Source organism: Erwinia sorbitola (assembly GCF_009738185.1).
In the GTDB taxonomy this organism is placed as follows: Bacteria; Pseudomonadota; Gammaproteobacteria; order Enterobacterales; family Enterobacteriaceae; genus Erwinia; species Erwinia sorbitola.
Map to the genome: position 1 here is coordinate 2626960 of NZ_CP046509.1, position 57164 is coordinate 2684123.

The following is a 57164-nucleotide window of genomic DNA, read 5'->3' on the forward strand; positions in this document are numbered from 1 at the left end:
GCAGGATGACGTTTTTCGCCGTCGTGTTGCTCAGGGATGCTTTAATTGCCTCGGTCTGGTCACCGGTGAGACGCCGCGCCCCGCCCGGCTGGGTAATATCCCCTTGTGCTGCGCGATTATAGGTGGCGATATCAGCGACTGCTGAAGAGCAGACCAGGGATGTGAGCAGGGAAAGTGCGAAGGCTTTATGTTTCATTTGTGGCGATCTCCATGAATAAATTTTACTTAATATTTCAGGTGGTCAGTCTGCGATACAACTATTTCATTTCTGTGTCAGTGAGATGACGAGGAGATTTCATTGCGCGGCGGGTACGTTGATGATTTTTTGCGATTGCTCATGAGTTAAGCGAATAGAAGCACAGGGAAAAATACTACTTGACCCATTAACCGCTACTGCCTATAGTAGCGCCCCGTTGCCCCCTGCGGGTGACGGCAGTAAAAATATGGTGAGGTGTCCGAGTGGCTGAAGGAGCACGCCTGGAAAGTGTGTATACGGCAACGTATCGAGGGTTCGAACCCCTCTCTCACCACCATATTCAAAGAGAATGCCTGAGCGAAAGTTCAGGCATTTTTTTATGCATATTTCGCCGGTGTAGGGGTCGGGCATGCCCGACCCGGGACGAGGCGTGCCTCGCACCTGCGCTACACATAACATATTGCGTGCCTCGCACCACGAAAGTGTGATCCGGCGCACAATCTGCTTACCCTCCCCCCCATCAATATCACGTATGTTCTCTTTCTGATTTTAAAATTAACTTCTTAATTTTTCTTACCTTACTCTCAGGGCTCCCTATGAATGATATTACCCAACTGCTGAAAAGCCATCGCAGCGAGCGCAGCTATCTTGATACGCCGATCGCCGACCACATTCTTGATGACATCATCGAAACCGCATGGCGTGCCCCAACGTCTGTAAACTCGCAGCAGGTTTCGCTGGTGGTGGTTCGCGACCCGGCCACTCGTGCACGTATTGCAGAACTGGCCGGAGGGCAGCCGTGGATTGCTAAGGCACCGGTTTTCATCACCTTTGTGTTTGATATGCATAAAAGCCAGCTGGGGATTGCCGCAGAAAACAAACAGCAGATTGCCCATGAAAGCCTTGAAAGCCTGATTTCCGGCTCCACCGACATTGGCATTGCTCTCGGTGCAGTGATGACGGCGGCGCGCTCTCACGGACTGGGCGTGGTGCCAATTGGCGGTATCCGTCGTGAACCTGAGGCGTTGATTGAGCTGTTGCAGTTACCAGAGCTGACCTTCCCGGTGGCTGGTGTTGTGCTTGGCTATGTTGATGAACCCGCCGTCCAGAAACCACGGATGTCGCTGGCAGGCTTCCGCCATGAAGAACGTTATGACTCAGCCTCGCTGCCGGATGTGATTAAAGCCTACAATCAGGTACTGGTTGCCCACTGGCAGAGTACCGGGCGTACCGATGGGGATAACTGGGGCAATAACACCGCCAGCTATTATCAGAATATCTATTTCCCTAAAGTGCAGCCTGCAATTTTGAAACAGGGCTTTGGCATCGATAAATAAGCATAAAAAAGCCCGGACAGTGCCGGGCTTTGTTATTACGGGGGCTTGCAGAATAACAGCTCCTGCTATTCTGTCTGACCTGTCTGACTAACTGTAAGCAAGCAGTGCACGCTGGCAAAGCTCTGAACGCACACAGTCCTGTTTATCAAAACGCACCACGCCAATCATCTCATCCTCCTCGAAGCGCGCCATCGCGTCGCTGAGTCCGGACTTCACATGAGCAGGCAAATCACACTGAGTGATATCACCATTGACGATAACCGTGACGTTTTCTCCGAGGCGGGTTAAAAACATTTTCATTTGGGCGGCGGTGACGTTCTGCGCCTCATCCAGAATCACCACAGCGTTTTCGAAGGTGCGGCCACGCATATAAGCGAAGGGAGCGATTTCCACTTTGCCAATTTCGGGACGCAGGCAGTATTGCATAAAGGACGATCCCAGACGTTTAACCAGAACGTCATATACCGGCCGGAAGTACGGGGCAAATTTCTCTGAGATATCTCCAGGCAGGAATCCCAGATCCTCATCCGCCTGCAACACCGGGCGCGTAACGATGATCCTGTCGACATCCTTATGTATCAGGGCCTCAGCCGCTTTTGCGGCGCTGATCCAGGTTTTACCGCAGCCTGCTTCGCCGGTAGCAAAGATCAGCTTCTTACTTTCTATGGCGTGGAGATAGTGCGCCTGAGCTTCATTTCTGGCTTCAATCGGCGAGTGGTCGCGGGTATCGCGAGCCATGCCAATAGAGTCCAGTCCGCCCATCTGCACCAGCGAGGTGACCGATTCTTCTTCGCGCTGACGATGACTGCGTGAATCACTACGAAGCACACGTTTTGCTTCACGACGCGCTTTGATCACTGCTTTCTGTCTTCCCATAGTGGCACCTTACAGTTGGTTTCATTTCCCGCATCAGTTATATCAATGCGATTACGTGAACGCTTTAGAGGTTGTGGCTTCCTTTTAAGCCTTGTCTGGCCGTTGGAACAAATGCAAAGCAGAGCGCATGCCCGCAGTGCACCGGAAAGGGTTAAAGGAGTTGAGTTGCCGTTGGATTGTGAAAGAAGTGAAAGTTACAGAGGAAATGTATTCCTCACAAATGTTTGCGATATAAGACGTTACGACTAATAACCCGTTAAGGGATCTCTGCATTCGCTATCTCCACCCATAAAAACTCGATGCGAAAATCAACAGCAATTTCATATTCTTCATATTAGCTAAAAAAAGCAACATTTTTTTTACCGTTTATATGACAGTTAGATGAACCTGTTTTTTATCATGAAGTTACGAAAGAGAATTTATTTTTAACGCAGGTGCAGGAAAGAGTAAATGGGTGATTTTTAATCAGATCAATTGTATTGCGCTTATTACCTGGAGCAGCAAAAGATTAGCGGATTAAGATTAATCCGCTAAATAAGATCAGGCTTCCAGCAGCCCCTGGGCCAGATAGTGCTGTGCGTCCGCCACGCCTGGCAACACGAAGAAATATCCACCGCCAATCGGTTTTATATATTCTTCAAGCGCTTCGCCATTAAGGCGTTTCTGCACGGTAAGAAAACCTTTTTCTAAATCGTGCTGATAACAGACAAACAGCAATCCCATCTCCAGCTGGCCAGAATTAGAAACTCCCAGAGAATAACTGTAACCACGACGCAGCATCAGGCTGGATTGCGTTTCCGGCGTGCGCGGGTTAGCCAGACGGATATGGGCATCCATCGGAATAACGTCGCCCTGCGGATCGCTGGCATAATCAGGCACATCATGCTCTTTATGCATACCCAACGGCGCACCGCTATGTTTCTCACGGCCAAAAATGGTCTGCTGTTCACGCAGCGGAGTACGATCCCAGAACTCTACGTGGAACTGGATAATACGCGCCACCTGGTAGCTGCCACCCAGCGTCCACGCTGGTTCGCCCTGCCCCTTGCTGACCCACAGAATATTATCCATCAGGTTGCCGTCGGTACTGTCCGGATTCGCCGTGCCGTCTTTAAAGCCCAGCAGGTTTATCGGCGTCTCTTTGCCTCTGCTACGTGCCGCATGATCCGAGATAAACCCTTCACGCCGCCAGCGTACACTGAGCAGATCCGGCGAATGCTTGATAATATCGCGCAGCGCATGGATCACCGTGTCATTGGTATTTGCACAAATCTGCAATAGCAGATCGCCGTGGCACAGCCGGGCATCAAGGGAATCATTCGGGAAGCGCGTCATCGGCTGCAACTTCAGCGGTTTTAAACCCTGTAAACCGAAACGCTCGTCAAACAATGAAGTGCCGACGGAAACCGTAATAGTGAGGTTATCCGGATAGATATCATCACCCAGAATCCCGGAATCCATTGGCGGCAGCTGCGGATTGGTAACCAGCGGCGCTTTACCGCCTGCGGTCAGAAACGCAATACGGTCGGTTAACAGGCGGAACAGACGCACCAGATCGGCTTTGTCCGTGGCCAGCACATCAAAAGCCACCAGCATCATTGACGCCTGCTGCGGCGTGGTGATCCCGGCCTGATGAGCACCATAAAATGGCTGGCGCTCCTGGCGGGCACCGGGTGGCAGGGTTCCCGGCGATGAGGTTTTCTCTTCACTGGCCGCATGAACCGGGCAACCACCCGCCACGACCAGGGCACCGCTGAGGATGCCCATCCCTTTCAGTAAACGACGACGTGACGCTAACGCCACGCCATCAACAGGTTTTGCCATTTATAATTAATCCAGCCCCAGCGTACCGCGCAGCAGTGCAAGATCTTCGGCCAAAGCCGTGATAGGACCTTTCAGCGCCGTGCGATCGGCATCAGTTAATTTTTCGTAGGATTCAAAGCCATCTTTGGTACGGTACTTCGCCAGAATGGTGTCGACTTTCTTAAAGTTACCGTCCACTTTCGCCAGCAGCTGCGGGTTAGCTTTCTGCACCAGCGGACGCAGCAGGTTAACAATCTTCTGCGCGCCATCAACGTTGGCCTGGAAATCCCACAGATCAGTCCGGCTGTAGCGGTCTTCTTCACCGGAAATTTTGCTGGAAGCGACTTCCTCAATCAGACCGGCAGCACCGCCCACGACTTTGCCCGGAGGGAAGGCCAGCTCACTGATTCGGGTTTGCAGATCCAGCACATCTTTGTACAGCTGGTCGGCGAATTTATCCATACCTTTGGTGGTGTTATCAGCAAACAGTACCTTTTCCAGACGGTGGAAACCGGTGAACTTCGGATCGGATGCTTTCTTCTCGAAATCATCTTCACGGGCATCAATGGCACCGTCGAGATCGGAGAACAGTTCAGCGATAGGTTCGATGCGCTCATAGTGCTGACGGGTTGGTGCAAACAGCGCTTTTGCCTTCTCCAGATCGCCCGCTTTCACCGCATCGGTAAAGGCTTTGGTGCCCGCAACCAGCTGTTCGACTTCTTTAGTGACATACAGCTTGTAATCAGCAATCGGGCCAACCAGTTGCAGCACATCAGGCTTGCCATCGTTGACTTTGCTGCCGTTGGCTTTAACGATCAGCTTGCCTTTCGGGTTGCTCAACAGGCCGCAGGTAATGTCGTACTCACCGGCTTCCAGGTTAGCCGTCAGCTTCTGGGTGAAGGATGGCGCGATATTTTCACGCTCTTCCACTACCATCACGCCTTTCAGAATCTCCCACTCCAGCGCTTTCTGGCTGTTATTTTTGATGATGAACTGTGTTTTCCCGGCATCAACCGTCAGCGTCATCGGCTCACACTGTTTATCGGTCACGCTAACGTTAACCTTCGGGATATCGGCAGCCAGCGCAGCACCGGACGAGGTGAGAGCCGCAAGCAGAGCAGCATTCAGTGCCTGGCGGCGAAAGTGTGTGGTCATAAAGTGATCCCAGTTAAAGTGTTATAAGCGGCAGACCAGTGGTCTGCCAGACAGAATCAGCGCGTGGTACGCGCAGAGGTCGAAATGGTGCGCGCGGGCATAGCAAACAGCAGCAACGCAGGAACCAGATAGATAAACCATACGGCCACTTCACTGACGCTTGGCGCTTCCTGGTAGCCCAGCAGCCCTTCCAGCAGAGTACCGATAACGCTGTGAGTGGTTAACACGCCGCTGAAGTCGAATGCCAGCTGCTGGAAGTGATTCCACAGCCCGGCTTCATGGAAAGCGCGGATCGCCCCGGCGGCCAGACCGGCTGCGACAAAAATGATAAACAGGCTGGTCCACTTGAAGAAACTGGCAAGGTTAAGGCGTACCCCGCCCCAGTAAATAAGCATACCCAGCACCACTGCGGTACCGAGGCCCAGCATCGCTCCCAGCGGCGGGCCGTAGCCCACATCCTGCTGAAATGCCGCCAGCAGGAAGAAGACTGACTCCAGGCCTTCACGTGCCACGGCCAGAAACACCATCATCACCAGCGCCCAGCCGCTGCTGTTGCCTTTCTGCAATGCGCTGTCGACAGCATCTTCCAGCTGCGCTTTTACGTTTCGGGAGACTTTGCGCATCCAGAACACCATCCAGGTGAGGATCACTACGGCGACAACGGCAACCAGGCCCTCGAACAGCTCCTGCTCTTTCTGCGGAAATTCGCCAGTGGTTTCATTGATAAACCAGCCCAGTGCCAGGCACATAGCGGCGGCAACAAACACCCCAATCCACATCGCGCCAAACCACTGGCTGCGCTGGGTGCGTTTCAGATAACTGGCTATCAGGCTGACAATCAGCGCCGCTTCCAATCCTTCGCGTAACATAATGAGAAACGGGACAAACATGCCATACACCTCAGAGCGTGAAATCAGGTCAAAAACCGTAAAGATAAGTAAAATAAAAACGATACTGATTATCATTATCGCGCATTAAATTACAAGATGGCTGGAAGATATTTTCGTGTTTTGCGAGGAGGGTAAAAGCATTCGAGGTAGCTGCGGGCGGGCAGTTCCTCAACGCCAGGCCCCGTCAGAGAGCCTGAACGTATAGCGGGAATGGCAGAAAACAAGCCTATACGCTGGCATCAGACAACGCCAGCGCACAGAGAACGATTATTAGTCGGCCTGGTATTCCGCTTCAGCGGCATCAAAACGCTGCTGCGCGGCGGCAGATGGCGCTTTGCCCAGCAGGCTGAACGCCACAATGGCAATCGTGGCAAACAGGAAGCCCGGGATGATCTCGTAAAGATTCAGCCATGCATACTGTTTCCAGATCAGAACCGTTGCCGCACCGACAATCATACCGGCCAGTGCGCCATTACGCGTCATGCGCTTCCACACCAGAGAAAGCAGTACTACCGGCCCGAATGCAGCGCCAAAGCCCGCCCAGGCGTAGCTCACCAGCCCCAGCACACGGTTGTCCGGATTCGCCGCCAGCGCAATGGCAATGGCGGCCACCAGCAGCACCATAAGACGCCCGACCCATACCAGTTCACGCTGGCTGGCACCCTTACGCAGGAAGTTCTTATACAGATCTTCCGTCAGCGCGCTGGAACAGACCAGCAGCTGGCAGCTAAGAGTGGACATTACTGCCGCGAGAATTGCCGACAGCAGAATACCGGCAATCCAGGGGTTAAAGAGAATACGCGCCAGCTCTATAAAGATACGCTCACCGTTTTGCGAGACTTCGCCCGCCTGATCCGGATGGTTCTGGAAGTAGGCAATACCGAAGAAGCCCACGGCAACGGCACCCGCCAGGCAGAGGATCATCCAGACCATGCCGATACGGCGCGCGGTACGAATGGAGCGATGAGAATCAGCAGCCATAAAACGCGCCAGAATATGCGGCTGACCGAAGTAGCCCAGTCCCCAGCCCAGCAGAGAGATAATCGCCACAAAGTTCAGGTTCTTCAGCATATCAACGTTGCCGAGGCTTTTTGCTTCGATCACTTTCATCGCATCATCCAGGCCACCGACGGCGAGGATAACCATGATCGGCGTCAGGATCAGAGCAAAAATCATCAGGGTGGCCTGAACAGTATCCGTCCAGCTCACTGCCAGGAACCCGCCAACGAAGGTGTAAACGATAGTGGCTGCGGCACCGGCCCACAGCGCCGTTTCATAGCTCATGCCGAAGGTGCTTTCAAACAGTCGTGCGCCCGCCACCACGCCCGAGGCGCAGTAGATGGTGAAGAACACCAGGATAACCAGCGCTGAGATCACCCGCAGCAGCTTGCTGGAGTCTTCAAAACGGCTGGAGAAATAGTCAGGCAGCGTGAGGGCATTATCATGATACTCAGTCTGCACACGCAGACGGCCCGCAACAATTTTCCAGTTCAGCCAGGCACCAAGTGTCAGGCCGATGGCAATCCAGCTTTCGGAAATCCCGGAAAGGAAGATGGCACCCGGTAGCCCCATCAGCAGCCAGCCGCTCATATCCGATGCACCGGCAGAGAGCGCAGTTACCACGCTGCCCAGACTGCGTCCACCCAGAATATAGTCATCAAAGTTTTTCGTTGAACGGTAAGCAATAAAACCAATCAACACCATGCCGAGAATATAAATACAAAATGTCACCATCATTGGCGTACTTACAGTCATTCAGGTTCTCCACTTATTATTAGTTTCCACAGCGGGAGGCTGTATATGCGTCAGCTGCCGGAACGTAGCAAGCCAGCGCAAGGTTATGGCATCCAGCCGGGGGCGGTATCCTGCCGTAAACGGCTGTGTGGCACAAACGATTTAACACAGCTTGCACATCCATTTCACCAGGTTGTTACCTCTAAATGTTGGCAGGTTGCACTCCATCACATTTCGCCCGGTTGCACCCGCACAACATCCTCATTAAACCCAGGGTTTACGGCACTCTGTAAACCTGGCGAGATTCTTGCAGCAATATCCATGCCGCTTTTTGTGCGTTAACAAAAAGCCAGTTTTAAAGTTTGAGGATAGGGTCACATTTAACGAGGTTGCACAAAGTTGCAACATCAGTGATATTGCACCCTATCATTTGTTATCCACTGATTCAGGAGCTGTAAGGCATGGGCACAACTACCATGGGCGTGAAACTGGACGATGCCACGCGTGACCGGATTAAACAGGCCGCACTGCAAATTGACCGCACCCCGCACTGGCTGATCAAGCAGGCTATTTTCAACTATCTGCACCAGATTGAGCAAGGTACTGCATTGCCTGAACTTCCAACCGGCAGCACCCCGGTTGAAACTGAGGAACGCCCGCCGGAGGAGACGCATCAGCCCTTCCTCGACTTCGCCGAGCAGATTCTGCCACAGTCGGTCGCCCGTGCCGCCATTACCTCCGCCTGGCGTCGTCCTGAAACGGAAGCGGTGCCGATGCTGCTGGAGCAGGCGCGTTTACCACAGCCGCTGGCAGAGTCCACCCACCGTATGGCATACCAGCTGGCGGACAAGCTGCGGCACCAGAAAGGTGCAGGCGGACGCGCCGGAATGGTGCAGAGCCTGCTTCAGGAGTTCTCCCTCTCCTCACAGGAAGGGGTGGCGCTGATGTGCCTGGCTGAAGCGCTGCTGCGTATTCCTGATAAGCCAACCCGCGATGCGCTGATCCGCGATAAAATCAGCAACGGCAACTGGCATTCGCATCTTGGCCGCAGCCCGTCAATGTTCGTCAATGCCGCCACCTGGGGCCTGCTGTTTACCGGCCGCCTGGTCGCCACCCATAACGAAGCGAATCTTTCGCGCTCCCTGAACCGGATTATCGGTAAGAGCGGCGAGCCGTTGATCCGTAAAGGGGTCGATATGGCGATGCGCCTGATGGGTGAGCAGTTTGTTACCGGAGAAACCATCGCCGAAGCGCTGGCTAATGCCCGTAAACTGGAGGAGACGGGTTTCCGCTACTCCTACGATATGCTCGGCGAAGCCGCGCTGACGGCCCAGGATGCGAAAGCCTATCTGCTCTCGTATCAGCAGGCGATTCATGCCATCGGCAAGGCCTCAAACGGTCGCGGTATCTATGAAGGCCCGGGCATCTCGATTAAGCTCTCTGCCCTGCACCCGCGCTACAGCCGTGCGCAGTATGAGCGGGTGATGGAGGAGCTCTACCCTATTCTGAAATCACTGACCCTGCTGGCGCGCAGCTACGACATCGGCATTAATATCGATGCCGAAGAAGCCGACCGCCTGGAGCTGTCTCTCGACCTGCTGGAAAAACTCTGCTTTGAGCCGGAGCTGGAAGGCTGGAACGGCATCGGTTTTGTTATTCAGGCCTATATGAAACGCTGCCCGATGGTGATCGACTATCTTATCGATCTGGCCCAGCGCAGCCGTCGCCGCCTGATGATCCGCCTGGTGAAAGGGGCTTACTGGGACAGCGAAATCAAACGCGCCCAGATGGACGGGCTGGAGGGATATCCGGTCTACACCCGCAAGGTATATACCGATATCTCCTACCTTGCCTGCGCTCGCAAACTGCTGGCGGTGCCAAACCTGATCTATCCGCAGTTCGCCACCCATAATGCGCACACGCTGGCGGCTATCTATCAGCTGGCAGGCAATAACTACTATCCGGGTCAATATGAGTTCCAGTGCCTGCACGGCATGGGTGAACCGCTGTACGAACAGGTGGTGGGCAAAGTCGCGGACGGTAAGCTTAATCGCCCCTGCCGTATTTATGCTCCGGTTGGTACTCATGAGACCCTGCTCGCCTATCTGGTGCGCCGCCTGCTGGAGAACGGTGCCAACACCTCATTTGTTAACCGTATTGCCGATGCCACCCTGCCGCTGGATGAGCTGGTCGCCGATCCGGTTTCCGCCGTGGAAGCGCTGGCGCGCAGCGAAGGGGCCGTCGGCCTGCCGCATCCAAAAATCCCTTTGCCGCGTGAGCTGTATGGCAAGCATCGCCAGAACTCCGCCGGGCTGGATCTGGCCAATGAACATCGCCTTGCTTCACTCTCCAGCGCACTGCTGAACAGCGCCAGCCAGACCTGGCAGGTGCAGCCGATAATTGATGCTCCGCTGGCAGCAGGCGAAAGCAGCCCGGTAATTAACCCGGCTGAACCAATGGATGTGGTGGGATATGTGCGCAGCGCGACTGCGGAAGAGGTCTCTGCGGCGCTGGATGCCGCTGCGGGTGTCGGGCCGATCTGGTTTGCCACGCCGCCGCAGGAGCGTGCCGCCATCCTTGAGCGGGCGGCCATTATGATGGAAGGCCAGATGCAACGCCTGATCGGCATTCTGGTGCGTGAAGCGGGTAAAACCTTCAGTAACGCCATCGCAGAAGTCCGTGAAGCGGTAGACTTCCTGCACTATTATGCGGGCCAGGTTCGCGACGATTTCGATAATGAAACTCATCGTCCGTTAGGCCCGGTGGTCTGCATCAGCCCGTGGAATTTTCCGCTGGCGATCTTCAGCGGTCAGATTGCCGCCGCGCTGGCCGCCGGTAACAGCGTGCTGGCGAAACCCGCCGAACAGACGCCGCTGATTGCTGCCCAGGCGGTGGCGATTCTGCATGAAGCAGGTGTGCCGCAGGGCGCACTGCAACTGCTGCCAGGCGCAGGGGAAACCGTTGGCGCGCAGCTGGTGCAGGATGAACGGGTTCGCGGCGTGATGTTTACCGGCTCCACGGCCGTTGCCACCCTGCTCCAGCGCAATCTGGCCGGACGCCTTGATCCGCAGGGCCGTCCGACGCCGCTGATCGCTGAAACCGGCGGGATGAATGCGATGATCGTCGACTCATCCGCACTGACCGAGCAGGTGGTGACCGATATCGTTGCCTCCGCCTTTGACAGTGCGGGACAGCGCTGCTCTGCCCTGCGCCTGCTCTGCGTCCAGGATGATGTGGCGGAACATACCTTACAGATGCTGCGCGGTGCGATGGCCGAATGCCGCATGGGTAATCCGGAACGCTTCTCAACCGACATTGGCCCGGTGATCGATGCCGAAGCCAAAGCGGGAATTGAGCAGCATATTGAGTCAATGCGCAGCAAAGGCTTTAGCGTATTTCAGGCGGCACAGCCGCAGGCCCCAGGCCGCCACGAATGGCAGAGCGGTACCTTTGTGATGCCAACGCTGATTGAGCTGAACAAGGTTGAGGATCTGACCAAAGAGATCTTCGGCCCGGTATTGCACGTGGTGCGCTTTGCGCGCAATACCTTGCCGCAGGTGATCGATCAGATTAATGCCTCCGGCTACGGACTGACGCTGGGCGTGCATACGCGTATCGATGAGACGATTAATCAGGTGGTGCAGAAAGCCCACGTCGGCAACCTCTATGTGAACCGCAACATGGTCGGTGCAGTGGTGGGTGTGCAGCCGTTTGGCGGTGAAGGGCTGTCCGGCACCGGGCCGAAAGCCGGTGGCCCGCTCTATCTCTATCGTCTGCTGTCGCACCGTCCGGATAATGCACTCTGCGTTACCCTGAATCGTCAGGATAAAGAGCGCCCGCTGGACGCCACGCTGCGTCCGGCGCTGCTGCTGGCGCATCAGGCTCTTACCGCCTGGGCCGCAGACCGCCCGCAGCTGGCAGCCTGCTGCGAACGCTTTGCCGAGCTGGGCCAGGGGGGCACCGTGCGTCTGCTGCCGGGCCCAACGGGGGAGCGCAATACGTTTACGCTGTTGCCGCGTGAGCAGGTACTCTGTCTGGCAGATAATGAGCAGGATGCGCTGGTGCAGCTGGCGGCGGTAACCGCCGTTGGCAGCCGTGCGCTGTGGAGTGATGACGATCTGCATCGCAGCCTGTGGCAGCAGCTGCCGGAAGCGGTACAGCAGCGCATAGCGTTTGCCGCCAGGCCGCTGGAGAGCACCACTTTTGATGCGGTGATCTATCATGGTGATGCCGATCAGCTGCGCGATCTCTGTCAGGCGGTGGCAGCCCGCAGCGGGGCGATTATATCGGTGCAGGGCTTTGCTCGCGGTGAGACCAACCTGCTGCTGGAACGCCTGCTGCTGGAGCGCTCACTCAGTGTGAATACCGCTGCGGCGGGAGGCAATGCCAGCCTGATGACCATCGGCTGATCCAGCAGGCACAGAAATACGGGCGACCATAGTGGTCGCCCTTTTTGATTACCGGGCATCAAACTTCATACGCAGCAGTTTCGGATAGATAAACAGCGACTGTCCCCAGCCTCGATTCAGCAGTGTCCACACCGCCACGGAGCAGCCAACGCACAGCAGTACCATCAGCAGCGGGAAACCGACGGCCCACAGCAGTGAGAATGACGGGCTGGCGAACAGCTGATGACTGACGGCAAACAGGATTGCTGACAGACCAAAGAACTCAATGAAAATGCGGTGCAGCACATAGATCTGCAATGTGTTTTTCCCCACCCAATTTAACCAGCGCATAGAAAACGTCTGATTCAGCCAGCGGCAGAAAGCAATGCAGAAAAGGATGGCCAACACGCAGAGGAACAGACTCTGTTGCAGCCCCAGCAGACTGTGTCCTGCGGCCAGCACCGTCAGCAGCGCCCAGGGCAGCAGGTTATCGCGTCGCCACTCGCTCCAGCGAATTAGCAGCTCGCTGTAAAAAGCGCCAAACAGGAAGAAGATAAAGTACTGTGACAGGCTCTCCGGCCCCCAGCCTGGAATAATATTGCTGACGGCGGCGTAGTTCAGCACCACAGCCACCAGCAGTATCAGCGGCTTTTGCTGCCGGAACAGGCGGGCAAACAGGAAGAACAGCGCCAGTGCATAGAGATACCATGAGGAGCTCATTGCCAGCAGCATCAGCTTAAGAAACTGCCACGGGGAGTCAGCCCAGGCGGCGTTGATATTATCGGAGAGATGTTCACCCATAATCCCCTGCGAAACGCCGTTAATCATCAGCCACTGGATCGCGCCCCAGAGGAAATAGAGATAAAACAGATTGGTGACGCGGCTGGTGAACACCTGTTTCCAGGGCCGGTTCAGGATGGCATTAGCCGCCAGCATTCCGGAGACAAAGAAAAATGCCGGCATGCGTAATGGGGAAAGATGTTGATTAAAGGCCAGCCATAATTTAGCCGGTAACTGCCCGGCGGTAAGTAACGACGCGGTATCGGCATAGCCTGGCAGCATCACGTGGTAAAGCACCACAAGTAAAATACAGCCGCCTTTCAGGGTATTTACCCAGGGGATTTCTTTTTTGGTTGTCATGGTAATGACTCCGACAATGAGTACTGGTGTGTGTAAAGAAAAAAACTGTCCTCCGTTACGTGCACGGTTTTTATATTTATAATTGGTATAAAAAATGGCCGATATTAACTATCGGCCATTATTAATTGTCATTAGCCGTTGTTAGTGGCTTTCTCCACCGGCTGTGGTTTTCGCAGCAGTCGCGGATAGATAAACAGTGCTTTACCCGGGCCGCGATTAAGCAGATTCCACGCCACCAGCGAAATACAGGTAGTAACCGTGACTGCCACCACCGGCAGCAACAGCGCCCAGGTCAGTGAGAAGGCCTGGCTATCAAACAGGCCGTATTTCACCGCCAGCGTCAGCATGGTCAGGCCCAGCAGTTCGATAAAGATGCGATGCAGCACGTAAATTTGCAGCGTATTACGGCCTATCCAGTTGAGCCAGGCCATATTAAAGCGGTTATTCAGCGCACGGCACAGCACAATCCCGGCCACAATTGCCACGATGCAGTAGAACGGGTTTTTCATCATCCCGGCAGCATGATGCGCCACGCCAATCAGCACCATGGCACCGAGCAGAGCAAGGTGACGGCGCGTCAGCTGGCTTAACTCCACCAGCGTATGGCTGAAGAAAGCACCCAGCACAAAATAGACAAAGTTCTGCACTACACCGTTCGGCCCCCAGCCGGGCACCAGATGGAACTGCGTGGCATAGTTAAGCAGTATCGCTCCAACCAGCAGCAGCACCTTCTGCCGATGGAACAGCTTCGCGGCGACGAAATATCCTGCCAGCGCATAGAGATACCACAGGCTGGTCATCGACAGCGTCAACAGTTTAACGAACTCCAGCGGCGAACTGGCATAGGCCGCATTCACTGCCGTTGAGAGCTTCTGACCGATCAGATTGGCGGAAATATTGTAAATACTCGCCCACTGAATCACACCCCAGAGAATATAGAGGTAGAGGATGTTAGTGAATTTTTTAGTAAATACCTCGTTCCAGCTCTTTTTACTGATGGCACTGGCTGCCAGTAAGCCTGAGACAAAAAAGAATGCCGGCATACGCAGCGGCGAAAGATATTTATTAAATACAACCCACATTTCAGCCGGTAGCATTCCAGCCGTAAGATACTGCAAAGAGGGAATAAAGGTGGTAATAATGGTGTGATGTAAAACCACCAATAATATGCACCCGCCCTTGAGGGTATTAATCCACAGGACTTCTTGCTTGCCAGAAACAGACATAATAAAACCTGATCTCATCATATTATCTCAGAAGTATCCCTTGATACTCTGCGGATCACTATGAGGATCATCCTAAATCATTCCAAATGTTTCTGGTTGTATAAAGTATAGTCAGCAATAACCACTGATTTCAGGCAGGTAGTATTTGAAATTAAGAATATCCTTAGCGAGGGCGCTTTATTTAAAAGCTGCTTCTGCTTAACTCCACGCCACTCACTGAAGCAGAAGGGCCTGATTTAAGCCCTTCTCCCCGCCTGTCAGCGATAGGCAAACAGCGCTGGCGCACCGCCGGTATGGATAAAGACAATCGGCCCCTCACGGCGAAAACGGTTCTGGCTGATGCCATCAATCAGCCCTGCCATTGCCTTGCCGGTGTAGACCGGGTCGAGGAAGATCCCCTCCAGACGGGCCAGCAGCTTCACCGCTTCCATGCCCTCTTCATTCGGTTCGCCGTAACGCGGTGCAAAATAGTCATCCCACAAAGTAACGGGAGCGGAACTCACCATCTCCAGCGAGCGCGCCAGCTCATGGCGGATTTTATCCACCTTTGGCAGCTGATCGGCAATTTTACGGGAAACGGTGACGCCTACCAGCTCCGTATCGGGCAGCAGATGTTCAAGCCCCACTGCAAGGCCGGCATGGGTGCCTGCGCTGCCGGAGGCCACGACCACCGCGGCAAAATCAACCACGCCTTCGCTTTGATGGGCAATCTCCTGCGCACAGTCAACGTAGCCCAGCGCTCCCAGCGCATTTGAGCCACCAACCGGAATGGTGTAAGGACGAAAGCCCTGGGCTTCCAGCAGAGTTGCCTGCTGCTCCAGCTGAACATCAGGCGCATGCAGCGCATCCACCATCACGATTTCGGTGTTCATCAGCTCCAGCAGCAGACGGTTGCCGTTATGCAGGTAGTTCTCTGCGGTAGTGCCAATGGGATTTTCCAGTAGAGCCACACACTTCAGGCCCAGCTTCGCCGCCACCGCCGCCGTCTGGCGCACGTGGTTAGACTGGATGGCACCGGCGGTCAGCAGCACGTCAGCACCGGCGCGCAGGGCATCCGCCACCAGGAACTCCAGCTTTCTGAGTTTATTACCGCCCAGCGCCACCGGCGTGACATCGTCACGTTTGATAAAGATATCACGCCCGAGATAATCGGACAGACGGGGTAAATGCTCTAAAGGCGTGGGCGAGCCCAGCAGTTCAAGGCGGGGGAAATTAGCTATGTTATGTAAAGACAACGCGGCCTCCAGGCAGGCTTTCAGATTATCTCTACAGTGTTGCAGAAGATGACCTGATGGTCATCTTCGAATTTCAGCATTACAACGCGAGGATTCCGCTGGTAACGGCTTCAAACCTTAGAAGAACAGCCAAAATAATTGAAGCCCCGGTTTGGCGCAGCAAGGCGGCAAGTTCGTGCATCCCCGGGAGCTTACATCAGGTAAGTGACTGGGGTAAACGAATGCAGCCAACGCCGCTGCGGCTTCAGGTGTGAAGCCGGAGAATAGCCAAAATAATTGGAGCCCCCTTATGGGGCCTGGTTTAGGCGCAGCAAGGCGGCAAGTTCGTGCATCCCCGGGAGCTTACATCAGGTAAGTGACTGGGGTAAACGAATGCAGCCAACGCCGCTGCGGCTTCAGGTGTGAAGCCAGAGAATAGCCAAAATAATTGGAGCCCCCTTCTTATAGGGCCTGGTTTAGGCGCAGCAAGGCGGCAAGTTCGTGCATCCCCGGGAGCTTACATCCGGTAAGTGACTGGGGTAAACGAATGCAGCCAACGCCGCTGCGGCTTCAAGGATGAAGGCTATTCAGTTGCGCTGCCAGCCGAGGAACTGATCGTACTTCCGCAGCGCAATACGGTAATTGTTATTACCTGCATCTGGTAAATCATTTTCGAGACATTCATGCCAGCTTGGGCCGTTGAGGCGCTCTGCCGGGAAATTACGCGCCGATAACATGTCATCCAGACGGCGCAGGCGAACAACGTATTCGCGAATGGTACTGTGGCTCATTTCAGTCTGCTCGAACAGATACTGCTTGAATGCCATGATGTCAAAGTAAGTCGGATGAGTATTGCAATAAATGTCGCTACAAAAACGGCACAGTGCCGTAAGCTCATTCTGTAATTTTAACCAGACCTGATCGTCGATCAGCTGATCCATCCGGGCGATGGCCTCTTTGTTAATGATTTGACCACGAAAAACCAGTGCCATGCGATCTAGAACTTTTCCACAATGAGAACAGTTGCTCTGGCTGTGTTTGTAGTCTTTCAAATAACGGCTCAACGGCCTCATTTTAGTTTTGGATCCCATTCGAGATTCCCCGGTTGGTGTTGAGAGTGCAAAACTGACTTCGTCAGCGCGCTCCCGTTAACCGGGCGCGCAGGCGTTTTATCGCCTGACTGTGCAGCTGGCTGACACGGGACTCGCCCACCTCCAGCACTGCGCCAATCTCTTTCAAATTCAGCTCTTCCTGGTAATAGAGCGTCAGCACCATTTTTTCGCGATCGGGCAGTGCTTCAATCGCTTCAATGACACGCTCGCGCAGACTTCCTTCCATAAGCTGGTGCAGCGGATTGGCTTCTTCATGGCCGTCCGTCACCAGCTCTGCGCTGTCACCGTGTTCTTCACGATATTCGTCGTAGGAGAACAACTGGCTATTATTGGTGTCCAGCAAGATCTGCCGATACTCTTCCAACGACACATCAAGCTGTGAAGCCACTTCCTGCTCGGTGGCGGAGCGTCCTAGCGCCTGTTCCACCTGATGCATGGCCCCTGCCACTTCGCGCGCATTGCGGCGCACGCTGCGTGGTGCCCAGTCGCGGCTACGAAGTTCATCGAGCATCGCCCCCCGAATACGCTGTACGGCGTAAGTCGTGAATGCGGTGCCTTGTAGTGCGTCGTAACGCTCTACGGCATTCAGTAGCCCGATCCCACCCGCCTGTAACAGGTCATCCAGTTCCACGCTGGCTGGCAGGCGTACCTGCAAGCGCAGTGCTTCATGGCGAACCAGCGGTATGTATCGCTGCCACAGCGAATGTTTGTCCATCACGCCATCGGCGGTATATAGATCGTTCACTCTGACCTACCCTGCGTTAATTAAGTTATCGGCACGATTATCTGTTTCTGTAGGGAATATTGATTGGGGGAATAGCGGTTAAAAAGGCGGGTTATTTAATTTTTGTGCGGCTGAACACTCCCCGCAGACCGAATTTTTGTCGCGGGGATCTCATTTCAGGGTAATTCTCAGTTTTTACGCATCAGACGCTGACGGGTATTTTCCGGCACCCGGTGCCACAGCGCACAGACCTTCCCTTCCAGCTCTTGATAGAACGGTAACAGGGTGTGGTCTTCCTGCAAGGCGCGGCGAAAATGCACCGTTCCGTGTAGCGGATCGATGGTCATTCTGCGGCTGGTAAACAGTCGTTGCAGGTCGCTGCGCAGAAACAGCCCGTTATCAACGCTGTTATCCAGCAGGTAGCCCTGCTCATTCTCGCGGGTATCGATATGGCAGGCCTCCACCCAGGGCCAGGCGTGTTCATCCGTCAGCAGCGTACCGGTAATCACACAGGCGCCATAACGCTGGCGTACCGCATGAGTGAACTCATGCTGGCTGGCACGCTGCCACAGGCGCGCTTTAACGCGCCGCCCGACCTGAGTGCCCGGGATCACGCCGCCGGGTGGCGGCAGCAGCGGCGAGGTCAGCACCACAATAAACTGAAGCTGGCGTGAATATTCGAAACAGGGCTGCGACTGACGGTCATACAGCTGCCAGTATTCATCTTCTTCATCGCTGCGTAACAGTGTCAGAGTATAACCACGCTGTTGCAGCAGGCTCTGCGCCATAATCGAGGCGGGATCGAGCATCGCGAGAACTTTGCTCTCCCCCATTACCTTCCAGGTATTCCATGGTGCAGGTTCCAGCGGACGACGAAAGTAGAGAAAACTCTCCTGACGCTGCAAATAGTGTTCGAAGCGTTGCAGATAGTTTTTACGTTCGTTGTCGTTGGTTATAAACAGCAGGTCTTCCAGCGGAATATGGTTATCTTTGCTGGCAAAGATAGCGCGAATAGTCCAGCTTTTGCTTGAAGTTGACGGGCTGAGTAATCCACGGGTCGTCAACGATTTATCATCGGGGTATTTTCTGCTGTAGCGGTCGTTTATCTCCTCAAACGGCAGTAGTTCCCCTGGTAACAAGTCATAGTTGAAGCGCATAGCACACTCCAGAGAGAAAAAACCCGCGATAGTGCGGGATTTAATAAAGGTAAAAAGGATTTAATATCTACCCTAAATAATTCGAGATGCAGGCAGGCAACGACGCAGCGAATTCTCACAAGCTCACTCCGGTAGTAACTGGAGTGAGCAGCAAGAGCCAGCAATCCTGAACCCTGAAGTATCACGGTATTACTTTAAAAGATAAATTAAAGACAAATCGTCGTTCACTTTAACGTTATCAATTTCTTCAAAGAACGCTGCCATTGAAGAGTTATTATGTTTTGTCACTGCATGGAAGCTGTAGATAATATTAATAATATCATCCTCATATATCTCCCCCACCAGCTCAACGCAGGCCGCAATCAGCGAGCGGATCATAAACCATTCAGCGGTCAGCAGATAAAGGCTGGCTAACGGTGAACGCCCCTGATAGCCGGGGAATGAGTCGCTGTAAATACGGTATTGCAGATAATTGCTGATCAAATGTGGTCGCTCTGCCATCCAGGGCATCACTTTCTCGTTCCAAACCGCATCCAGACGCGTCATTGATGAACCAATATCATGATCTTTGGCATCACTAATCTGAATATGTACCAGCTTGGTGAGGTAATGCTGCAACATATCTGAGGAGCGTGTTTTTGTTTTGCTTGAGAAATAGGTTTGCATCCGCATTAACAATGACCACTGTAACTCCTGGTTGTTGTTAATCTCCGCAATGTTCTGCGCCGCTGAACCGTTGCCGATAGCATCCATGATATTAAAGTAATCATTCTCTAATGCTTCGCTATTAAAACCCTGCTCTTTTTTCATCTGCTCAAGATGAAGCAATAACATCGCAATACCATACAGGCCTTCATTAGCGTTACAGCCCGCCGCTTTAACCATATTGGCACACATCAGATTGACTAATTTATGCTCATTATCAACGTCTTCGTTTTTGTTGGCTTCAGCCTGAATCTGTACAGTCTGATTAAACAGCATCGCATCCGGTCGAGTTAAAAGCTTTTGGGTCGCTTCCGGGCAGGAGAGAGTCAGCGATTTCTTGACTTCATATTTATGCATGTACTGGGTACGCGGGTAGGTTGCACAGGTCGGGCTAAGAGCTGACGGCCCCATCTGTTTGTGTACCTTGCACAGCTTCTCTTCATCCATAAACGCGCAGTTTCCCTTTGAGGTAAGCTTCATTAACCCCCAGTTCTTGAAACTTTTTTTAACTTTAACAATGTTTTCAGAAGCAATATTTCTGATTTCAATCTGAGCGCTTTTCAGATAGCGATTAACCGTTGTTTTATCCAGCGTGACATCCCACCCCTTGCAGCAGTGGTCGCGGCATTCACTGCCTACGCACCTGAAGTCAGTGACAAAAACCGGCTCAACAACTGTAATCTCTTTCATATTCTGTCCCGCTTAAAATCGAGTTATTGCCTTAATAAAAAGGCGACCCGAGGTCGCCTTTCGTATGCTTATCGATTAATCGATTAGCCCTGCAGCAGAGACAGAACCTGCTGTGGAACCTGGTTAGCTTTAGCCAACACTGAGTTACCAGCCTGCTGAATGATCTGCGCTTTAGACATGTTTGACACTTCTGTTGCGTAGTCAGCATCCTGGATACGGGACTGAGCAGCAGACAGGTTAGTGGTGGTGTTGTTCAGGTTAGTTACCGCTGAGTTCAGTCGGTTCTGTACCGCACCCAGGCTTGAACGGAAGGTATCAACCTGTGCAATCGCTTTGTCCAGCAGTGCCAGTGGGTCAGCAGATGCTGCGCCAGCGAACTCAGCAGTTGGGCTTGCAGTTGACAGTTCAACAACAACTTTGTTGTCAGTACCAGTTTTGCTGTTGTCATCGGCCAGTGCAGTACCAACGGTTGTGGCGAAGTTTTTGCCCTGGAAGGTCACGTAGCCTTTAGCTGCGCCAGTAGAGTCAGTACCTACTTTGATCAGCTGGTCAGCCTGAGTTGCTGCGGTGGTCAGACCGTTGTCGGTATCTTTGTACTCAACGTCAGCTTTGTTCAGGGTAACAGCACCGGTAGAGTGGTCGATAGATGCAGAGTAGAAGTCGCTGCCGCTCTGTACTACGAACTCTTTAGTTGCCGCACCAGTTGAATCCAGGGTGTTGTGCAGGGTCAGGCTTGATGCATCAACAGTTTTACCGGTTGCGGTAGTCAGTGAAGTTGCAGCAGCAGACAGGTTAACAGCAACAGGAGCAACACCTGCAGCGCCGGTGATCTGAGTGATGGTATCGCCAGTTTTCAGCGCGTTACCAGATACTGAGAAGCCGCCCAGACCCAGAGTAGAAGAGTCGATTTTCTGCAGGTCGATGTCGATGGTCTGACCGTCGTTTGCGCCAACCTGGATGGACATTTTGCCATCTTTAGCCAGTACGTTCACGCCGTTGAACTGAGTCTGACCAGATACGCGGTCGATTTCAGACAGACGGGATTTGATTTCGTCCTGGATTGAAGACAGGTCAGAAGTAGAGTTAGTACCGGTCTGAGCCTGAACGGTCAGTTCACGAACGCGCTGTAAGTTGTTGTTGATTTCTGACAGTGCGCCTTCAGTAGTCTGCGCAGCAGAGATACCGTCGTTGGCGTTACGAGCAGCCTGAGTCAGGCCCTTGATGTTAGAGGTGAAGCGGTTAGCAATCGCCTGGCCAGCAGCATCGTCTTTCGCACTGTTGATACGCAGGCCAGAAGACAGGCGCTCAATAGAAGTAGACAGTGCAGACTGGTTTTTGTTGATGTTGTTCTGGGTGATCAGCGAGAGGCTGTTGGTATTGATTACTTGTGCCATGATAAAGTTTCCTGTTAAATCATTTCGGGTTAAGTGGTTGGGCTTGTTTGCCCCCCGGCTTCATCGCCGTCAAAGTTGTTATCGTCTGTCCCCCAGTAACCTTTAGAATTTTTTTTGCCTCTCACTGTTTTTTTTCGTTTTGCCCTACTCGCAGAAATACCCCTCCTTATGGCTGCTATTCGCTTTATTGCCGCTGCACAAATAATCGTAAACTTTGCTCATCAATGGCCGATAACCTCGGTATTCATACTCCGTCCTGATTAAATAAAGGAAACATCATGGCTAGTGTATCTACCCTGGGTATTGGCTCCGGCCTACAGTTAAGCGACATATTAACCAGCATGCAAACGGCTGAAAAGGCTGCATTAACTCCTATTTCAACGCAGCAGACCGCTTTTACCGCCAAGCTGAGTGCCTATAGCTCCATGAAGAGCGCACTGACCACTTTTCAGACTGCCAACGATAAACTGAACAAAGCTGACCTGTTTAGCGCCACCAAAACTGTGAGCAGCTCCACAGCTTTCAGCGCCACCACCAGCACCGGTGCCGTAGCAGGTAAATACACTATCGCGGTTTCACAGCTGGCTGCGGCGCAGACGCTGACTACCGGGGTACAGACCAGTAACACCACTGCCCTGGCCACGGCTGACAGCACCATCTCGATCAAGCTGGCGGGCAGCACTAAAGCAGTTGACGTCAAAGTGACGGCGGCAGACTCCTCGCTGACCGGTATTCGCGATGCTATCAATAAAGCAGATGCCGGCATGACCGCCAGCATTATTAAAACCGGCGACGGCAGCTACCGTCTGTCGCTGACATCTGATGAAACCGGTGTTGATAATGCCGCCACCATCAGCGTTACCGGTGACAGCGCGGTGCAGAGCCTGCTCGCCTATGACGGAACAGCAGGCGGAAATGTTACCGAGAGCGTAACCGCAAAGAACGCCCAGCTGAAAGTGAACAACGTTGATATTGAAAACAGCAGCAACACCGTCAGCGATGCGCTGGAGGGGATCACGCTGAATCTGACGGCGGAGACCAGCGGCACCCAGTCGCTGACGATCACCAAAGACACCACGACTGCCTCAAGTACTATTGCCGCATGGGCAACTGCCTATAACGCTTTACAGGACAGTCTCAACGCGCTGACTAAATATACTGCGGTGGATGCGGGTACAGCGGCACAGGACAGCAGCAATGGCGCCCTGCTGGGTGACAGCACCCTGCGTTCCATTCAGTCGCAGATGAAAAATATGCTGACCAATACCGCCAGCACCTCAACTTTTAAAAGTTTGTCGCAGATTGGTATTACCACCGATCCGACCAGCGGCAAGCTGATCACCGACCAGACCAAACTGGATGCAGCGCTGGCGAAAGATCCGGACGGTATCAAAGCGATGATTATTGGTGACGGCAAAACCACCGGTATCACCACCAAACTGGCCACCAACCTGACCAGCTGGTTATCCAGCACCGGCCTGATTCAGGCAGCAACGAATGGCGTCAGCAAGACCCTGAACAATCTGACCGAGCAGTACAACAAGGTGAGCGACAATATCGATGCCACCATTGCTCGTTTAAAAACCCAGTTCACTGCGCTGGATGTGATGATCAGTAAACTGAACTCCACCAGTAGCTATCTGACAACGCAGTTTGCGACGTCAAGCAGCTCCAGCAGCAGTTCATCGTAAGTAAGGAACCATAATGTATAGCGCAAGCGGTACCAAAGCCTATGCAAAAATCGGCGTAGAAAGTGCAGTGATGAGTGCCAGCAATGACCAGCTGATCACTCTGCTGTTCGATGGGGCACTCAGTGCCCTGGTTCGTGCGCGCCTTTTTTTACAGGACGGCAATACGGTTAAAAAAGGAGAGTCATTATCTAAGGCCATTAACATCATTGAAAATGGTTTGAAACTGGGCCTGGATGAAGCCACTGAAGATGAGTTAACGCAAAATCTGCTGGGACTGTACCGCTATATGGTGCATCGCCTGCTGCGCGCTAACATCGACAATGATCCCGCTGGGATTGAAGAAGTTGAAGCGCTGCTGCGCAATATCGCCGACGCCTGGAAAGAGGTTTCCGGCACAACCGCTCTGGTTTAGGACTCTGTATACATGAAAATTGCCCCAAATCTGCTCGCGATTTATCAGGAAATTTTGACTCACAGCCAGTCTATGCTGCGTCTGGCTGGAGAAGGACAGTGGGACGAACTGATTGATATGGAAGTTAACTACCTCAGCGCCGTGGAAAAACTGGCGAAAGCGACCCAAAATGAACCGGTACCGACTCATGCGCAGGAACAGCTGCGCCCGGTACTGCGCCATATCCTTGATAATGAAGCCGAGCTGAAGAAGCTGCTTAAGTACCGTCAGGATGAAATTGCCGGTCTTATCCAGCAGGCCGGCCGCCAAAAGTCGGTAAACAGTGCCTATACAAAAGGGGCTGGAGTGGTGTTGTTTCCCACCGGAGCCAACGGATACAGCTGATATTTAACTCGTTATGCCTTTATTCAACACCAGTCGGGCCAGCGCGGAGAAAATAATTCCCCCCTGGCCCGCACTTTTTCTGCCGCCTCGCTCATACTTCATTTTCCCGTCTGGCGAAAATGGAAGCAAAACATGCAGAACCCCACGCTGTTGCAGTTTTTTCACTGGTACTACCCTACAGGCGGCAAACTCTGGCCGGAAGCGGCAGAACGAGCGCCCTGGCTGGCTGAGATTGGCATTACGGATATCTGGCTGCCCCCGGTGTATAAAGGCGAATCCGGCGGTTATTCCGTTGGCTACGACAGCTATGACCTGTTTGACCTGGGTGAATTTGATCAGAAAGGTTCCCGCGCCACGAAATATGGTGATAAAGAGCAACTGCTGGCGGCCGTAGAGGCGCTGAAATCTCATGGGATTGGCGTAATTCTCGACGTGGTACTCAACCATAAAATGGGTGCCGACGAAAAAGAGCAGGTTCAGGTCAACCGGGTAAACCCGGATAACCGCGAAGAGATTGATCCGGAAGTGATTACCGCTGAAGCCTGGACGCGCTTTACTTTCCCGGTGCGTGCCGGAAAATATTCCCGGTTTATCTGGGACTACAAATGCTTTAGCGGCGTCGACCATATCGAAAATCCTGATGAAAACGGCGTGTTCAAGATCGTCAACGACTATACCGGTGACGGCTGGAACGATCAGGTTGATGATGAGCTGGGCAATTTTGACTATCTGATGGGAGCCAATATCGATTTCCGCAATCATGCGGTGACCGAAGAGCTGAAATACTGGGCGCGCTGGGTGATGAACGAAGTGCACTGTCGCGGCTTCCGCCTTGATGCCGTGAAGCATATTCCGGCCTGGTTCTATAAAGAGTGGATTGAGCACGTACAGGAAGTGGCCGAGGAACCGCTCTTTATTGTGGCTGAGTACTGGTCACATGAGGTGGATAAGCTGCAACAGTATATTCACCAGGTGGAAGGCAAAACCATGCTGTTTGATGCCCCGCTGCAAATGAACTTCCACAACGCGTCAAAACAGGGCGCTGACTACGATCTCACGCAGATTTTCACTGATACGCTGGTGGCGACCGACCCCTGGCATGCCGTGACGATTGTTGCTAACCATGACACTCAGCCGTTGCAGGCGCTGGAGGCTCCGGTTGACCCCTGGTTTAAGCCGCTGGCCTATGCACTGATCCTGCTGCGTGAAAACGGCGTTCCGGCACTGTTCTATCCCGACCTGTTTGGTGCCAGCTATGAAGATGAAGGCGGCGACGGCGAGCAGTACAAAATTGAGATACCAGTGATTGCCGAACTGGAAACCCTGGTACGCGCACGCCAGCAGTATGCCCACGGCGAGCAGCGCGAATGGTTTGATCATCCCAACTGCATCGCCTTTTCCCGCAGCGGTACCGATGAGATGCCGGGCTGCGTGGTGATCATGTCTAACGGAGAGGCTGGCGAGAAAACGCTGGATCTGGGCGAGAATTACGCCGGGAAAAGCTGGCGCGATCTGCTGGGGCATATCCCGGAAGAGGTTGGCAGCGACGAACAGGGTAACGCAACGTTCCGCTGTCAGGGTGGCAGCGTTAGCGTTTGGGTGCTGATTTAAACTCCGGTCGTGGCCTGTTCGGCCACGACATCCCACGCTTAGTTTTTCGGTTTCTTCTCTTTCTCAATATATGTCATTTTATGTTTCTTCTGGTGCTCTTCATCGGTATCAAAGGCCGTCGGCGCGGCCGTCGCTACCGGTTTTGCCGCCGCTGCATTTGCCAGATCGTCGCGTGCTTTCCGGCACTCGGCACTAAGCTGCGTCACTTTCTGCATAATCAGCTTGTCGTAGTGCAATTCGGTGCCTTCCAGCTCCAGCGGCATTACGCGCACCTCGTTATTCACATTTACCCACTCGCCGTCAAAATAGGTGATTTTGCCCGGTTTGGCGATGACGCGCTGCCACTGGCGGCAGTCCAGGGTATCACCCTCAGCGGTGATAATCAGGCTGGCTTTTGCCTGATCGCTGACCAGACCGCGCTGCGGGCCAAAGGTTTGCCAGTTACCCACCAGCGCTGCCGGAGGCGGAGTTTTCACCGCGCTGGCGTAATCAGGTAACTGCGCACAGCCACTTAAGGCCGTGACCACCGCCGCTGCAACAATCCACTTTTTCATTTTATTCATCCTGATTTTATCAATTAGGCGTTACGTTATAATTTTTACCTGCCCTGCCGCAAGCCCGGCGCGCCCTGCCACCGCGCTTTCTGTTTTTTCATCTCTTTTCCGGCACTTAGTTTGCAGGAAAAATAAGCAAATCGCTAAAGTTTGCCTTATGTGCTGCCGATAGCAGTTATCTGAGGGAACCAGCCGCGCAGAGATTCAACCAACCCTCCCAGACCATTGCTTTGTCAATTCAGGGGAAACAACTGCTATGCGATTAACTATTCGCGCCCGTCTGATCGGGATCGTGGGCCTGCTGTGCATACTGCTGATTATCGCCGCAGTATGGGGAATTATCGGGCTTCGCGCCGCTGACCAGCGCGCCGCCGCCACCTACCGTACCGAACTGCTGCCGTTACAAAGTTCTGCCCGCCTCTATCGCCTGGCACAATTACAATCCGCCACGCTGTTTGAAGCGCTGCGCTACTGGACTGACGCCGGAGAAGTCGATAAACGCCTTGCCACTATTCAACACTATGCCAGCCAGATCGAACAGGAGCGCGCTCAGTACCAGAGTCTGGCACAGATCCCCGGAACCGAAAAAGTCAGTCAGCAATTTGTGCGCGACCTCACCGGATGGCAGCAGGCGCTGAACGATGCCGGTGCACTGCTAAAAACCGGCAACCCTTCAGCCGCGCTGGTGATCATCGAAACCCGACTGCGCAGCGGCAGTCTGGCGTTGCAGCAGGGCATTGACCAGCTTGACCTGCTGATGCGCGAACACGCCGGACACACCTACCAGCAAAGTGCACACTCCTACCAGCTGGCACGTAACAGCCTGATCGCTATTCTCACCGTTGGCCTGCTGATGGCGCTGATTGCCGGCATGATGCTGGTACGCTCGATCAGCCGCTCGGTGGGCAATGCCCGTCAGCTGGCGGAAGAGATCGCCAACGGCCAGCTTGACCACCATATTGAACATTTCGCGCCGGATGAACTGGGTGAGCTGATGCGTGCCCTGGCGAGTATGGATCACCGCCTCTCCGGTATTGTGCGTGAGGTCGGCGACAGCGCCGTGGCGCTCAATGATGCCGCCCATCAGATGGCTGAAGGTAACCAGGATCTCTCCGGCCGTACCCTTGCGCAGGCCAGTTCGCTGGAGCAAACCGCTGCCAGCATGGAACAGATGACCGCCACGGTAAAACATAATGCAGATAACGCTTCACAGGCGAACGAACTGGCGATGACCGTGCGTGAACAGGCATTACGCGGCAGCAAAGTGCTGGACGATGCCGTTGGTGCGATGCGTGAAATCGAGAGCTCCAGCAAGCAGATAGCCGATATAAACCGGGTGATTGATGAGATTGCCTTCCAGACCAATCTGCTGGCACTCAATGCCGCGGTGGAAGCCGCTCGCGCCGGTGAAATGGGACGCGGCTTTGCCGTTGTAGCCGCTGAGGTACGCCAGCTGGCCCAGCGTTCAGCTCAGGCGGCGCAGCAGATTAAAACGCTGATTCAGACCAGCGTCAGCAAAGTCGATACCGGCAGCTCTCTGGTGCTGCGCTCAGGCGAAATGTTGCAGGAGATCAACGGCGGTGTGGCACGGGTGGTGGATATCGTGGGTGAGATCGCCATCTCCAGCCGTCAGCAGTCCAGCGGCATTGAACAGGTCAACGTGGCGGTGATTCAGATGGACAGCGCGACTCAGCAAAATGCCGCCCTGGTGCAGCAGGCGAGCAGCGCCAGCCAGACGGTGAATCAGCACGCTGAACTGCTGGTGGAAAAAATGGCCTTCTTCCGTTTACGCGGTGACCGCCCCCGTTCCCCATCGCTGTGAAATCAGGAGCGACTATGCGTAACAAACTGACCACCGCCCTGCTGCTGATGCTGGCAGCGGGCGCTGCCCGGGCTGACACCACGCTGAATATTGCGACAATCGCCAATGGTGATATGACCATTATGCAGCAGCTTTCGGGTAGTTTTGAGCAGGCGCATCCCGGTGTTCATCTGCGCTGGCAGGTGATGGATGATGCGGAACTGCGCAAACAGGTGCTGGCGGCGATGAACAGCGGCCAGTCAACCTTCGATGTGATTACCGTTGGCACTTATGAAGCGCCGCTGTGGGGCAAGCGCGGCTGGTTAACGCCGCTGGATAACCTGCCCGCAGACTATCAGGTGGACGATCTGCTAAAACCAGTGCGTAAAGCGCTCTCCTGGCAGGATAAACTCTATGCTCTGCCGTTCTACGGCGAGAGCAGCATGACCTATTACCGGAAAGATCTGTTCGCCGCCCGTGGCCTGACCATGCCCGATGACGTCAACTGGAGCGACATTAAACGGCTGGCGGCGAAGCTGACCGATAAAGCCAATGGCGTATACGGCCTCTGCCTGCGCGGTCGTCCCGGCTGGGGCGACAATGTGGCGTTTATCACCACCATGGCCAACGGTTACGGCGCGCAGTGGTTCGATCTTGACTGGAAGCCGACCCTGGACAGCCCTGAGTGGCGCGAAGTACTGAGCGACTATGTGCAGATGGTGCATGATTACGGCCCGCCCGAGAGCGCGGAGAACAGCTTTGGTCAGATCCTCAAGCTCTTTGCCGAAGGTAAATGCGCCATGTGGGTGGACAGTACCGTGGCTGCCGGCCTGCTGATTAATCCGCAGATTTCACGGGTGGCCGATAAGATTGATTTTGCCCCGGCCCCCGGTGAACTGACGCGTAACGGCTCAAACTGGCTGTGGTCATGGGCGCTGGCGGTACCTGCCAGTGCCGCTAACAAAAGTGCCGCGCAGGAGTTTATCAGCTGGGCGACGTCGCCTGCTTATATTCAACTGGTGGCGAAAACCGTAGGCTGGGGTGCGGTTCCGCCGGGCAGCCGCTACTCCACCTATCAGCAGGCCAGCTATCAACGCCTTGCCCCCTATGCAAAACGGGTACAGGCGGCAATGGAGAGCGCCAGCGTGGAGCAGCCGACGCTCGGGCCGGTGCCCTATCAGGGCGTGCAGTACGTCAGCATTCCCGGTTTCGATCAGATGGGCAATGCTGTGGGCGAAAACATCGCCGCGCTGTTACAGGGCAAACTGACGCTGGATGAAACCCTGAAACGCAACCAGCAGGCAGTCAGCGATATCTACGCCAAAACCAACCCTTAATCCGCACCGGGCAGAACGTCTGCCCGGCTTTCCCCCGCCGATCGCGCCGTGTACACTAGCGCCTGTCAATTTCTCTGCATCAATTCAGGCCTGCACTATGAAAACCGTTGAAGAATATTACGCTATCGCCAAAGATCTGTTTCTTGAGGCGCACCCGACGCTGAAATCCGGCATTGAAAACCTGACGGCTGAACAGGCCGCCACTCTCGGCATGAGCGTGGAACAGCTTCAATCGATGCAGAAAGATCGCGCCTATGCAGCTTACGTGCGTGAGAAGAAGCTGGACGGCATGCTGTTTGCCATTCAACTGGCAGAGCCGGATAAAGAGGTGATGGTTGCGGCTATTGAAGCCTATCTGCATACCCATGCTGAAGCGCTGGGGATGAGCTGGGAAGAGTTTTGTATTAAAAACGAATTGTAATCACAGCGGGACGCCCGGATAAAAGGCGTCCCGCTCTGTATGCTCTGACCGTTATGCTGGTTAACCGGCCAGAAGCGAACCGGACGATGATGACAGCTCCTCTTCACGGAACGCCTCGCGGCGCACACTGTAGCCGTCGTACCAGCGACATTCGACCATACCGCTGGCAACACCCGTGACAATCATCGCCGGGCCACCATCCTTATGTTGCACTTCATCACTGACGATAAAACTCATGTAAAGCACCTCCCTATCTGGTTATCACTATACCGTCATTTTTCAAGTAGCAGATACGCTGCTCCAAAGACAACAGCCATTTAATACTGCAAATCGAGCTATTCAGGTTATAGCATCTCAACAGAGAAACTGCTGTTAACACCAGGTAAAACATTTGTTAAATAAAAATAAGCAGTTAAAAACACTGAATATAAAAAAAGCGCGTAGTTTTACTACACGCTTTTTATGTGAAACCCGTCGCATTTTGCGCTTAGATTTTACAGCCTTCGCAGTCTGCCTCGTCGCCTAAATCAGCAGGCACTTCAGCTGCTTTTTTCTGAGCATTGGCTTCTGCCTGCTCAAGCTGTGCATCAATATCAAATTCAAACATATCTTCGTTCATCGTTAACCCCTACAGATTTACTGGTTACAGCCCGTCTTTATACTGATTACTGGCGCATTTTGGCAATCAAATTTACTACGCACAGCACAATCGACCCCACAATAACACCCAGAATAAGGTTAGCCAGGTTGCTGACCAGCGTTGCCAGCAGGCCCTGCATACCGGCGCTGAACCCTTCGATCATATGGTGCAGGAACGGCAGTCCGTGGACGATAATCCCCCCACCCACCAGAAACATTGCCAGCGTGCCGACTACCGTCAGAATCTTCATCAGCCAGGGGGCAGCAACCAGCAGCACGCCGCCGATGGCTTTCGCCGCTGAAGATGACTTCTGCTGTAACCACAGGCCGAGATCGTCAATTTTGACAATGCCCGCGACAATGCCGTACACGCCAATGGTTACCGCAATGGCCACGCCCGCCAGGATAATCACCTGGTTGAGCAGCGGAGCATCAGACACGATACCCAGGGTGATTGCCACAATCTCTGCTGACAGAATAAAATCGGTCCGAACCGCCCCTTTAACCTTCTTCTTCTCAAACTCTGCCGCATTTTGCTGCGCTGCATTCAGCAGGCGTGCTTCCCGCGCTTCCGGCGTTTCCTGACTTTTATCTTTGTGCAGGCTGTGCAGCACTTTCTCAAAACCCTCGTAGCAGAGGTAGGCACCGCCCACCATCAGCAGCGGGGTAATAGCCCAGGGAGCAAAGGCGCTGATAAGCAGCGCCAGCGGCACCAGAATCAGTTTGTTAAGAAAAGAACCTTTCGCCACACTCCATACTACCGGCAGCTCACGGTTAGCTTTCACCCCGCTGACCTGCTGTGCGTTCAACGATAAGTCATCCCCCAATACGCCGGCGGTTTTTTTTGCCGCCACTTTGCCCATCACGGATACGTCATCCAGCAGGGTGGCAATATCGTCCAGTAAGGTCAGTAAACTACTTCCAGCCAAAATCTCGTTCCTTATTCATGTTCATCATGTTGACAACAGGGGCACAGCTCGATTTCAGCCACCGCCATATCGGCGATACCATCACAGTCCCACTCAACGCGCACAGGCTGCCCCGGCGCTTCTGCATGGTGCAGATATTTACTTACCGGGCTTTCGGTCATCCCGCTGATCTCTTCGGTGGCAATCAGCCGATCGCCCACGAAAATACGCGCCGTCGCCTGGGTGGTGACCATGCGTTCGCCGCTGAGTTTATACAGACGTCTTACCGTCAGTTTGACACTGGCCATGGTTCACCCCTGGCTGGCTGTATGAAAAGAGGGGACAAATCTAAGCAATTATGGACATGGAGTGCAAATTTTGTAAAAAAATTACGCCCATCCGGGAAAAATAGTGGCAGAATCCTTCCCTTATAACAATTTCACAACCTGATATTTCTGACTGATGTATCACGGAGATCCGCTCATGTTACGCCGTGCCCCTGCCCTACTGCCGCTGCTGGCTGCGTTGTTTTCCCTCTATTTTATCTGGGGTTCCACCTATCTGGTGATCCGTATCGGTGTAGAAAGCTGGCCGCCAATGCTGCTGGCCGGACTGCGATTTTTACTGGCTGGCGTGGTGCTGCTGGCTTTTCTGCTGCTGAGGGGTGAGAAGCTGCCTTCCTGGCGTGAAGCTCGTAATGCGGCGATGATCGGTATCCTGCTGCTGGCGATGGGTAACGGCGCGGTCACCGTGGCCGAACATCAGCATGTGCCCTCCGGACTGGCAGCGGTGATGGTTGCCACCGTGCCGCTGTTTGCCATGTGTTTTAGCCGGTTATTCGGTATTGCGACCCGCTGGATCGAGTGGCTGGGGATTGCCGTGGGCCTGGTAGGGATTATTCTGCTTAACAGTGCCGGTCATCTGGCGGGGAATCCCTGGGGCGCACTGATGATTCTCGGCGGTTCACTGACGTGGGCGTTTGGCTCGGTATGGGGCTCGCGCATTGCTCTGCCGCGCGGCATGATGGCAGGAGCGATAGAGATGCTGGCAGCAGGCGTGGTGCTGCTCACGGCGAGTCAGTTAAGCGGTGAGCACCTGACGCAGACTCCGGCCCTGTCAGGCTTCTTCGCCCTCGGTTATCTCAGCCTGTTTGGATCAGTCATCGCTATCAACTCCTATATGTTCCTGATCCGCAATGTCACACCGGCTATCGCAACCAGCTATGCCTACGTTAATCCGGTCGTAGCCGTGCTGCTGGGTATTGCCTTTGCCGGTGAAAGCCTGTCAGGACGCGAATGGCTGGCGCTGGGGATTATTGTGCTGGCGGTGGTGCTGGTCACGCTGGGCAAATATATCTTCCCGGCCAAACCGATCGTCAAGACCTGCGAGCCTTAACGTTCCAGCTGGCGAATACCCTGCTCGTCGATCTCGCCGTTGCCTTCTGCGGCGCAGATCCACTCTTCCAGACGGGTGCGCAGAGCCTCCTCTTCCAGCCGCGTTTTGCCGCGTAGCGCGCACTCCCACACCAGCAGGACGCGCCAGCCGCTGGCACTTAGCTCATCAATATAGCGTTTATCACGCGCCACATTACTGTCGATTTTTCCCTGCCAGAAGGCGGTGCGGGTGGCTGGCATTTTAAACAGATGGCAGTGATGGCGATGCCAGAAGCAGCCGTGCACAAAGATAATTGCCTGATAGTCGGGCAGCACAAAGTCCGGACGACCGGGCAGTGATTTATCCTGTACCCGGTAGCTTAGATCCAGTTCGACCAGCAGCTCTGCCAGCCGTTTTTCGATTGCCGTATCGCGGGTACGTATAGCGCGCATATTCTTACTGCGCACTTCTGAAGAGTGAACGTCGGCCATCTTGATATTCCTTTAACGAAGACCTTAAGTGTAGCTAATCGTGGCTCTGCCGTGGTGGTCGCCAGCCACATTTCACCGGCGCGGCTTTACCGCCTGTTCAATCCAGGGTTGCAGCAGCTTTGCCACGGCAGCGAAAGCAGGCACCACCACCGAGTTACCAAACTGACGGTAGGCCTGCGTGTCCGACACCGGAATATGAAACTGCTCTTTGCCGGGCTGTTCAAAACCCATCAGCCGGGCGCACTCACGCGGCGTCAGGCGACGAGGACGACGCTGCTGATTTTCCTCGTTGTCGAAATCCTGTTCGCCCAGCGCTTTATCCCAGCCGCGATCGATCAGGATTTCTGATCCATCTTTGTAGTAGCGTGCTGACAGGGTACGCACCACGCCCTGCTCCAGCTCCGGGTCAACCAGCCCATAGCCAAAGCCATTACCGCGTGCCTGGTGCTTTTTCGCGTACTGATAGAGGTACTTCCACAGCGTGGTGGTCAGAATATATTTCGCATCCACTACCGGATCGAGCAGGGCTTTTAACGGCGTGCGCTGCTGCGGATAGAGCGTCGGCAAGGCGCTGAGGCTGAAGGTGGGCAGCGCGAGGTCGCGGCGGAAGCCGACCAGTACAATACGTTCGCGGTGCTGGGGCAGGAAATGCCTGCCGTCGATAATTTTCGGATCCGGCGAACCGACGATCGCCGCATCCGCCACGTCATAACCCAGCTCGTCCAGCGTTGACATAATGATGCGGAAGGTGTTGCCCTTATCATGGCTTTTCAGGTTCTTGACGTTTTCCAGCACAAATATTGCCGGCTTTTTAGCCGTGATAATACGCGCCACATCGAAGAACAGCGTTCCCTGCGCTTCATCTTCGAAGCCATGCTTACGCCCCAGCGCATTTTTCTTCGATACGCCCGCCAGCGAGAACGGCTGACAGGGGAAACCTGCCAGCAGCACGTCGTGATCCGGCACCTGCTGGCGAATATGCTGATACGCCTGCTCTTCCCCCACCTGCGCATCACCACTCAACGTGATATCACGGATATCCTGGTTGAAGCGATGCTGCTCTTCATCGCAGTACCAGTTGGCTTTGTAGGTGCGTACTGCATGTTTGTTCCATTCACTGGTGAAAACACACTGACCGCCAATCGCCTCGAAGCCGCTGCGGATACCGCCGATACCGGCAAACAGGTCAATAAAGCGAAACGCATAGTGAGGATGATGTGCCGGAGGCGCGGGCAGCATACTGTGCAGCAGGCTGACTTCAGCTTCATTCAGGGTTTTACGGCTGTTGCCCTTGACCCAACGGTTTACCGACTCCCGCGTCCACTCCTGCTGGCTGACCTTGCGCAGGATCGCCGCTACGGTTTTCTGGTCATAAATTTCCAGCACGCGCATTAGCAGCTGGCGATCCTGCTCTTCTTTATGCTGCGCCTGTACTCGTGCCTGTTCGGCCAGCTCTGCGGCCACGCGGTCAAAATCGCTCATATTCACTCAGTTCAAGGGATAAACAGGTGTCAGTCTATCACTTAGTTGACCCAGCGACAGGCAGAAATTTCCCCTGCGCCATTGGTGATTAATGACAGCGGGAAATGATGCCACTACACTGACGCTGTTTGATTGATAAAAAAGGAGTTAATGCCGATGAGCACCCTGGAACGCGAGCAGCTTACCCTGCCCGATGGCGCTAAAAAACTGCTGCTACACTCATGCTGTGCGCCCTGCTCCGGCGAGGTAATGGAAGCGTTACAAGCGTCGGGAATTGATTACACTATCTTTTTCTACAACCCGAATATTCATCCGCAGAAAGAGTACCTGTTACGCAAAGAGGAGAACATCCGCTTTGCCGAGCAGCACGGCATTCCGTTTGTTGATGCTGATTATGATACCGATAACTGGTTTGCCCGTGCGAAAGGCATGGAGTGGGAGCCGGAACGCGGGGTGCGCTGCACGATGTGCTTTGATATGCGTTTCGAGCGCACCGCTCTTTACGCCTTTGAGCACGGTTTTCCGGTGATCTCCAGTTCACTGGGTATTTCGCGCTGGAAGAATATGCAGCAGATTAATGAGTGTGGCGATCGGGCGGCAGCGCCTTATCCTGGTATTCATTACTGGGACTATAACTGGCGCAAAAAAGGCGGCTCTGCACGGATGATCGAGATCAGCAAGCGCGAACGCTTTTATCAGCAGGAGTACTGCGGCTGTGTCTATTCGCTGCGTGATAGTAATCTGCATCGTAAAAGCCAGGGCCGGCCATTAATCAAGCTCGGTGTGCTTTATTACGGTGATGAAGAGCAGTAACCGCAGAAAATGCCGCTGGGTTTAAGCAGGCTGGCCGACGGGTTGCAGGTGTCAGTAACATCATCTCAAGCGCTATGCGCGACAGCGTCTCTCTGAGTGAAAGACGCTGGATACCGGGTTATTTTTTCTTCTTAGACTTTTTCAGCAGCGCACGAATTTGTTTCAGTTCTGCCTGAGTGAGCTGCTCAGAGGTCTCTTCTTCCGTGTTAGTGTTGTCTACCGCGCCCGGTGCCTGAGCAGAGAAGCTCTGAACCAGATGCTGGGTAACCAGATCGCTGAGGGAGAGCTGGCTCTCCAGGGCGAGCGCTTTAATCGTTTCTTTTAAGGCGGGATCAATCTTAATGGTTAAACTGACTTTGTCGGTCATTGCCTGATTCTCCTGATTATTGTCCAGACAACGTAACCCGTAACTTACGGTTTAACCATACTGTCATAAAAATTTAATATTTGACGCCACCTGGCGCGAACTCATCGATAACGCTTTGATCCAACGCGCAGAAATCACCTTTCAACTCCGCACAGAGTTTAGCCATATAGGTGACGAGGAAACTGGTATTAAATTCTGCCAAACGCCGCCCTTCCGCCGTCTGCATGGTTTCGGGCAATTTAAGTAGTTTCTTCTGGAAATGATCCAGCGCCCATTCTGCGTCATCCAGCGGGCGGTTGCGCGCCAGCGGATCGTGGCTATCAAACAGCGAACGTCCTAATGCTCCAGAAACGTAGAATACCCGCGCCAGCCCGATGGCGCCCAGCGACTCCAGGCGGTCGGCATCCTGCACAACCTTCGCTTCTATTGTCTCTGCGGCAACGCCTGCACTAAAGCTGTGTGCATGCACCGCATGGGCCACCGCTTCAATTTTGTCAGCCGGAAAATCAGCGAACACCTGCCGTAGCACCCGGCGCGTTTCGTCGGCGGCCTGCGCTGAAGCCAGATGACGTTCCGGATGGTTTTTCGGCAGGTTAACGATGTCATGGAAGTAACATCCGGCCAGTACCACCAGCTCATCCGCTTCCGTTCCCGCCATAATACGTTGTGCTGACTGCCAGACCCGGGTCAGATGTGCCACATCGTGGGCTTTATCATCATGCTGCCAGGTCTCATGCAGCCAGTGTTCAAAACGAGATTGCCAGTCGCTTAGTGTCATAGACATCCTTAGTTGTTTTATCGCTAATTCACTCTTAGCGGGGGATGCAATATTTTACTTTTTAAATCATACAGTAAGAAAAAACCAGGCAGATGAATTTTTTATTTCTGAATATATATATTGAATGCTATTTGATCAGCGCCGCCTGATTTCATCAACCAGCCCAGACTTCACTCAGTGCACCAAGCAATTCCACACCTGTTAAGAGAGATAAACAGATGAAGTTTCTGTCAATTACCCACGCTGCACATTTCATTTTCAAAGATATGGCTATTCTTTAGCCAGTTTTTATATGCTAGAAAGTTATTTTGTTAACGTTAAAGGACTACGTTATGACTATCTCGTTTGATGTTTTATGGAATGCGCACCCTGAAATTAAAGGCGATGCAAACCCCTGCCGCCTGCCCAACGGCCTCAAAGCTTTTGAAGACCAGTGCGCGATAAGAATCGGAACAGCCCTTGCTCGCTGCGGAGCGAATATCGCCCGGCTCAACGCTACCTTCTGCTGGCATCATCCTAAAAAGGAAGGCCATATACTACGCGCTGAAGAACTTGCCATTTCCCTGCGATACGCCCCTTTCGAAGGAATGCTGCCGATGGTTAAAGTCACTCCTGAGAACTTTGAGAAGGTTTTAAGAAACGAGAGGGGAATCATATTCTTTAAAGATTTTTGGCGGCGAGGAAATGAGTCTTTTGCAAATCGTTCAGGCGATCATATTGACCTCTGGAACGGCAAGCGTCTGACCGCCAAAGCAACCTGGTTCCGTATACAATGGGGTTGGCATTACGACGGCATTGCAAGCGACTTTTTTAAATCTAAAGAGATCTGGTTTTGGAAGATGAGATGAATGGACTCAAAATTGCTGTAGCCGCTTTGGCTGGTGCTGCACTGTGTCTGGCGGCGCTGATTGCAGGCTTTCCTCGTCTGGCACTGCTGATAACCGGCCCGGTAGTCAGTAACGATGAGATGAACCAAAACGTGGTGTTATTTCTTATCAGCACTCCTCTTTCCGTTGTTATCGGTGCACTTATCGGTGGTGTTCTTATGCGGCGACGACTCCAAAAAAAGCGAAATTGATGATGTACCCCCTGGGCCAGGCTATCCCTTGATTATTTTCAATCCGCACCTATATATCGGAAAAAACGATGCTGTTAATCCCCGGCGACCCAGCCATTGTCGATAAAGATACGCTGGTGCATTTTTTGCATTTTCAGTCAATTCTGGGGGATTTTTATCTGGCTGTTTTTTGATCTAAATGTTAAACAATGGTTATGTCATAAAATTTAACAGAACGGCCATCAGGGGGTGAGCTCATCAGGCTACTCAGGGGGATAACTGAATTACAGGGTGCAATGAACGTAGCGCGATGGCGCTTAACCATTCATCGCACTAACAGATTTTATTATGGTAAAATCTCCATTTGGTAACCTCGTCGCGGGTAAGTGATGATGCACTCAGATTCACCAGTGGCCTGCTTTCTGTTGCCTGACAGGTGACAAAATCTGCCCGCAGCTATTGTTTTTATAAGATTTTCTGATGATTAGTAAAATAAACATGCTGAACTAATTTTATGAGCTAATGTTAGGAATTATCTGTATTGTATTTTTACTTTGCTTATGAACCAGGAACTGGTCAAGAAAGTTATATTAGAGGTTAAAACATGAAAGAACGCCCGATTCTATTTAGCGATCAACGGGTGCGCGCCCTGCTGTCAGGCCAACAAAATCAGACACGGCGCATCATGAAATCCCAAATGTTTGGCCCTGGTCAGGACAACCATGAGGGTTGCTACGGTATTGATGTACTTAGCAATAATTTGCAAGGCAATCGTGTGCTGGGCATGGAAAATCTCAGCTATCACTGCCCTTATGGGCAGCCGGGCGATCGTCTGTGGGTTCGTGAAACGTGGCGAGGCCCGGTAGTGCCCCCGGAAGAGATGGCGCGGTATCAGGCCTCTCCGGCGCAGTTTAAAAACATTGATTACTGCCAATATCGCGCTGACTCCAATATCTATACCACGGATGAAGAAGATGCGAACTTTGGCTGGCAGGCTGGTATTCATATGCCGCGCTGGGCGAGCCGTATTGACCTGACTATCACTGCCATCCGCGCGGAAAGAATTCAGGATATCAGTGATGATGATGTGATGGCCGAAGGGGTGCAGGTGGATTCCCACTTCCTTAACAACTTTTTCACCATGCACAGTGAAGCCGTGTCAGCAAAAGATGCCTACCGCAAGCAGTGGGCCATTCAGTACGGTGGCACCAGTTGGGAAGTTAATCCCTGGGTGTGGGTTATCGAATTTGAGCGTACCTGATCCTCTAATTTAAGCAGCGCTGTGATATTTTTCAGCGCTGCTTGCGTTTTATCACAGACAAACTGCAATATAACTGATTGAATATTCCCCTTATTCACCGATGTAGCGGTCACCTTTCTGTTACGTTTTTTCGTAGCCAGGGCCTGTTTACAGCGTCGGAATAAACACATGTCTTACTGATAAGTTTTTCATCAGGCGGGAGTGACAACAGCATGATCAAATGGCCGTGGAAAGGCGGAGATGACGCCGCTGAGAGTGGGCTGCCCTGGCAACAGGCGCTGCAAATACCGCTGCTGGCAACCTTAACGGATGCCGAGCATCAGGCATTGTGCCAGCTTGCCACTCGTTTTTTACGCCAGAAACGCCTGGTTCCTTTACAGGGCTTTGAACTCGATGAGTTGAAAAGCTGCCGTCTGGCGCTGCTGTTTTGTCTGCCGGTTCTCAGCCTGGGATATGACTGGCTGGATGGTTTTCATGAAGTGCTGATCTACCCTTCCCCGTTTATGGTTGACGATGAATGGCAGGATGAGTTCGGCCTGGTGCATCGTGAGCAGATAGTACATGCCGGGCAGAGCTGGCAGCAGGGGCCGGTTGTGCTGAACTGGCTTGATGTGCAGGACTCTTTCGATCTCTCCGGCTATAACCTGGTGATTCATGAAGTCGCTCACAAACTTGATGCTCGCGGTAGCGGAGAAGCTAACGGGGTGCCGGCCATTGCCCTGCGTGACGTTGTGGGCTGGGAGCGCGATCTGCACGCCGCGATGAATAATATTCAGGACGAGATCGACCAGGTAGGAGAAAATGCCACCAGTATTGATGCCTATGCCGCCAGTGAACCAGCCGAGTGTTTCGCCGTTTTATCTGAGTATTTTTTCAGCGCACCGGAGCTGCTGATCGCCCGTTTCCCGGCGCTCTATCAGCGTTTTCGTCAATTTTATCGTCAGGATCCGCATCAGCGCCTGGAGCAGCAACAGCTACACCATAATGTCGGTGGAATTGTTCACTAATCGGTCGGGTTGATTCAAACGCAGCCAATTGAAAGCTAAACCGTTTTTTACTGTTGACAGTCTGATGGCGTCTCGCTACTATTCGCCTCGTTCCACAATTCCTCTGTAGTTCAGTCGGTAGAACGGCGGACTGTTAATCCGTATGTCACTGGTTCGAGTCCAGTCAGAGGAGCCATATTTAGAAAAGCCCGCTCAGGGAAACCTGAGCGGGCTTTTTGTTTTCATGCCGCTGTGCCTATATGGTTTGATATAACAGGTTAGCGTGAGAAGGTGCTGTCAGCGACAGCATAGAGCAAGGCCGTCGTTTCTGGGGTTCAATAATCAGGCAGCCATTATTAACAGTCATGCCCGCTTCAGAAATTTAGCGGGCTTTTGGCTTACTCAGGAAATGACCATTTTAGTCAACAGTCACTTTTAAGGTGATAAACTTCTCAGTATCAATGATGACAGCAGTACGGCAGCGGAAGAGGCTGTATCCAGGCTATATTGCAGCTGTAAAGGGCAAATATAGGGGCGCATAACCAGATAGATGGCATTTGCGGTCTCATCCAGCGGAGTTTTGCGCTCGAACTCGCCTGCCTGCCTGCCTTCCTGAATGATCAGCTGTATCAGCTGACGCAGACGCTGCTGGTGCGCAGCTGCCGAAGGCCAGTTATCCCGCGAAGCAACGGCAGCAATGTCATAAAGCATACGGTCGTGAAAAAACAGATCGCTACCGGCTTCGGTCAGCGCCCGGAACAAACGCCGCAATTTTTCCGAGGCAGTAGGCGCATCGGCGATGGCCTGATCAACAATTTCAGCGAGCTGTGCCAGCCGGTTGGCGCAAATCACTTCGCCAATCGCCTGCTTCGAATCGAAAAATTTATAGATATAAGCTTTGGAAAAGCCAATGGCTTTGGCTAAATCGGACACGGTAGTTTTTTCGTAGCCAAAATGCCCAAAATGCGCTGTGGCAGCTTCCACTACCTGGTCACGGATATTATGCTCAGAAGGACCACGTGCGGGGGTTTCGTTTGTCTGTATAGTCATATCTCCAGCTTAACTCAATGAGTTTTGATAGACAACGCGTGACCATAATGTGATTTTTTCACAACTATCTCAAGTTGATTTGGGTTAACTATTTGTCTGTTATCCGCCATCAGCCCGACTAAAGAGTAACGGGCTGCACAGGGGCGACTATTACAATAGTTTGAGGAAATCCGTAACCGAGGTGGTTACTTCAGCGATGCGTGGCTCACTGCGGCGATAGTAAGTCCATTTGCCTACTTTTGTCGCTTCAAGCATTCCTGCATCTTGCAGAACCTTCAGGCAGAGCGATGTGGCGGGTTGTGACAAACCCGCCTTATCCTGAATGAGGCTGGCGCAAACGCCGTACTGGCTGAAATCATAAAGCTGGCTGTAACCGGCGAACGCATCCGCCGGGCTTTTTAGCCATTGTAATACTGCCATCCGTACCGGGTTGGACAGTAATTTCATGGCGTTTTCAGGTGACATTCAGCCTCACAAAACAATCATCAACGATAAGTCGGGTAGTCAGTATATCCTTTACTGGTGCCGCCATACAGAGATGAAGCATCTGCCGGATTTAATGGATGCCCCTGCTCTAAGCGGGCGGGTAGATCCGGATTAGCGATAAACGTTCTGCCAAAGCCAAATAGATCACCCCACCCATTTTCCAGAACCCGCTGCGCCTTTTCGCGGGTATAACGCCCGGCATACATAATTGGCGATCGGAAGGCCTGGCGCAGTGCGCTGCGGAAATCCTCCGGCAGCTCCGGGCTGTTATCCCAGTCAGCTTCCGCGATAGAGAGATAGCCGATATCCAGATCATTCAGCATTTTCGCCGCTGTAATATAGGTGGCATACGGATCGCTCTCTACCAGCCCGAGATAAACGCGCTCTTCATCAGTACTGGTGAACAGTGGCGCAAAGCGTACGCCCACCCGCTGGCTGCCAAACACCGGACTGATTGCTTCCACGATCTCTTTCAGGAAACGCAGTCTGTTTTCCAGCGAACCGCCATATTCGTCAGTACGGAAATTGGTGTGCTCAGAGATAAACTGATTAATCAGATAACCATTGGCCGAATGCAGTTCAACACCATCAAAACCCGCTTTTTTGGCGTTTTCTGCTGCGGTGCGATACAGCGCAACGATCTCTTTTACTTCTGCGGTTGTCAGTTCACGCGGCGCAGAGGGTGAGGTCAAAACGCCTTCTCCCGGGCCGGTCTCAATAAACACCCGCACGCCGGTGGCGGTGACCGCAGAAGGCGCGACGGGTGCCTGTTCTGCTGGCTGAAGCGCAGTGTGCGATACACGGCCAACATGCCAGAGCTGGCAGAAAAGAGTTCCCCCTTCTTGATGAACGGCATCTGTTACCTTTTTCCAGCCAGCGATCTGCTCTTCGCTGTGGATCCCCGGTGTCCAGGCGTAGCCCTGCCCGCGAGGTTCAATCTGTGTGCCTTCAGTGATCATAAATCCAGCGCTGGCCCGCTGGCGATAGTATTCAACCATCATTTCACCCGGAATATTGCCGGGTTGTTCACTACGGCAGCGGGTCAAAGGAGGAAGTGCAATACGGTTACGCAAGGTGATACCGCCGAGCTGTAGCGGGCTAAAGAGTGTTTTATCAGTCATAATTTCATCAAGTTCCAAATGAATCAGTGCCGCTCATTATATTTAAAGATTTAAATATGTAAATGCATTTAGCGATATCCGGCCCATCAAATTGTCAATCAACGTAATCCCGAATAAAAATCATTCACACTAAGGTATAGCCTGTGCTATACCTTATAGCAAATGCTAATTGCGTACTAATTATAAGCAAATTCTTAGGGGGGTTGTATGGGTTTTCTGTATCCGTTTAAAAGCCTGATCTGCGCCACGCTGCTGGTTCTGTTACCGCTGACGCCCGCGCTGGCGCAGGAAAAATTCAAGGTTATCACGACCTTCACGGTGATTGCCGATATGGCGAAAAACGTGGCAGGCGATGCCGCAGACGTTGCATCTATTACTAAAGCCGGAGCAGAAATTCACGAGTATCAACCCACCCCCGGAGATATCAAGCGGGCGCAGGGAGCACAGCTGATCCTCGCTAACGGACTCAACCTGGAGATGTGGTTCCAGCGTTTTTATCAGCATCTGAAAGGCGTACCTGAAGTGGTGGTTTCAGACGGTATCGTGCCGATGGGCATCAGCGAAGGCCCTTACAGCGGTAAACCTAATCCCCACGCGTGGATGTCGCCAGAGAATGCGCTGATCTACGTAGATAACATCCGCGATGCGCTGGTGAAATATGACCCGGCCAACGCCGATACCTATCGCCACAACGCCACCGTCTATAAACAGAAAATCAGTGCCACCGTTGCCCCGGTACAGCAGGCGCTGGCGCAGATCCCGGAGGATAAACGCTGGCTGGTCACCAGTGAAGGAGCGTTCTCCTATCTGACCCGTGATTTTGGCCTGAAAGAGCTGTATCTGTGGCCGATCAACGCCGATCAGCAGGGAACCCCGCAGCAGGTGCGCAAGGTCATCGACAAAGTGAAGCAGGAGAAAATTCCGGCGGTATTTAGCGAGAGCACCGTGTCCGATAAAGCCGCTCGCCAGGTGGCGCGTGAAACCGGCAGTCACTACGGCGGGGTGCTGTATGTTGACTCCCTCAGCGCTGCTGATGGCCCGGTACCGACCTATCTTGATTTACTGCGCGTCACCAGTGACACCATCGTAAAAGGTATTCAACAGGGGTTAGCCAAATGACAGATACCCATGCTGCCCCGGATGGCATCCGGGTTACCGACCTGACGGTCACCTACCGTAACGGCCATACCGCCCTGCGTAGCGCCACGTTGCAGGTGCCGGGGGCCAGTATCGCCGCGCTGGTCGGAATCAACGGTTCCGGTAAATCCACGCTGTTTAAAGCAATAATGGGATTTGTTCCGCTCTCCGCCGGGTCAATTACTCTGCTGGATCAGCCCGCACACCGGGCGCTGAAGCAGAACCTCGTCTCCTATGTGCCGCAGTCTGAAGATGTGGACTGGTCTTTCCCGGTGCTGGTTGAAGACGTGGTCATGATGGGGCGCTACGGCCATATGGGAATGTTGCGCATTGCTCGCGCAGAAGACAAACGTCTGGTTACCGAGGCGCTGGAGCGCGTTGGCATGGCGGATTTCCGTCATCGGCAGATTGGTGAACTCTCCGGCGGTCAGAAAAAACGCGTCTTCCTGGCCCGGGCCATCGCCCAGCGCGGCCAGGTAATTCTGCTTGATGAGCCATTTACCGGCGTGGACATTAATACCGAACGTCAGATTATCAGCCTGCTGCACGAGCTGCGCGCTGAAGGGCGTACCCTGCTGGTTTCCACTCACAATCTGGCCTCGGTCAGCGAATACTGCGACCATACGGTGATCGTCAAAGGCACCGTGCTCGCCTGTGGCCCAACGGCGACCACCTTCACCCGTGAAAATCTGGAAAATGCCTTTAGCGGTGCGCTACGCGACGTGGTATTCGGCGATGGCACAGCGCAGCCCGCACTGACCACTGCACAGGGGAACGGCTGATGGCGTGGCTGGCTGAACCTTTCCACTATCAATATATGCTTAATGCCATGTGGGTATCAGCGCTGGTTGGCGGCGTATGTGCGTTTCTCTCCTGCTATCTGATGCTCAAGGGATGGTCGCTGATTGGCGATGCGCTGTCACACTCGATCGTTCCGGGGGTAGCCGGAGCCTATATGCTCGGGCTGCCCTTTGCACTGGGTGCGTTTCTTTCCGGCGGTTTAGCGGCAGGCAGTATGCTGTTTCTGAATCAGCGTACCCGGCTGAAGGAGGATGCGATTATCGGACTGATCTTCTCCTCATTCTTTGGACTCGGGCTGTTTATGGTGTCGCTTAATCCCACTTCGGTGAATATTCAGACCATCGTGCTGGGTAATATCCTCGCAATTGCGCCGGAAGATATTATCCAGCTGGCGCTGATTGGCTTTGTCTCGCTGCTGATCCTGCTAATCAAATGGAAAGATCTGATGGTGACTTTCTTTGATGAGAACCATGCCCGCTCGGTCGGTTTAAACCCGACGCGTCTGAAACTGCTGTTTTTCACCCTGCTGGCCGCCTGCACCATCGCCGCGCTGCAAACCGTCGGTGCATTTCTGGTGATCTGTCTGGTGGTTACGCCGGGTGCTACCGCTTATCTGCTGACCGACCGCTTCCAGCGGCTGCTGATTATTGCGGTGCTGATCGGCAGCAGCACCAGCTTTTTCGGTGCATGGGTCAGCTACTATCTGGACGGTGCCACCGGCGGGATTATTGTTGTGGCACAGACGCTGGTGTTTCTCACTGCTTTTGTATTTGCACCCAAACACGGGCTGCTGGCACGGCGCAGACGCGCGGCTAACCCGCAGCAGGAGGCGCTATGAGCATGACAGAGCTGCTGTTAAGCCCGTTTGACTTTGATTTTATGAATACCGCGCTCACCATCTCGGTTATTGTTGCCATTCCCTGTGCCCTGCTCTCCAGCTTTATGGTGATCAAGGGCTGGTCGCTGATGGGTGATGCCATGAGCCACGCGGTGTTCCCCGGCGTGGTTATCGCCTGGATTATCGGTATTCCACTGGTTATCGGGGCTTTTTGCGCCGGACTTTTCTGTGCGCTGGCAACGGGTTATCTGAAGGAGAACAGCCGCATCAAGCAGGATACGGTGATGGGGATTGTCTTCTCAGGGATGTTTGCCGCCGGGCTGATCCTCTATATTGCGGTGCAATCAGAAGTGCATCTCGACCATATTTTGTTTGGCGATATGCTGGGAATTTCCACCAGTGACATTCTGCAAAGCGGAGCCATTGCCTGTGTGATTGCGCTGATTATTGGCGTGAAGTGGCGCGATCTGATGCTGCATGCCTTCGACCCGCAGCAGGCAAAAGCCTGTGGCCTGAACATCCGACTGCTGCATTACGGGCTGTTGAGTATGATTGCCCTGACGATAGTTGCTACGCTGAAGGCGGTAGGTATTGTGCTGTCTATTGCGCTGCTGATAGCACCTGGTGCCATTGCTATTCTGCTGATGCGCACCTTCTCCAGCGTGATGATCTGCGCGATGCTGCTGTCAGTAACCGTGTGCTTTAGCGGCACCTATTTATCATTTTTCCTCGACAGCGCCCCCGGTCCGACCATCGTCGTGCTATTTGCACTGCTGTTTATTATCGCGTTTATCTGGTCGGTACGCCGCGATCGACGGATGGTGCTCTCATAGTTCAATACAGCAACGGCGTCTGAAAAAGACGCCGTTGCTGTCTGTTTTAGCTGATATCCTGGCCGTTAGTGGCTATCACCTTCTGATACCAGTGGAAGGACTTTTTCTTATAGCGGTTACCGCTGCCGTTGATATTGTCATCGAGATCAACATAGATAAAGCCGTAACGCTTGCTCATCTCCCCCGTCGACATACTCACCAGATCGATACAGCCCCACGGGGTGTATCCCATCAGTTCAACGCCGTCATCAATGGCTTCCGCCATGGCATCAATATGCTTACGCAGATAGTTAATGCGATAGTCATCGGCGATAGTAAAGTTTTCGTCCGGTTCATCCACCGCGCCCAGTCCGTTTTCAACAATAAACAGTGGCTTTTCATAGCGGTCATATAGCTGGTTCAGCGCAATACGCAGGCCGACCGGGTCAATCTCCCATCCCCATGCGCTGGCCTCCAGGAACGGATTACGCGCCCCGCCCAGCAGATTACCGCTGGCCGCTGCCGCATTCGGGTCGGTGGCACAGGTGGTGGAAGACATATAGTAGCTGAAGCCGATATAGTCGACGGTATGCTGTTTAATCAGATCCAGGTCGCCCGGCTGAATATCCAGCGTAACGCCCAGTGACTGCCACAGTTTTTTCGCATAGTACGGATATTTCCCGCCAGCCTGCACATCGGCGCAGTAGAAGTTGAACGCCTGCGTCTCTTTCAGTGACGCCAGCTGGTTAAGGGGATTACAGTCGTAAGCGTAGTTGGTGGCAAACAGGATCATGCAGCCCATCTGGATCTGCGCGTTTGTTTCATGGGCAATTTTCACCGCCAGGCTGCTGGCAACAAACTGGTTATGCCAGCCCTGGAATTTCGCCTGCGCCTCCAGTGCGCCAGTTTTCACCGTCAGTCCCTGGCTCATCATTGGGAAATGTGCCGCACTGTTAATCTCGTTAAAGGTCATCCAGTACTTCACCTTATGACCAAAGCGCTCCAGCACCGTGCGGGCAAAGCGTTCGAAATGTGCGATCAGCTCACGGTTTTTCCAGCCGCCAAATGCGGTCGCCAGATGAAGCGGCATCTCATAGTGAGAAAGAGTGATTACCGGTTCAATGCCGTGAGCGATACAGGCGTCAATGACCTGGTCATAGTGACTGAGGCCCGCTTCGTTAGGCTGTTGCTCAATGCCGTTCGGGTAGATGCGCGTCCAGGCGATGGAGAAGCGATAGCATTTAAAGCCCATTTCTGCAAACAGTGCGATATCTTCGCGGAAGCGGCGATAGTGGTCGATGCCTTTATGGTTGGGATAGGTGTAGCGGCTTTCATCCAGCGTGAAGTCGAACTCCGGCGAGGCAACAATACTCAGGCGCTGCTTTCCACCCGGGATGGCATCGACAATCGACAGGCCTTTGCCGTCGATATCGTATGCGCCTTCAACCTGATTAGCAGCGGTCGCACCGCCCCACATAAAGCCCTGCGGAAACCTTTGTTTCATAAGAATCATTCCTTAACCATCGGTTTTACCGTATGCCGATACGCTGCCTGCTCGATGCAGCACACGCTGAGTATGCCAAGATTTTAGAACAAAAGCGGATGAGCGCACAGGTTAACCTTGCTTCAGCGGTAATTGCGCACCAGAAATGTTCAGGAAATCATCAAGTTGATGCAAACATCGGCACTTGATTGCCGAAGGTGACTTTTGACGTTGACACCCTCCTCCGCGATGATTAATATTCGCCTCGTTCACACGATTCCTCTGTAGTTCAGTCGGTAGAACGGCGGACTGTTAATCCGTATGTCACTGGTTCGAGTCCAGTCAGAGGAGCCAAATTTAAAAAAGGAGACTTCCTCAGAAGTCTCCTTTTTGCGTTTCTGTCTGTTGGTTATCCCTCTCCAGTCGTTCACTCCCGCTCACCATAAACCGCTCTCAGTTATACTGTAAGTATCCCGCATAATCGTCTATTCACATTTAGAAACCTTCCGGCTTACTCAATAAATTCGTTGAACTAAAACGTGTATATTGACAGATCTTTTATCCTAATTGATTGATGGTAATTGTGAGCCACGGTTCGCTACAGTTGGCGTGCTTTGGCTGGATGCTGGAGAGGTTTGGAAATGAGCAGCACATAAGAAACAATGTGCTGCTACCGAACAAATACCGATTACTAAACCCTAGAATGGAAAGCATATATTGCTTTATTCATCTCGTTTAAATACTAGCTGGTAGTCATATTTATCGAAATCAATGTGATGTGAAAATAATGGTTGTAAATCGTTCCTCCACGAACTTAATACATCAAACCCACCATCATATATTCTTCCATCAAAGGGTAAATTAAATTTTTTGATTAGACTCCCATCTTGCCCTAAATCGGCAGAAGTCTCTTTATTGATCAAAATCTCATCTATTTTATCAAACCATTCTAATGTTAATTTCAGTCCCATCTTTCACCTCACAGGTATCTTTTAATATTTCGACCTTTAACAGGAGTTTTTAAATGCTCACCTGTCTTATAATCTACAGACCCTAAATGCTCACCATTACTCGCCCTGAATTCCTCAAGTTCACCGTGCTGAGAATCCCATTCGTAAATCCGCCTACCTTTAGTATCAACCCAGCGCTCTCTAAGTCCACCGCCACCTTGTTTAGGTGTTTTTTTCTTAGCCTGTCTTAGACCTGAAATACCAATTTCACTCGTTTCCGGTGCTGGATGATAATCATGACCTTTATCAGGAATACCTGAACGTCCCTGACTAAGATATACATAAATCGGCGGAATATCCGCTATCGGCAGAATAAGAATATAATCGGCAAAGCTCTTCTCTTCCGGTGCCGGAGTAGTTGTAGCCTCAATACGGGTATCTTCCGGCAGTGGATCAACTACGACCGGGTTCGGGATCCATACGGGGTTCTGGTTGCCTGTATTCGAAGGAACATTGACACCTGAACCGTCTGGCGTCCAGATGATGGTAATACGCGGATCTTCCTCCGTGATAAACGTATACGCATTCCGGCTGCTGTCCCACTCCATCTTACGCACACGCACCATATCCTTACCCGGTGGTGTATGCCAGCCATGAGGAACCGGATTACCCTTATCGTCCTGCTCCCACATATAACGCACCCGGCTTGGTGCTTCACGCATCTGTTCCAGACGCATCCGGTCAATAAAATCCTGTTCACCGTCATTGAGTCTTCCGGGCATCATTCCCATGACGACTGCTGCGATGGGAGCACCGGGGCCGCTGGCAGCAATCCTTCCAAGTCCTGTAGCCATTTCCCCCAGTTTTACCGCCCATGTTCCTGACGTAATGGCACTTCCACCGACCAGACCAAGGACACTGGCACCTTCAACAGCCGTCTGAGCGTTAACAGCACTCGTCGCTGCTGCTGTTGCCCGCTGGTATTCGACTTCCTCATGATTACCGAACCACCATTTATACAGGGCGCTTCGTTTCTTTGGCTCTGGAATATCGTCAACAGGTTTCTTTTTCTTGGCTGTCTGCGCGTGTTGTGGAATATCATTATCTGATGCTGGCTCGGCTGGAGGAACAGCCTGATAAAATGCCATTTTCGCAATTTACGCATACCTTTTCCTCATCGGTCATAGGCAGACCAGATTTTGGCCTGTAATCGCCTGCTGGAATTCATTTATTTTTTCGGGGCGTCATATCGTTTGTACCGATCGAAAAAAACGACACCATAGGCACAGGCTATCACAATCATAATATCGATCGATATAAACAATTGTTGGGGCGATCGATTTATCAATATTAATCGACAAAAACTATCAATAGTGAAACTATCGATCTTTACAACCAATTGATTTATGAGGCAGATATGCGAATACCTGAAGTCTTATGAGATTATTCGCGAACAAAAATCCGAAGATAAAAGGAACGAAAGATATATTAATTGGTGATTATATAATGTTAAGAATGTGCTCTATCACCACTGATAGAGCACTAATTCAATCAAATAGGTCGAAAAGCCAGCTGATAATCATATCGCTGCAAATTTAGTTGATGCTGAAAATACGGTTGTATATATGGCAACCATTCGACTACCACGTCATATACACCATCATAGATCTGAGGTTCGTTAGATAGACCAATCTTATCCAAAAAATAAACATTATTATCTAAAACACCTGAAAATTCCTTTCCTTCCCCCTCAGATGTTTGTTTATTGAACCAATGTAATCTCATTTTATAAGACATACTCTATTATTACCATTTATCTCTATAATCGAATGAAATGAAATAATCATAAGAAGATAAATTGATACGATGTGTGAAATGAGGCTGTAAATGCATGACCCAATCACTTCTTAGCTCAAAAGATCCGTTATTTACAATATCTTTTGTTGGTAAGCCTAAGCCATCAGTCATAATGCTGGCATCATCACCAAAATCAATAGAATATTCCTTACCTACACCCAACTCTGTTAACTTATCGAACCATTGCAGTCTTAATTTCAATCCCATTTTGGCCTCACAAATAACGTTTAATATTTCGGCCTTTTACAGCAGGCTTCAATTGTTCACCAGTTTTATAATCTACCGACCCAAGATGCTCACCGTCGCTTGCACGATATGTTTCAAGTTCACCATGCTGTGAATCCCATTCATATACACGCCGCCCTTTCGCATCAATCCAACGTTCACGCTTACCCCCTCCGCCCTGCTTAGGAGTTTTAGGCTTGGCCTCTGATAATCCAGAAATACCAGTAATCTCACTGGTGTCTGGAGCTGGATGATAGTCATGCCCATTTTGTGGTAAGCCATTACGAGGCTTACTCCAATAAATATAAATCGGCGGAATATCCGCTATCGGCAGAATAAGAATATAATCTGCAAAATTCTTCTCTTCCGGTGCCGGAGTGGTTGTAGCCTCAATACGGGTATCTTCCGGCAGTGGATCAACTACGACCGGGTTTGGGATCCATACGGGGTTCTGGTTGCCTGTATTCGAAGCAACATTGACACCTGAACTGTCTGGCGTCCAGATGATGGTGATACGCGGCTCTTCCTCCGTGATAAACGTATACGCATTCCGGCTGCTGTCCCACTCCATTTTGCGCACACGCACCATATCCTTACCCGGTGGTGTATGCCAGCCGTGCGGAACCGCATCGCTGTTGCTGTCGTTTTCCCACGTATAACGCACCCTGCTGGGCGCTTCATGCATCTGCTCCAGCCGCAACCGGTCGATAAAATCCTGTTCTCCCTCATTCAGCCTGCCGGGCATCATCCCCACTAACAGCGCAGCGATGGGTGCTCCGGGGCCGCTGGCAGCAATGGCGCCAAGTCTGGTGGCGCTGCTGACGGCCCAGGTTCCTGAGGTAATGGCACTTCCGCCAATCAGGCCAAGCACGCTGGCTCCTTCTAGCGCGCTCTGAGCGTTAGCGGCACTCGCTGCTGCCGCTGCTGCCCGCTGATATTCAACTTCCTCGTAGTTACTAAACCACCATTTATACAGGGCGCTGCGTTTCTTCGGCTTTGGAATATCTTCCGCAGGTTTCTTTTTCCTGGCACTCTGGGCATGTTGAGGGACATCATAGTTCGACGCGGGATCGGCGGGAGGAATTGCCTGATAGAACGCCATCCTGGCAAAATTGGTGTGGGGTTCACTCTCCTGCCCGGCATCATTACAGCCCTCACCCCGGAGGCAGGATTTGGCGAAGACGGGCGTTTTAACATTCTTTGCCGCATTAGCTGCCACGCTACTCAGTGCGCTGCCTGAGCCAGCCATAGAGCCATAAACCGCCGGAGAACCACCAGATGAAGTTAACCCACTGCTCCGACTCTCATATTTCATTGCCGGATAATGAGTGACAATGAATCCTGAACGACAGGGACAGCCGCTGACGCTGTCCAGCGTTCCGGCGACAGGTATTCGTTCAGCGCCTTCCACATCCGTCATAAAACTGATGCCGCCTGTAATCCTGTATTGCCCTTCGTGTTTACCGCAGGTCACGATATCACCGTGACGGGCTACGGGCCGGCTATGTGCTCTGCGTCCCGGATTACCACTAATTATCCGGCCACCACAGGTTGTTTTATCTCCCAGGCATAAAACGTATCCGGTTGCCATAATCATTCATCCCTGACTGAAAACAGGCGATGACCTGTTGTTAAAAAGACGGAGATGGTTTTATTTTTTATTTCATCAACGATGAAAGAATGCGGAAATAGCGTATCAATGTCATTCATCCCGGCCAGTTGTTCCGCCGTAGACGATGATTGATCCGTTATTGCCAGAATTGCGGGGGTAAGTTCGTTGGTGTATTGACAGTCCATTGTTTTCCTTGTCCTTAAGGTTTAAAACAAAGGCAATACTAACCGATCCTTAATTTGACTTAAAGTCCTTACCCACGGGATAAAAAACGATCAGTCAGAGACGGAAGAAAACGAAATATTACACCGCTGATTGCCCCGGATTATATTTTCCAGCCCTGTATTACACGTCCAGTTTACGACCCATCAGCCACTCGACCATTGCCGGGTCGCGGTTCGGGAAGAAGACGCTGGTGGCGGTGTCCAGTGCGGTAATTTTCAGTATATCCTCCCGGGTCAGGGCAAAATCCAGCACGTTGATATTCTCAACCATCCGCTCTTTGCACACTGATTTCGCCAGCGAGACAATGTCGCGATGGAAGCGCCAACGTAATACCACCTGCCCGACGCTTTTACTGTCTTTATCGCCGATAGCGCTTAAAACCGGATGCTGAAACAGACCGTTGCGCCCTCCGGCAAACGGTGCCCAGGCTTCCGGTTGAATGCCTCTGCTCCAGACGTTCAAAAAAATCCATTTTCCATCCCTGTTATTTGTTCATATTGCTTGCGAGCATGCCGCAGGAACATCTGAGTAAAATGGTTAAAAAACACTCATGAAACACTGTGCGCGAATATTCAAAATTTACTCTATGCCGCATGAAGTGCATGGAAAAATATCCCTATCTGTAAAATTTCCTGTTAAGCAGGATATTTACAGCAAATACACAGAGTTTTTGCTCAAAAATTATCTCAGACCGTTTTTTATTTTAAGCTGATATTATTATTTTTCGCCCATCTCCTTAATCTGCCATTAGCATTGGCGTAGGGGGATGAAGTGTTAAATGAGATCATTCGGCCCATAGTCCATTTTGTATACCATGGTTTACCATATAAAGTGTCATCAGTAAGTTCATCAATAAGTTTCACTATTTCATCTTTTACTGCCTCTAACTCAGTAATTAAAACGGTGTAATTCAACTCGCTATAGTCAGAGTAAAATTTTTGCGCCAGAAGCCCAAGTTGATTCCACTTAAAACCGGTTTCTGGAAAATTAACAGGCAATCCTTGCTCGCGAGCAGTAATCCACTTTACAACCAGAGTGTTCCATCCAAGCAGATAGGAGACCAGATCACGAACACTCATTTCCGTTCCCTTGCTGTGTCCCTCCATAGATTTATCTGAGGTGAGCTCCGGAGGGATGGCATTAAGATAACTAATTAATTTATTGAAATTTTTATTAATTGCTAACAGCAATTCAGATTTCGTTTGCGGCACATTCATACTGAGTTACCCCGCACTTCAAAAGAGATCCATAAAGATGCCATGAGGTGTTTAAATATCAACCAATTATGCGCATCTGTTAAGCACCATCCCTGGTTGAGTTCAAACATAATTGCCCCTCTGCCCACACTCACAGCTCAATAAACGGCAGTCGTCTGCGGGTACGGAAGGGAGAGGCAGAAACCGCCCTGCCGATGGCGGCGCCGATCTCAGCGCACACGGTAATCCCCTGCACAAATGGGCGATCGTGCATCAGATAAGGCAGTGCACCAAACGCAATACGCCCGCGTGCGCAGTTGGGAGCAAGCAGCGTATAGTTGTCGCCGACTTCCGGGATCTCGTTCCCGGCCGCCAGTAACTGTTTTCTTAACGTCGCAAATGGCAGGTCTTTCGTCGCTAACGGCTGTTGGCCACGTGCATCAATAAACAGATCAAACTGACAGGTTTTCCCCTCAGCGAAGATAACGGTACCCGCTTCTTTTTGTTGCAGATGGTAATCATGACCCAGTGCCAGAATACTGATGACTCCGGCATCGTGCAGAGCCAGCAGGCGACGGATCGACTGTGAAGGGATGGCAGCATAGTTATCGATAAACACTCTGGCGATGCCGCTGTTAAACCGCTTACTGTCGCGCTCATCCAGGAAAGGAACGATCTCCTCGATGACCTCATGTAAACGCAAAATCACATAGCGCCAGGCTACCGTGCGCCGGTCGCGTTTATTGCGTTCAACTTCATCAAGATTGGCCCGTGCCCAGTGGAAGGGATCGTGTTTATGCCGGTCGGCAAACCAGGCTTCAGAGAAACTGTCGACATCCAGCGACCGCAGGGAGACAGACCTGCTCCACTCGGGATCGGCCGCTTCGATCTCCTCCACCATCAGGCGGAAAATACGCTCAAGCAGCCCCGCAGATCCGGCAGCAATGGCATTTTCGATAGCCGATTGCGTGACGATAGTCAGCGGCTCATAGGGGATAGGACAGTAAAAATCGGCTTCCGGAAGAATGCCTGAACGCGACATCAGCGTGATTTTCAGCGCCTCGCTGCCCCGATCCAGAGTAAATTTAATCTGCTGGTCGTCCGTTTCAGCAAATTCGCCATGCTGGAGCACCACCGCCATCGCTGCATCTATCCCGCTAAGTGAGGTACCCATGACGCCGATATTTGCCGCCGGAATGGTTGCCTCCATCAGTCCCGACCAGGGGCTGGGGAAATAGGTGCGGGTGGCTTCGCTCTCATCGGGCCAGACGTGCCCCGTAGCAATGACCGCGAGATCAAACAGCACCGGCGCAGCCTCTCCCTCAGCCCAAAGACGTACGCCTTCATCGGTGGCTTCAAGATCGGTTACTTCACAGTTTTCATGCACCTCTACGGAAAACCCCTGCCGTCTTGCCTGCTCCACCAGCGCCAGGAATCGATCGCGAAAATACTCGCCAAGAAGGATGCGCGGCAGAAACTGGCGGATATGCAGTGAAGCGGCATCAACGCCATAACGTGCCAGATGGCTGTCACTCAGCGTGCGCAACCACTCAATATAGGTGATAAAAACCGGAGGGATTTCGATACTGGCAATGTTCGCCAGCATCATCCGCGAGTTCTCTTCGTTACTGTAGGGCATACCCACGCCCGCCTCGCGCGACTGTTCGTACACCACAATCGACAGCGGCTCCTTATTGTTCAGCAGCGAATAAAGAGTATAAATCCCCATTGGCCCGGCCCCGATAATGGCTATCGTTTTCATCGCTGTTGATACCTCGTTATTGTTATTTCGTCCATTGACTTACCGGGTTTACCCGCCCAGGGCCACTGGCGTTTCAATGCGTATCGTCACGCATGCTGATTAGCCCGTAGCATCTGGTTTACTCAATGATTTTAGTCAGGCTTTCAACAAGCGCCATCACAGAAACGTGCGGCGAAGAACGAAGAGATAAAGAGAGAGGCCAGGGTAAGCATCATGAACGCTTGTCATTAATGCTTACCCTGGAGGACGTTCAGCAACTGCGCAGTTATTGCGTCACAGCGCGGGTGCGCAGCGCACGCTTATTGCGGTGCAGCCAGAGAAGTTTACAGGCGGCCGGAATGATAAACATCGACAGCAGCGGTGCGGTAATCATCCCGCCAATCATCGGTGCGGCAATGCGGCTCATCACCTCAGAACCTGCCCCGCTGCCCCAGAGGATCGGCAGCAGCCCGGCAACAATCACCGCCACCGTCATCGCTTTAGGCCGTACCCGCAGCACAGCGCCGTGATAGAGCGCGTCATCCAGCCTTTGTGGCGTAAAGGTGTCCGGCGAAGAGAGTAAGTGGTCGTCCTCAATAGCATGGCGCAGATACATCAGCATCACCACGCCGAACTCAGCGGCCACCCCGGCGAGGGCGATAAACCCGGTGCCGGTCGCCACCGAGAGATGGAACCCCTGCCAGTAAAGGAACCAGATGCCCCCCATCAGCGCAAACGGCAGGCTCATCAGAATCAGCAGCGCTTCGTCCACGCGGCGGAAGGCCAGATAGAGCAGCACAAAGATTATCATCAGGGTCACCGGCACCATCAGCGCCAGCTTTTTATTGGCATGTTCCAGCAGCTCAAACTGCCCGGAGAACGTCACGCTGGTGCCCGGCGTCAGCTCAACCTGTTCTGCAATAACCTTTTTAAGATCCTGTACCACTGACACCATATCGCGGTCGCGCACGTCAATGAAGACCCAGCCGGAAGGACGCGCATTCTCGGTTTTCAGCATTCCGGGACCGGACGCCACCTTAATTTCAGCCACATCACCCAGGGTGATCTGCTGCCTTAGCGGTGTCAGTATCGGCAGCTGTCGCAGCGCCAGCGGACTGTCGCGATACATCTGCGGGTAGCGGATATTTATCGGGTAGCGCTCCACACCTTCTACTGTCTCGCCAACCATTGCACCGCCGATTGCCGATGAGACAAACAGCTGTACGTCGGCAACGGTCATACCGTAACGGGCGGCTTTCTCGCGCTGGATATCTACATCAATATAGCGCCCGCCTTCCAGGCGTTCGGCCAGTGCAGAAACCACGCCCGGCACGGTTTTCGCCACCACCTCGATTTTCTGCGCGGTGCGATCAATATCGCCAAGGCGCGTACCGGAAACTTTAATACCGATCGGGCTTTTGACTCCGGTCGACAGCATATCGATGCGGTTACGGATCGGCGGCACCCAGAGGTTCGCCAGCCCGGGCAGGCGGACGGTTTCATCGAGCTGCTGAATAATGCC

Annotated in this window: 55 protein-coding genes, 3 tRNA genes and 2 pseudogenes (2 of these 60 only partly in view); 22 read left to right on the plus strand and 38 right to left on the minus strand. The window is 52.7% G+C overall.

Annotated features, from left to right (window positions below):
• On the minus strand, positions 1–196 hold the beginning of the coding sequence (phoA, locus tag GN242_RS11740) for an alkaline phosphatase (RefSeq protein ID WP_154750923.1). It extends 1208 nt beyond the left edge of the window; the window shows 196 of its 1404 coding nt (coding positions 1–196); it begins with the start codon at positions 194–196; its stop codon lies beyond the left edge, outside the window.
• 249 nt (positions 197–445) lie between these two features.
• Between phoA and GN242_RS11745 the strand changes: the two genes are divergently transcribed.
• Positions 446–533 (plus strand) — tRNA-Ser (locus GN242_RS11745).
• Positions 534–792: 259 nt separating this feature from the next.
• On the plus strand, positions 793–1533 hold the full coding sequence (locus GN242_RS11750; protein ID WP_156287531.1) for an NADPH-dependent oxidoreductase: 741 nt from the start codon (positions 793–795) through the stop codon (positions 1531–1533).
• Between the two features lie 87 nt (positions 1534–1620).
• Here GN242_RS11750 and phoH read toward each other — a convergent pair whose 3' ends face one another.
• From phoH to putP, 5 genes are all read right to left on the minus strand, one after another.
• Positions 1621–2409, minus strand: a complete 789-nt coding sequence (phoH, locus tag GN242_RS11755) for a phosphate starvation-inducible protein PhoH (RefSeq protein ID WP_154750921.1) — start codon at positions 2407–2409, stop codon at positions 1621–1623.
• Between the two features lie 540 nt (positions 2410–2949).
• The gene (efeB, locus tag GN242_RS11760) at positions 2950–4233 is read right to left on the minus strand and encodes an iron uptake transporter deferrochelatase/peroxidase subunit (protein WP_156287532.1); all 1284 of its coding nucleotides are present in this window, start codon (positions 4231–4233) and stop codon (positions 2950–2952) included.
• 6 nt (positions 4234–4239) lie between these two features.
• Entirely contained in the window at positions 4240–5367 is a 1128-nt protein-coding gene (gene efeO, locus GN242_RS11765) for an iron uptake system protein EfeO (RefSeq protein WP_154750919.1), read from the minus strand.
• A gap of 56 nt (positions 5368–5423) precedes the next feature.
• Complete coding sequence (gene efeU, locus GN242_RS11770; RefSeq protein WP_154750918.1) at positions 5424–6257, minus strand: iron uptake transporter permease EfeU; 834 nt, start codon at positions 6255–6257, stop codon at positions 5424–5426.
• 270 nt (positions 6258–6527) lie between these two features.
• Positions 6528–8012 (minus strand): sodium/proline symporter PutP, encoded by a 1485-nt coding sequence (gene putP / locus GN242_RS11775; protein ID WP_156287533.1) that lies wholly within the window; start codon positions 8010–8012, stop codon positions 6528–6530.
• 440 nt (positions 8013–8452) lie between these two features.
• Here putP and putA point away from each other — a divergent pair, with 440 nt between their 5' ends.
• On the plus strand, positions 8453–12400 hold the full coding sequence (putA, locus tag GN242_RS11780) for a trifunctional transcriptional regulator/proline dehydrogenase/L-glutamate gamma-semialdehyde dehydrogenase (RefSeq protein WP_156287534.1): 3948 nt from the start codon (positions 8453–8455) through the stop codon (positions 12398–12400).
• 48 nt (positions 12401–12448) lie between these two features.
• On the opposite strand, the gene GN242_RS11785 is transcribed toward putA, so the two are convergent.
• The 8 genes from GN242_RS11785 to GN242_RS11820 all read right to left on the minus strand — a co-directional run bounded on the left by GN242_RS11785 (position 12449) and on the right by GN242_RS11820 (position 21741).
• Positions 12449–13525, minus strand: coding sequence for an acyltransferase family protein (locus GN242_RS11785; protein ID WP_374189536.1), 1077 nt, complete (start codon positions 13523–13525; stop codon positions 12449–12451).
• 125 nt (positions 13526–13650) lie between these two features.
• Positions 13651–14745: an acyltransferase family protein gene (locus GN242_RS11790; protein WP_154750914.1), complete on the minus strand. Its 1095-nt coding sequence runs from the start codon at positions 14743–14745 to the stop codon at positions 13651–13653.
• Positions 14746–15002: 257 nt separating this feature from the next.
• On the minus strand, positions 15003–15980 hold the full coding sequence (locus GN242_RS11795) for a D-cysteine desulfhydrase (protein ID WP_154750913.1): 978 nt from the start codon (positions 15978–15980) through the stop codon (positions 15003–15005).
• A 566-nt stretch (positions 15981–16546) separates the two neighbouring features.
• Positions 16547–17050, minus strand: coding sequence for a flagella biosynthesis regulatory protein FliZ (gene fliZ, locus GN242_RS11800; RefSeq protein ID WP_154750912.1), 504 nt, complete (start codon positions 17048–17050; stop codon positions 16547–16549).
• A 43-nt stretch (positions 17051–17093) separates the two neighbouring features.
• Positions 17094–17816 (minus strand): RNA polymerase sigma factor FliA, encoded by a 723-nt coding sequence (locus tag GN242_RS11805; protein WP_062742546.1) that lies wholly within the window; start codon positions 17814–17816, stop codon positions 17094–17096.
• A gap of 167 nt (positions 17817–17983) precedes the next feature.
• Complete coding sequence (locus GN242_RS11810; RefSeq protein ID WP_154750911.1) at positions 17984–18952, minus strand: HNH endonuclease signature motif containing protein; 969 nt, start codon at positions 18950–18952, stop codon at positions 17984–17986.
• 189 nt (positions 18953–19141) lie between these two features.
• On the minus strand, positions 19142–20347 hold the full coding sequence (gene fliB / locus GN242_RS11815) for a flagellin lysine-N-methylase (protein ID WP_154750910.1): 1206 nt from the start codon (positions 20345–20347) through the stop codon (positions 19142–19144).
• A gap of 83 nt (positions 20348–20430) precedes the next feature.
• Positions 20431–21741: a FliC/FljB family flagellin gene (locus tag GN242_RS11820; RefSeq protein WP_156287535.1), complete on the minus strand. Its 1311-nt coding sequence runs from the start codon at positions 21739–21741 to the stop codon at positions 20431–20433.
• A gap of 278 nt (positions 21742–22019) precedes the next feature.
• Between GN242_RS11820 and fliD the strand changes: the two genes are divergently transcribed.
• The 4 genes from fliD to amyA all read left to right on the plus strand — a co-directional run bounded on the left by fliD (position 22020) and on the right by amyA (position 25839).
• Positions 22020–23432 (plus strand): flagellar filament capping protein FliD, encoded by a 1413-nt coding sequence (gene fliD / locus GN242_RS11825; protein ID WP_154750908.1) that lies wholly within the window; start codon positions 22020–22022, stop codon positions 23430–23432.
• A 13-nt stretch (positions 23433–23445) separates the two neighbouring features.
• A complete protein-coding gene (fliS, locus tag GN242_RS11830; RefSeq protein WP_154750907.1) occupies positions 23446–23844 on the plus strand; it encodes a flagellar export chaperone FliS in 399 nt (132 codons plus the stop codon).
• A gap of 12 nt (positions 23845–23856) precedes the next feature.
• On the plus strand, positions 23857–24228 hold the full coding sequence (fliT, locus tag GN242_RS11835; protein WP_156287536.1) for a flagella biosynthesis regulatory protein FliT: 372 nt from the start codon (positions 23857–23859) through the stop codon (positions 24226–24228).
• A 132-nt stretch (positions 24229–24360) separates the two neighbouring features.
• Entirely contained in the window at positions 24361–25839 is a 1479-nt protein-coding gene (gene amyA, locus GN242_RS11840) for an alpha-amylase (protein ID WP_154750905.1), read from the plus strand.
• A 38-nt stretch (positions 25840–25877) separates the two neighbouring features.
• Here amyA and yedD read toward each other — a convergent pair whose 3' ends face one another.
• On the minus strand, positions 25878–26393 hold the full coding sequence (gene yedD / locus GN242_RS11845) for a lipoprotein YedD (protein WP_156287537.1): 516 nt from the start codon (positions 26391–26393) through the stop codon (positions 25878–25880).
• Positions 26394–26649: 256 nt separating this feature from the next.
• Here yedD and GN242_RS11850 point away from each other — a divergent pair, with 256 nt between their 5' ends.
• The 3 genes from GN242_RS11850 to GN242_RS11860 all read left to right on the plus strand — a co-directional run bounded on the left by GN242_RS11850 (position 26650) and on the right by GN242_RS11860 (position 29952).
• Positions 26650–28215 carry a methyl-accepting chemotaxis protein gene (locus GN242_RS11850; RefSeq protein WP_156287538.1) on the plus strand — a complete coding sequence of 522 codons (1566 nt, stop codon included), beginning with the start codon at positions 26650–26652 and terminating at the stop codon, positions 28213–28215.
• A gap of 14 nt (positions 28216–28229) precedes the next feature.
• Entirely contained in the window at positions 28230–29531 is a 1302-nt protein-coding gene (locus GN242_RS11855) for an ABC transporter substrate-binding protein (RefSeq protein WP_231617090.1), read from the plus strand.
• Positions 29532–29628: 97 nt separating this feature from the next.
• A complete protein-coding gene (locus GN242_RS11860; protein ID WP_154750902.1) occupies positions 29629–29952 on the plus strand; it encodes a DUF6388 family protein in 324 nt (107 codons plus the stop codon).
• A gap of 60 nt (positions 29953–30012) precedes the next feature.
• Here the strand turns inward: GN242_RS11860 and GN242_RS11865 are convergent, their stop codons facing one another.
• The 4 genes from GN242_RS11865 to GN242_RS11875 all read right to left on the minus strand — a co-directional run bounded on the left by GN242_RS11865 (position 30013) and on the right by GN242_RS11875 (position 31807).
• A complete protein-coding gene (locus GN242_RS11865; RefSeq protein ID WP_154750901.1) occupies positions 30013–30189 on the minus strand; it encodes a YodC family protein in 177 nt (58 codons plus the stop codon).
• 250 nt (positions 30190–30439) lie between these two features.
• On the minus strand, positions 30440–30571 hold the full coding sequence (locus tag GN242_RS21850; RefSeq protein ID WP_255474411.1) for a hypothetical protein: 132 nt from the start codon (positions 30569–30571) through the stop codon (positions 30440–30442).
• A gap of 46 nt (positions 30572–30617) precedes the next feature.
• The gene (locus GN242_RS11870; RefSeq protein WP_154750900.1) at positions 30618–31520 is read right to left on the minus strand and encodes a DUF808 family protein; all 903 of its coding nucleotides are present in this window, start codon (positions 31518–31520) and stop codon (positions 30618–30620) included.
• A gap of 11 nt (positions 31521–31531) precedes the next feature.
• On the minus strand, positions 31532–31807 hold the full coding sequence (locus tag GN242_RS11875) for a hypothetical protein (RefSeq protein WP_156287539.1): 276 nt from the start codon (positions 31805–31807) through the stop codon (positions 31532–31534).
• Between the two features lie 175 nt (positions 31808–31982).
• Between GN242_RS11875 and yedA the strand changes: the two genes are divergently transcribed.
• On the plus strand, positions 31983–32894 hold the full coding sequence (yedA, locus tag GN242_RS11880; protein ID WP_154750898.1) for a drug/metabolite exporter YedA: 912 nt from the start codon (positions 31983–31985) through the stop codon (positions 32892–32894).
• On the opposite strand, the gene GN242_RS11885 is transcribed toward yedA, so the two are convergent.
• Positions 32891–33364 (minus strand): very short patch repair endonuclease, encoded by a 474-nt coding sequence (locus GN242_RS11885; protein ID WP_154750897.1) that lies wholly within the window; start codon positions 33362–33364, stop codon positions 32891–32893. The two genes, yedA and GN242_RS11885, sit on opposite strands and share 4 nt — an antisense overlap.
• 72 nt (positions 33365–33436) lie before the next feature.
• Entirely contained in the window at positions 33437–34846 is a 1410-nt protein-coding gene (locus GN242_RS11890; protein WP_154750896.1) for a DNA cytosine methyltransferase, read from the minus strand.
• Positions 34847–35002: 156 nt separating this feature from the next.
• Here GN242_RS11890 and GN242_RS11895 point away from each other — a divergent pair, with 156 nt between their 5' ends.
• Positions 35003–35659, plus strand: coding sequence for an epoxyqueuosine reductase QueH (locus GN242_RS11895; RefSeq protein WP_154750895.1), 657 nt, complete (start codon positions 35003–35005; stop codon positions 35657–35659).
• 118 nt (positions 35660–35777) lie between these two features.
• Here the strand turns inward: GN242_RS11895 and GN242_RS11900 are convergent, their stop codons facing one another.
• Complete coding sequence (locus tag GN242_RS11900; RefSeq protein ID WP_154750894.1) at positions 35778–36026, minus strand: hypothetical protein; 249 nt, start codon at positions 36024–36026, stop codon at positions 35778–35780.
• A gap of 73 nt (positions 36027–36099) precedes the next feature.
• Entirely contained in the window at positions 36100–36804 is a 705-nt protein-coding gene (locus tag GN242_RS11905; RefSeq protein WP_156287540.1) for a phosphohydrolase, read from the minus strand.
• A gap of 332 nt (positions 36805–37136) precedes the next feature.
• Between GN242_RS11905 and GN242_RS11910 the strand changes: the two genes are divergently transcribed.
• The 5 genes from GN242_RS11910 to GN242_RS11930 all read left to right on the plus strand — a co-directional run bounded on the left by GN242_RS11910 (position 37137) and on the right by GN242_RS11930 (position 40304).
• Positions 37137–37652 carry a T6SS effector amidase Tae4 family protein gene (locus GN242_RS11910; RefSeq protein WP_154750892.1) on the plus strand — a complete coding sequence of 172 codons (516 nt, stop codon included), beginning with the start codon at positions 37137–37139 and terminating at the stop codon, positions 37650–37652.
• Entirely contained in the window at positions 37649–37882 is a 234-nt protein-coding gene (locus tag GN242_RS11915) for a hypothetical protein (RefSeq protein WP_154750891.1), read from the plus strand. The genes GN242_RS11910 and GN242_RS11915 overlap by 4 nt, the downstream gene beginning before the upstream one ends.
• A 583-nt stretch (positions 37883–38465) precedes the next feature.
• Positions 38466–39122, plus strand: coding sequence for a hypothetical protein (locus tag GN242_RS11920; RefSeq protein ID WP_154750890.1), 657 nt, complete (start codon positions 38466–38468; stop codon positions 39120–39122).
• Positions 39123–39334: 212 nt separating this feature from the next.
• Positions 39335–40129: a DgsA anti-repressor MtfA gene (gene mtfA / locus GN242_RS11925; RefSeq protein ID WP_154750889.1), complete on the plus strand. Its 795-nt coding sequence runs from the start codon at positions 39335–39337 to the stop codon at positions 40127–40129.
• 99 nt (positions 40130–40228) lie between these two features.
• Positions 40229–40304: transfer RNA gene (locus GN242_RS11930), tRNA-Asn, on the plus strand.
• 239 nt (positions 40305–40543) lie between these two features.
• Here the strand turns inward: GN242_RS11930 and GN242_RS11935 are convergent.
• The 3 genes from GN242_RS11935 to GN242_RS11945 form a co-directional block, all read right to left on the minus strand.
• Positions 40544–41158 (minus strand): TetR/AcrR family transcriptional regulator, encoded by a 615-nt coding sequence (locus GN242_RS11935; RefSeq protein WP_154750888.1) that lies wholly within the window; start codon positions 41156–41158, stop codon positions 40544–40546.
• Between the two features lie 150 nt (positions 41159–41308).
• Positions 41309–41623, minus strand: coding sequence for an ArsR/SmtB family transcription factor (locus tag GN242_RS11940; RefSeq protein WP_154750887.1), 315 nt, complete (start codon positions 41621–41623; stop codon positions 41309–41311).
• Between the two features lie 20 nt (positions 41624–41643).
• The gene (locus GN242_RS11945; protein ID WP_154750886.1) at positions 41644–42765 is read right to left on the minus strand and encodes an alkene reductase; all 1122 of its coding nucleotides are present in this window, start codon (positions 42763–42765) and stop codon (positions 41644–41646) included.
• 207 nt (positions 42766–42972) lie between these two features.
• Between GN242_RS11945 and GN242_RS11950 the strand changes: the two genes are divergently transcribed.
• Genes GN242_RS11950 through GN242_RS11965 form a run of 4 tightly spaced genes read left to right on the plus strand, consistent with a single transcriptional unit; the run spans position 42973 to position 46374 of the window.
• Positions 42973–43884 carry a metal ABC transporter substrate-binding protein gene (locus GN242_RS11950; RefSeq protein WP_154750885.1) on the plus strand — a complete coding sequence of 304 codons (912 nt, stop codon included), beginning with the start codon at positions 42973–42975 and terminating at the stop codon, positions 43882–43884.
• Positions 43881–44684, plus strand: a complete 804-nt coding sequence (locus tag GN242_RS11955; RefSeq protein ID WP_154750884.1) for a manganese/iron ABC transporter ATP-binding protein — start codon at positions 43881–43883, stop codon at positions 44682–44684. The genes GN242_RS11950 and GN242_RS11955 overlap by 4 nt, the downstream gene beginning before the upstream one ends.
• The gene (gene sitC / locus GN242_RS11960) at positions 44684–45541 is read left to right on the plus strand and encodes an iron/manganese ABC transporter permease subunit SitC (RefSeq protein ID WP_154750883.1); all 858 of its coding nucleotides are present in this window, start codon (positions 44684–44686) and stop codon (positions 45539–45541) included. The genes GN242_RS11955 and sitC overlap by 1 nt, the downstream gene beginning before the upstream one ends.
• Positions 45538–46374 carry a metal ABC transporter permease gene (locus tag GN242_RS11965; protein WP_154750882.1) on the plus strand — a complete coding sequence of 279 codons (837 nt, stop codon included), beginning with the start codon at positions 45538–45540 and terminating at the stop codon, positions 46372–46374. The genes sitC and GN242_RS11965 overlap by 4 nt, the downstream gene beginning before the upstream one ends.
• Positions 46375–46420: 46 nt before the next feature.
• Here GN242_RS11965 and GN242_RS11970 read toward each other — a convergent pair whose 3' ends face one another.
• Entirely contained in the window at positions 46421–47857 is a 1437-nt protein-coding gene (locus tag GN242_RS11970; protein ID WP_156287541.1) for a glycoside hydrolase family 1 protein, read from the minus strand.
• Positions 47858–48114: 257 nt separating this feature from the next.
• Here GN242_RS11970 and GN242_RS11975 point away from each other — a divergent pair.
• Positions 48115–48190, plus strand: a tRNA-Asn gene (locus GN242_RS11975).
• 368 nt (positions 48191–48558) lie between these two features.
• Here GN242_RS11975 and GN242_RS11980 read toward each other — a convergent pair.
• The 11 genes and pseudogenes from GN242_RS11980 to GN242_RS12025 form a co-directional block, all read right to left on the minus strand.
• Positions 48559–48807 (minus strand): colicin E3-like toxin immunity protein, encoded by a 249-nt coding sequence (locus tag GN242_RS11980; RefSeq protein WP_154750880.1) that lies wholly within the window; start codon positions 48805–48807, stop codon positions 48559–48561.
• A gap of 8 nt (positions 48808–48815) precedes the next feature.
• Positions 48816–49934, minus strand: coding sequence for an S-type pyocin domain-containing protein (locus GN242_RS11985; RefSeq protein WP_156287542.1), 1119 nt, complete (start codon positions 49932–49934; stop codon positions 48816–48818).
• 403 nt (positions 49935–50337) lie between these two features.
• Positions 50338–50583, minus strand: a complete 246-nt coding sequence (locus GN242_RS21920) for a colicin E3-like toxin immunity protein (RefSeq protein ID WP_156287543.1) — start codon at positions 50581–50583, stop codon at positions 50338–50340.
• A 9-nt stretch (positions 50584–50592) separates the two neighbouring features.
• On the minus strand, positions 50593–50850 hold the full coding sequence (locus tag GN242_RS11995; protein ID WP_154750878.1) for a colicin E3-like toxin immunity protein: 258 nt from the start codon (positions 50848–50850) through the stop codon (positions 50593–50595).
• Positions 50851–50857: 7 nt separating this feature from the next.
• Positions 50858–52288, minus strand: a complete 1431-nt coding sequence (locus tag GN242_RS12000) for a colicin E3/pyocin S6 family cytotoxin (protein WP_231617091.1) — start codon at positions 52286–52288, stop codon at positions 50858–50860.
• Between the two features lie 21 nt (positions 52289–52309).
• Positions 52310–52465 (minus strand): annotated as a pseudogene (locus GN242_RS21925) (PAAR domain-containing protein); the annotation flags it as partial.
• Positions 52462–52665 carry a hypothetical protein gene (locus GN242_RS12005; protein WP_156287545.1) on the minus strand — a complete coding sequence of 68 codons (204 nt, stop codon included), beginning with the start codon at positions 52663–52665 and terminating at the stop codon, positions 52462–52464. The gene GN242_RS12005 and the pseudogene GN242_RS21925, both read right to left, overlap by 4 nt.
• A gap of 160 nt (positions 52666–52825) precedes the next feature.
• Positions 52826–53155, minus strand: a pseudogene (locus GN242_RS12010) (aldo/keto reductase); the annotation flags it as partial.
• A gap of 248 nt (positions 53156–53403) precedes the next feature.
• Positions 53404–53922, minus strand: coding sequence for a ClbS/DfsB family four-helix bundle protein (locus tag GN242_RS12015; protein ID WP_156287546.1), 519 nt, complete (start codon positions 53920–53922; stop codon positions 53404–53406).
• Between the two features lie 130 nt (positions 53923–54052).
• Positions 54053–55663 (minus strand): FAD-NAD(P)-binding protein, encoded by a 1611-nt coding sequence (locus GN242_RS12020; protein WP_154750872.1) that lies wholly within the window; start codon positions 55661–55663, stop codon positions 54053–54055.
• 265 nt (positions 55664–55928) lie between these two features.
• Positions 55929–57164, minus strand: the 3' portion of a protein-coding gene (locus GN242_RS12025; RefSeq protein WP_154750871.1) for a CusA/CzcA family heavy metal efflux RND transporter. Its footprint extends 1929 nt past the window's final position; the window shows 1236 of its 3165 coding nt (coding positions 1930–3165); the start codon falls outside the window, past its right edge — the gene reads right to left on this strand; it ends in the stop codon at positions 55929–55931.

What these genes read in the sequence shown, in the direction of transcription:
- putP (WP_156287533.1), bottom strand. Translation starts at nt 8,012, where the DNA reads ATGACTGTAAGTACGCCAATGATGGTGACATTTTGTATTTATATTCTC.
- GN242_RS11895 (WP_154750895.1), top strand. Translation starts at nt 35,003, where the DNA reads ATGAGCACCCTGGAACGCGAGCAGCTTACCCTGCCCGATGGCGCTAAA.
- GN242_RS12015 (WP_156287546.1), bottom strand. Translation starts at nt 53,922, where the DNA reads ATGAATGTGCCGCAAACGAAATCTGAATTGCTGTTAGCAATTAATAAA.
- GN242_RS11855 (WP_231617090.1), top strand. Translation starts at nt 28,230, where the DNA reads ATGCGTAACAAACTGACCACCGCCCTGCTGCTGATGCTGGCAGCGGGC.
- GN242_RS11750 (WP_156287531.1), top strand. Translation starts at nt 793, where the DNA reads ATGAATGATATTACCCAACTGCTGAAAAGCCATCGCAGCGAGCGCAGC.
- GN242_RS11900 (WP_154750894.1), bottom strand. Translation starts at nt 36,026, where the DNA reads ATGACCGACAAAGTCAGTTTAACCATTAAGATTGATCCCGCCTTAAAA.
- GN242_RS11860 (WP_154750902.1), top strand. Translation starts at nt 29,629, where the DNA reads ATGAAAACCGTTGAAGAATATTACGCTATCGCCAAAGATCTGTTTCTT.
- GN242_RS11970 (WP_156287541.1), bottom strand. Translation starts at nt 47,857, where the DNA reads ATGAAACAAAGGTTTCCGCAGGGCTTTATGTGGGGCGGTGCGACCGCT.
- GN242_RS11955 (WP_154750884.1), top strand. Translation starts at nt 43,881, where the DNA reads ATGACAGATACCCATGCTGCCCCGGATGGCATCCGGGTTACCGACCTG.
- GN242_RS11905 (WP_156287540.1), bottom strand. Translation starts at nt 36,804, where the DNA reads ATGACACTAAGCGACTGGCAATCTCGTTTTGAACACTGGCTGCATGAG.
- mtfA (WP_154750889.1), top strand. Translation starts at nt 39,335, where the DNA reads ATGATCAAATGGCCGTGGAAAGGCGGAGATGACGCCGCTGAGAGTGGG.
- fliT (WP_156287536.1), top strand. Translation starts at nt 23,857, where the DNA reads ATGAAAATTGCCCCAAATCTGCTCGCGATTTATCAGGAAATTTTGACT.
- GN242_RS11790 (WP_154750914.1), bottom strand. Translation starts at nt 14,745, where the DNA reads ATGTCTGTTTCTGGCAAGCAAGAAGTCCTGTGGATTAATACCCTCAAG.
- GN242_RS11875 (WP_156287539.1), bottom strand. Translation starts at nt 31,807, where the DNA reads ATGGCCAGTGTCAAACTGACGGTAAGACGTCTGTATAAACTCAGCGGC.
- GN242_RS11920 (WP_154750890.1), top strand. Translation starts at nt 38,466, where the DNA reads ATGAAAGAACGCCCGATTCTATTTAGCGATCAACGGGTGCGCGCCCTG.
- GN242_RS11890 (WP_154750896.1), bottom strand. Translation starts at nt 34,846, where the DNA reads ATGAGCGATTTTGACCGCGTGGCCGCAGAGCTGGCCGAACAGGCACGA.
- GN242_RS21850 (WP_255474411.1), bottom strand. Translation starts at nt 30,571, where the DNA reads ATGAACGAAGATATGTTTGAATTTGATATTGATGCACAGCTTGAGCAG.
- GN242_RS12020 (WP_154750872.1), bottom strand. Translation starts at nt 55,663, where the DNA reads ATGAAAACGATAGCCATTATCGGGGCCGGGCCAATGGGGATTTATACT.
- fliS (WP_154750907.1), top strand. Translation starts at nt 23,446, where the DNA reads ATGTATAGCGCAAGCGGTACCAAAGCCTATGCAAAAATCGGCGTAGAA.
- GN242_RS12005 (WP_156287545.1), bottom strand. Translation starts at nt 52,665, where the DNA reads ATGGACTGTCAATACACCAACGAACTTACCCCCGCAATTCTGGCAATA.
- GN242_RS11820 (WP_156287535.1), bottom strand. Translation starts at nt 21,741, where the DNA reads ATGGCACAAGTAATCAATACCAACAGCCTCTCGCTGATCACCCAGAAC.
- yedA (WP_154750898.1), top strand. Translation starts at nt 31,983, where the DNA reads ATGTTACGCCGTGCCCCTGCCCTACTGCCGCTGCTGGCTGCGTTGTTT.
- GN242_RS11965 (WP_154750882.1), top strand. Translation starts at nt 45,538, where the DNA reads ATGAGCATGACAGAGCTGCTGTTAAGCCCGTTTGACTTTGATTTTATG.
- GN242_RS11850 (WP_156287538.1), top strand. Translation starts at nt 26,650, where the DNA reads ATGCGATTAACTATTCGCGCCCGTCTGATCGGGATCGTGGGCCTGCTG.
- GN242_RS12000 (WP_231617091.1), bottom strand. Translation starts at nt 52,288, where the DNA reads ATGACGGATGTGGAAGGCGCTGAACGAATACCTGTCGCCGGAACGCTG.
- amyA (WP_154750905.1), top strand. Translation starts at nt 24,361, where the DNA reads ATGCAGAACCCCACGCTGTTGCAGTTTTTTCACTGGTACTACCCTACA.
- GN242_RS11910 (WP_154750892.1), top strand. Translation starts at nt 37,137, where the DNA reads ATGACTATCTCGTTTGATGTTTTATGGAATGCGCACCCTGAAATTAAA.
- sitC (WP_154750883.1), top strand. Translation starts at nt 44,684, where the DNA reads ATGGCGTGGCTGGCTGAACCTTTCCACTATCAATATATGCTTAATGCC.
- GN242_RS11940 (WP_154750887.1), bottom strand. Translation starts at nt 41,623, where the DNA reads ATGTCACCTGAAAACGCCATGAAATTACTGTCCAACCCGGTACGGATG.
- fliZ (WP_154750912.1), bottom strand. Translation starts at nt 17,050, where the DNA reads ATGGGATCCAAAACTAAAATGAGGCCGTTGAGCCGTTATTTGAAAGAC.
- GN242_RS11885 (WP_154750897.1), bottom strand. Translation starts at nt 33,364, where the DNA reads ATGGCCGACGTTCACTCTTCAGAAGTGCGCAGTAAGAATATGCGCGCT.
- efeB (WP_156287532.1), bottom strand. Translation starts at nt 4,233, where the DNA reads ATGGCAAAACCTGTTGATGGCGTGGCGTTAGCGTCACGTCGTCGTTTA.
- GN242_RS11985 (WP_156287542.1), bottom strand. Translation starts at nt 49,934, where the DNA reads ATGGCATTTTATCAGGCTGTTCCTCCAGCCGAGCCAGCATCAGATAAT.
- GN242_RS21920 (WP_156287543.1), bottom strand. Translation starts at nt 50,583, where the DNA reads ATGTCTTATAAAATGAGATTACATTGGTTCAATAAACAAACATCTGAG.
- fliD (WP_154750908.1), top strand. Translation starts at nt 22,020, where the DNA reads ATGGCTAGTGTATCTACCCTGGGTATTGGCTCCGGCCTACAGTTAAGC.
- GN242_RS11945 (WP_154750886.1), bottom strand. Translation starts at nt 42,765, where the DNA reads ATGACTGATAAAACACTCTTTAGCCCGCTACAGCTCGGCGGTATCACC.
- GN242_RS11935 (WP_154750888.1), bottom strand. Translation starts at nt 41,158, where the DNA reads ATGACTATACAGACAAACGAAACCCCCGCACGTGGTCCTTCTGAGCAT.
- GN242_RS11980 (WP_154750880.1), bottom strand. Translation starts at nt 48,807, where the DNA reads ATGGGACTGAAATTAACATTAGAATGGTTTGATAAAATAGATGAGATT.
- GN242_RS11865 (WP_154750901.1), bottom strand. Translation starts at nt 30,189, where the DNA reads ATGAGTTTTATCGTCAGTGATGAAGTGCAACATAAGGATGGTGGCCCG.
- putA (WP_156287534.1), top strand. Translation starts at nt 8,453, where the DNA reads ATGGGCACAACTACCATGGGCGTGAAACTGGACGATGCCACGCGTGAC.
- GN242_RS11950 (WP_154750885.1), top strand. Translation starts at nt 42,973, where the DNA reads ATGGGTTTTCTGTATCCGTTTAAAAGCCTGATCTGCGCCACGCTGCTG.
- yedD (WP_156287537.1), bottom strand. Translation starts at nt 26,393, where the DNA reads ATGAAAAAGTGGATTGTTGCAGCGGCGGTGGTCACGGCCTTAAGTGGC.
- efeU (WP_154750918.1), bottom strand. Translation starts at nt 6,257, where the DNA reads ATGTTTGTCCCGTTTCTCATTATGTTACGCGAAGGATTGGAAGCGGCG.
- efeO (WP_154750919.1), bottom strand. Translation starts at nt 5,367, where the DNA reads ATGACCACACACTTTCGCCGCCAGGCACTGAATGCTGCTCTGCTTGCG.
- GN242_RS11810 (WP_154750911.1), bottom strand. Translation starts at nt 18,952, where the DNA reads ATGCGCTTCAACTATGACTTGTTACCAGGGGAACTACTGCCGTTTGAG.
- GN242_RS11995 (WP_154750878.1), bottom strand. Translation starts at nt 50,850, where the DNA reads ATGGGATTGAAATTAAGACTGCAATGGTTCGATAAGTTAACAGAGTTG.
- fliB (WP_154750910.1), bottom strand. Translation starts at nt 20,347, where the DNA reads ATGAAAGAGATTACAGTTGTTGAGCCGGTTTTTGTCACTGACTTCAGG.
- GN242_RS11915 (WP_154750891.1), top strand. Translation starts at nt 37,649, where the DNA reads ATGAATGGACTCAAAATTGCTGTAGCCGCTTTGGCTGGTGCTGCACTG.
- phoH (WP_154750921.1), bottom strand. Translation starts at nt 2,409, where the DNA reads ATGGGAAGACAGAAAGCAGTGATCAAAGCGCGTCGTGAAGCAAAACGT.